Annotated in this window: 53 protein-coding genes and 1 pseudogene (2 of these 54 running past the window's edge); 15 read left to right on the forward strand and 39 right to left on the reverse strand. The window is 60.0% G+C overall.

Translation table 11 applies throughout. The annotated features are described in order from the left end of the window. From flhA to fliE, 16 genes are all read right to left on the reverse strand, one after another. On the reverse strand, positions 1–53 hold the start of the coding sequence (gene flhA / locus AB5Y76_RS20965) for a flagellar biosynthesis protein FlhA (protein ID WP_263716841.1). It extends 2,050 nt beyond the left edge of the window; only the first 53 of its 2,103 coding nucleotides appear in the window; the start codon lies at positions 51–53; the stop codon falls past the left edge of the window. A gap of 107 nt (positions 54–160) precedes the next feature. Then, positions 161–1,291, reverse strand: coding sequence for a flagellar biosynthesis protein FlhB (flhB, locus tag AB5Y76_RS20970; protein WP_181221484.1), 1,131 nt, complete (start codon positions 1,289–1,291; stop codon positions 161–163). After that, on the reverse strand, positions 1,284–2,081 hold the full coding sequence (fliR, locus tag AB5Y76_RS20975; RefSeq protein WP_263716842.1) for a flagellar biosynthetic protein FliR: 798 nt from the start codon (positions 2,079–2,081) through the stop codon (positions 1,284–1,286). Before fliR ends, flhB begins: the two co-directional genes overlap by 8 nt. Further along, positions 2,078–2,347, reverse strand: coding sequence for a flagellar biosynthesis protein FliQ (gene fliQ / locus AB5Y76_RS20980; protein ID WP_263716843.1), 270 nt, complete (start codon positions 2,345–2,347; stop codon positions 2,078–2,080). Before fliQ ends, fliR begins: the two co-directional genes overlap by 4 nt. A 25-nt stretch (positions 2,348–2,372) precedes the next feature. Continuing rightward, positions 2,373–3,146: a flagellar type III secretion system pore protein FliP gene (fliP, locus tag AB5Y76_RS20985; protein ID WP_005334729.1), complete on the reverse strand. Its 774-nt coding sequence runs from the start codon at positions 3,144–3,146 to the stop codon at positions 2,373–2,375. Further along, complete coding sequence (gene fliO, locus AB5Y76_RS20990) at positions 3,133–3,513, reverse strand: flagellar biosynthetic protein FliO (RefSeq protein WP_263716844.1); 381 nt, start codon at positions 3,511–3,513, stop codon at positions 3,133–3,135. The genes fliP and fliO overlap by 14 nt, the downstream gene beginning before the upstream one ends. After that, complete coding sequence (gene fliN / locus AB5Y76_RS20995) at positions 3,510–3,902, reverse strand: flagellar motor switch protein FliN (RefSeq protein WP_005298791.1); 393 nt, start codon at positions 3,900–3,902, stop codon at positions 3,510–3,512. Before fliN ends, fliO begins: the two co-directional genes overlap by 4 nt. Before the next feature lie 49 nt (positions 3,903–3,951). Beyond that, positions 3,952–5,022, reverse strand: coding sequence for a flagellar motor switch protein FliM (gene fliM, locus AB5Y76_RS21000; protein ID WP_005334736.1), 1,071 nt, complete (start codon positions 5,020–5,022; stop codon positions 3,952–3,954). A 7-nt stretch (positions 5,023–5,029) separates the two neighbouring features. Continuing rightward, a complete protein-coding gene (gene fliL / locus AB5Y76_RS21005; protein ID WP_263716845.1) occupies positions 5,030–5,545 on the reverse strand; it encodes a flagellar basal body-associated protein FliL in 516 nt (171 codons plus the stop codon). A 57-nt stretch (positions 5,546–5,602) separates the two neighbouring features. Next, the gene (locus AB5Y76_RS21010; RefSeq protein WP_263716846.1) at positions 5,603–7,531 is read right to left on the reverse strand and encodes a flagellar hook-length control protein FliK; all 1,929 of its coding nucleotides are present in this window, start codon (positions 7,529–7,531) and stop codon (positions 5,603–5,605) included. Between the two features lie 67 nt (positions 7,532–7,598). Then, on the reverse strand, positions 7,599–8,039 hold the full coding sequence (fliJ, locus tag AB5Y76_RS21015; protein WP_005334746.1) for a flagellar export protein FliJ: 441 nt from the start codon (positions 8,037–8,039) through the stop codon (positions 7,599–7,601). A 27-nt stretch (positions 8,040–8,066) separates the two neighbouring features. Next, positions 8,067–9,398 carry a flagellar protein export ATPase FliI gene (gene fliI / locus AB5Y76_RS21020; RefSeq protein ID WP_368177819.1) on the reverse strand — a complete coding sequence of 444 codons (1,332 nt, stop codon included), beginning with the start codon at positions 9,396–9,398 and terminating at the stop codon, positions 8,067–8,069. A 52-nt stretch (positions 9,399–9,450) separates the two neighbouring features. Further along, a complete protein-coding gene (gene fliH, locus AB5Y76_RS21025) occupies positions 9,451–10,275 on the reverse strand; it encodes a flagellar assembly protein FliH (protein ID WP_263716848.1) in 825 nt (274 codons plus the stop codon). Positions 10,276–10,343: 68 nt separating this feature from the next. Further along, complete coding sequence (gene fliG / locus AB5Y76_RS21030; RefSeq protein WP_005334749.1) at positions 10,344–11,405, reverse strand: flagellar motor switch protein FliG; 1,062 nt, start codon at positions 11,403–11,405, stop codon at positions 10,344–10,346. Continuing rightward, positions 11,398–13,107, reverse strand: coding sequence for a flagellar basal-body MS-ring/collar protein FliF (fliF, locus tag AB5Y76_RS21035; protein WP_005334750.1), 1,710 nt, complete (start codon positions 13,105–13,107; stop codon positions 11,398–11,400). The genes fliG and fliF overlap by 8 nt, the downstream gene beginning before the upstream one ends. 62 nt (positions 13,108–13,169) lie before the next feature. Further along, a complete protein-coding gene (gene fliE / locus AB5Y76_RS21040; protein ID WP_005362062.1) occupies positions 13,170–13,487 on the reverse strand; it encodes a flagellar hook-basal body complex protein FliE in 318 nt (105 codons plus the stop codon). Between the two features lie 154 nt (positions 13,488–13,641). On the opposite strand from fliE, the gene AB5Y76_RS21045 reads away from it, so the two are divergent. Continuing rightward, positions 13,642–14,553: a GyrI-like domain-containing protein gene (locus tag AB5Y76_RS21045; protein WP_193558684.1), complete on the forward strand. Its 912-nt coding sequence runs from the start codon at positions 13,642–13,644 to the stop codon at positions 14,551–14,553. 66 nt (positions 14,554–14,619) lie between these two features. Next, on the forward strand, positions 14,620–16,371 hold the full coding sequence (locus AB5Y76_RS21050) for an amidohydrolase (RefSeq protein WP_263716849.1): 1,752 nt from the start codon (positions 14,620–14,622) through the stop codon (positions 16,369–16,371). A gap of 102 nt (positions 16,372–16,473) precedes the next feature. On the opposite strand, the gene AB5Y76_RS21055 is transcribed toward AB5Y76_RS21050, so the two are convergent. The 3 genes from AB5Y76_RS21055 to AB5Y76_RS21065 all read right to left on the reverse strand — a co-directional run bounded on the left by AB5Y76_RS21055 (position 16,474) and on the right by AB5Y76_RS21065 (position 19,930). Then, entirely contained in the window at positions 16,474–17,259 is a 786-nt protein-coding gene (locus AB5Y76_RS21055; protein ID WP_236356172.1) for a hypothetical protein, read from the reverse strand. 213 nt (positions 17,260–17,472) lie between these two features. Then, the gene (gene pyk / locus AB5Y76_RS21060) at positions 17,473–18,912 is read right to left on the reverse strand and encodes a pyruvate kinase (protein ID WP_005362071.1); all 1,440 of its coding nucleotides are present in this window, start codon (positions 18,910–18,912) and stop codon (positions 17,473–17,475) included. A 163-nt stretch (positions 18,913–19,075) separates the two neighbouring features. Next, positions 19,076–19,930 (reverse strand): MurR/RpiR family transcriptional regulator, encoded by an 855-nt coding sequence (locus AB5Y76_RS21065; RefSeq protein ID WP_005334759.1) that lies wholly within the window; start codon positions 19,928–19,930, stop codon positions 19,076–19,078. A 347-nt stretch (positions 19,931–20,277) separates the two neighbouring features. Here AB5Y76_RS21065 and glk point away from each other — a divergent pair. Further along, positions 20,278–21,249 (forward strand): annotated as a pseudogene (glk, locus tag AB5Y76_RS21070) (glucokinase); the annotation flags it as partial. A gap of 205 nt (positions 21,250–21,454) precedes the next feature. On the opposite strand, the gene AB5Y76_RS21075 reads toward glk, so the two are convergent. Next, the gene (locus tag AB5Y76_RS21075; protein ID WP_005334766.1) at positions 21,455–21,955 is read right to left on the reverse strand and encodes an SRPBCC domain-containing protein; all 501 of its coding nucleotides are present in this window, start codon (positions 21,953–21,955) and stop codon (positions 21,455–21,457) included. 160 nt (positions 21,956–22,115) lie between these two features. On the opposite strand from AB5Y76_RS21075, the gene AB5Y76_RS21080 reads away from it, so the two are divergent. Then, on the forward strand, positions 22,116–22,535 hold the full coding sequence (locus tag AB5Y76_RS21080; protein ID WP_026034976.1) for a GNAT family N-acetyltransferase: 420 nt from the start codon (positions 22,116–22,118) through the stop codon (positions 22,533–22,535). On the opposite strand, the gene AB5Y76_RS21085 is transcribed toward AB5Y76_RS21080, so the two are convergent. From AB5Y76_RS21085 to AB5Y76_RS21105, 5 genes are all read right to left on the reverse strand, one after another. Then, positions 22,525–23,043, reverse strand: a complete 519-nt coding sequence (locus AB5Y76_RS21085) for a hypothetical protein (protein WP_019445799.1) — start codon at positions 23,041–23,043, stop codon at positions 22,525–22,527. The genes AB5Y76_RS21080 and AB5Y76_RS21085 overlap by 11 nt on opposite strands. Before the next feature lie 10 nt (positions 23,044–23,053). Beyond that, positions 23,054–23,767: a helix-turn-helix domain-containing protein gene (locus AB5Y76_RS21090; RefSeq protein ID WP_263716850.1), complete on the reverse strand. Its 714-nt coding sequence runs from the start codon at positions 23,765–23,767 to the stop codon at positions 23,054–23,056. A 454-nt stretch (positions 23,768–24,221) separates the two neighbouring features. Further along, complete coding sequence (locus AB5Y76_RS21095; protein ID WP_216955896.1) at positions 24,222–25,748, reverse strand: methyl-accepting chemotaxis protein; 1,527 nt, start codon at positions 25,746–25,748, stop codon at positions 24,222–24,224. A 64-nt stretch (positions 25,749–25,812) separates the two neighbouring features. Next, positions 25,813–26,544 (reverse strand): ABC transporter substrate-binding protein, encoded by a 732-nt coding sequence (locus AB5Y76_RS21100; RefSeq protein ID WP_263716851.1) that lies wholly within the window; start codon positions 26,542–26,544, stop codon positions 25,813–25,815. Positions 26,545–27,095: 551 nt separating this feature from the next. Continuing rightward, entirely contained in the window at positions 27,096–28,334 is a 1,239-nt protein-coding gene (locus AB5Y76_RS21105; RefSeq protein WP_139463436.1) for a uracil-xanthine permease family protein, read from the reverse strand. A 305-nt stretch (positions 28,335–28,639) separates the two neighbouring features. Between AB5Y76_RS21105 and AB5Y76_RS21110 the strand changes: the two genes are divergently transcribed. Beyond that, positions 28,640–29,977: a Hint domain-containing protein gene (locus AB5Y76_RS21110; RefSeq protein ID WP_263716852.1), complete on the forward strand. Its 1,338-nt coding sequence runs from the start codon at positions 28,640–28,642 to the stop codon at positions 29,975–29,977. Continuing rightward, entirely contained in the window at positions 29,974–30,315 is a 342-nt protein-coding gene (locus tag AB5Y76_RS21115) for an RT0821/Lpp0805 family surface protein (protein WP_318528141.1), read from the forward strand. Before AB5Y76_RS21110 ends, AB5Y76_RS21115 begins: the two co-directional genes overlap by 4 nt. A gap of 87 nt (positions 30,316–30,402) precedes the next feature. Here the strand turns inward: AB5Y76_RS21115 and AB5Y76_RS21120 are convergent, their stop codons facing one another. Continuing rightward, a complete protein-coding gene (locus AB5Y76_RS21120; protein WP_167572886.1) occupies positions 30,403–32,118 on the reverse strand; it encodes an NAD-dependent malic enzyme in 1,716 nt (571 codons plus the stop codon). Between the two features lie 274 nt (positions 32,119–32,392). On the opposite strand from AB5Y76_RS21120, the gene AB5Y76_RS21125 reads away from it, so the two are divergent. Then, on the forward strand, positions 32,393–33,157 hold the full coding sequence (locus AB5Y76_RS21125; RefSeq protein WP_167572885.1) for an ABC transporter substrate-binding protein: 765 nt from the start codon (positions 32,393–32,395) through the stop codon (positions 33,155–33,157). 87 nt (positions 33,158–33,244) lie between these two features. On the opposite strand, the gene AB5Y76_RS21130 is transcribed toward AB5Y76_RS21125, so the two are convergent. The 10 genes from AB5Y76_RS21130 to AB5Y76_RS21175 all read right to left on the reverse strand — a co-directional run bounded on the left by AB5Y76_RS21130 (position 33,245) and on the right by AB5Y76_RS21175 (position 43,355). Then, complete coding sequence (locus tag AB5Y76_RS21130) at positions 33,245–33,655, reverse strand: hypothetical protein (RefSeq protein WP_013723543.1); 411 nt, start codon at positions 33,653–33,655, stop codon at positions 33,245–33,247. 160 nt (positions 33,656–33,815) lie between these two features. Then, a complete protein-coding gene (locus AB5Y76_RS21135; RefSeq protein ID WP_127006726.1) occupies positions 33,816–34,787 on the reverse strand; it encodes a formate dehydrogenase subunit gamma in 972 nt (323 codons plus the stop codon). After that, positions 34,784–35,443 (reverse strand): formate dehydrogenase FDH3 subunit beta, encoded by a 660-nt coding sequence (gene fdh3B / locus AB5Y76_RS21140; RefSeq protein WP_005353752.1) that lies wholly within the window; start codon positions 35,441–35,443, stop codon positions 34,784–34,786. Before fdh3B ends, AB5Y76_RS21135 begins: the two co-directional genes overlap by 4 nt. Positions 35,444–35,447: 4 nt before the next feature. Then, positions 35,448–38,324, reverse strand: coding sequence for a formate dehydrogenase subunit alpha (locus tag AB5Y76_RS21145; RefSeq protein WP_368177820.1), 2,877 nt, complete (start codon positions 38,322–38,324; stop codon positions 35,448–35,450). Positions 38,325–38,347: 23 nt separating this feature from the next. Beyond that, positions 38,348–38,551: a transcriptional initiation protein Tat gene (locus tag AB5Y76_RS21150; protein WP_005303194.1), complete on the reverse strand. Its 204-nt coding sequence runs from the start codon at positions 38,549–38,551 to the stop codon at positions 38,348–38,350. Positions 38,552–38,652: 101 nt separating this feature from the next. Further along, positions 38,653–39,270: a molecular chaperone gene (locus AB5Y76_RS21155; protein ID WP_197931099.1), complete on the reverse strand. Its 618-nt coding sequence runs from the start codon at positions 39,268–39,270 to the stop codon at positions 38,653–38,655. Between the two features lie 10 nt (positions 39,271–39,280). Further along, positions 39,281–41,020, reverse strand: a complete 1,740-nt coding sequence (locus AB5Y76_RS21160) for a 4Fe-4S dicluster domain-containing protein (RefSeq protein WP_263716858.1) — start codon at positions 41,018–41,020, stop codon at positions 39,281–39,283. Between the two features lie 103 nt (positions 41,021–41,123). Then, complete coding sequence (locus AB5Y76_RS21165) at positions 41,124–41,717, reverse strand: DUF3306 domain-containing protein (RefSeq protein ID WP_263716859.1); 594 nt, start codon at positions 41,715–41,717, stop codon at positions 41,124–41,126. Continuing rightward, positions 41,710–42,264, reverse strand: coding sequence for a DUF3305 domain-containing protein (locus AB5Y76_RS21170; RefSeq protein WP_129503526.1), 555 nt, complete (start codon positions 42,262–42,264; stop codon positions 41,710–41,712). Before AB5Y76_RS21170 ends, AB5Y76_RS21165 begins: the two co-directional genes overlap by 8 nt. Positions 42,265–42,800: 536 nt before the next feature. Further along, entirely contained in the window at positions 42,801–43,355 is a 555-nt protein-coding gene (locus tag AB5Y76_RS21175) for a hypothetical protein (RefSeq protein ID WP_263716860.1), read from the reverse strand. A 185-nt stretch (positions 43,356–43,540) separates the two neighbouring features. On the opposite strand from AB5Y76_RS21175, the gene AB5Y76_RS21180 reads away from it, so the two are divergent. Together AB5Y76_RS21180 and AB5Y76_RS21185 are read left to right on the forward strand one after the other, a co-directional pair. Continuing rightward, a complete protein-coding gene (locus AB5Y76_RS21180) occupies positions 43,541–44,398 on the forward strand; it encodes a formate dehydrogenase accessory sulfurtransferase FdhD (RefSeq protein ID WP_263716861.1) in 858 nt (285 codons plus the stop codon). Positions 44,399–44,413: 15 nt separating this feature from the next. Continuing rightward, positions 44,414–45,280, forward strand: coding sequence for a helix-turn-helix transcriptional regulator (locus AB5Y76_RS21185; RefSeq protein WP_005312265.1), 867 nt, complete (start codon positions 44,414–44,416; stop codon positions 45,278–45,280). 80 nt (positions 45,281–45,360) lie between these two features. Here the strand turns inward: AB5Y76_RS21185 and AB5Y76_RS21190 are convergent, their stop codons facing one another. Continuing rightward, a complete protein-coding gene (locus AB5Y76_RS21190) occupies positions 45,361–47,463 on the reverse strand; it encodes a HAMP domain-containing sensor histidine kinase (protein ID WP_263716862.1) in 2,103 nt (700 codons plus the stop codon). 25 nt (positions 47,464–47,488) lie between these two features. Next, the gene (locus AB5Y76_RS21195; RefSeq protein WP_042082528.1) at positions 47,489–48,844 is read right to left on the reverse strand and encodes a sigma-54 dependent transcriptional regulator; all 1,356 of its coding nucleotides are present in this window, start codon (positions 48,842–48,844) and stop codon (positions 47,489–47,491) included. A 255-nt stretch (positions 48,845–49,099) separates the two neighbouring features. On the opposite strand from AB5Y76_RS21195, the gene AB5Y76_RS21200 reads away from it, so the two are divergent. The 6 genes from AB5Y76_RS21200 (at position 49,100) to AB5Y76_RS21225 (ending at position 55,000) form a co-directional block, all read left to right on the forward strand. After that, positions 49,100–49,942 carry a substrate-binding domain-containing protein gene (locus tag AB5Y76_RS21200; protein ID WP_206901379.1) on the forward strand — a complete coding sequence of 281 codons (843 nt, stop codon included), beginning with the start codon at positions 49,100–49,102 and terminating at the stop codon, positions 49,940–49,942. 129 nt (positions 49,943–50,071) lie between these two features. Beyond that, positions 50,072–50,773: an ABC transporter permease gene (locus AB5Y76_RS21205; RefSeq protein WP_263716864.1), complete on the forward strand. Its 702-nt coding sequence runs from the start codon at positions 50,072–50,074 to the stop codon at positions 50,771–50,773. A 34-nt stretch (positions 50,774–50,807) separates the two neighbouring features. Next, a complete protein-coding gene (locus AB5Y76_RS21210) occupies positions 50,808–51,503 on the forward strand; it encodes an energy-coupling factor ABC transporter ATP-binding protein (RefSeq protein WP_005334830.1) in 696 nt (231 codons plus the stop codon). Continuing rightward, a complete protein-coding gene (mobA, locus tag AB5Y76_RS21215; RefSeq protein WP_263716865.1) occupies positions 51,475–52,119 on the forward strand; it encodes a molybdenum cofactor guanylyltransferase MobA in 645 nt (214 codons plus the stop codon). The genes AB5Y76_RS21210 and mobA overlap by 29 nt, the downstream gene beginning before the upstream one ends. Further along, positions 52,116–53,879 carry a bifunctional molybdopterin-guanine dinucleotide biosynthesis adaptor protein MobB/molybdopterin molybdotransferase MoeA gene (locus tag AB5Y76_RS21220; protein ID WP_263716866.1) on the forward strand — a complete coding sequence of 588 codons (1,764 nt, stop codon included), beginning with the start codon at positions 52,116–52,118 and terminating at the stop codon, positions 53,877–53,879. The genes mobA and AB5Y76_RS21220 overlap by 4 nt, the downstream gene beginning before the upstream one ends. A 62-nt stretch (positions 53,880–53,941) precedes the next feature. After that, the gene (locus AB5Y76_RS21225; protein ID WP_100645361.1) at positions 53,942–55,000 is read left to right on the forward strand and encodes an FUSC family protein; all 1,059 of its coding nucleotides are present in this window, start codon (positions 53,942–53,944) and stop codon (positions 54,998–55,000) included. 77 nt (positions 55,001–55,077) lie between these two features. Here AB5Y76_RS21225 and AB5Y76_RS21230 read toward each other — a convergent pair whose 3' ends face one another. Further along, positions 55,078–56,258, reverse strand: the 3' portion of a protein-coding gene (locus AB5Y76_RS21230) for an HD-GYP domain-containing protein (RefSeq protein WP_263716867.1). Its footprint extends 193 nt past the window's final position; the window shows 1,181 of its 1,374 coding nt (coding positions 194–1,374); its start codon lies off the right edge, out of view; its stop codon occupies positions 55,078–55,080.

The raw sequence follows: 56,258 nt of genomic DNA on the forward strand, positions 1-56,258 counted from the left end.
CCCAATACTCCCCGGTACTCTTTGAACTGGCCCAATACTGCCTTGAATTCCATCGCGCTTCTCAATTTCAACCTGCTGGTGCCAGATTAAAGCAAACATCAAGCCAACAATACAAGACATTGAAATGCAATGGATTTATTTTGACTACGTCAGAACTTTGTCATTTGCGATATTCGGTCGGAATGGGGAGATCTTTAGCCAGCGGCTGGGGACGGCGCCCCTGACCACGACGGAATTTCTTGAGCTGGAAGACATAGGCGAGCACCTGGGCAACCGCCGCAAACAGCCCTTCCGGGATCTCGTGGCCCAGCTCGGTTGAGTGGTAAATGGCCCGAGTCAAGGCTGGTGACGGCATGATGGGGATCTCGTACTCTCTGGCTATCTCCCTGATCTTCATTGCAATCTCATCAGTGCCCTTGGCCACGACCTTGGGCGCGGCACCAGGTTTGCCCGCATCATACTTGAGCGCCACCGAGTAGTGGGTCGGGTTGGTGATCACCACATCGGCCTTGGGCACATCCCCCATCATCCGGCGCATCGCCATCTGCATCTGCAACTGGCGGATCTTGCCTTTTACCTCGGGCTTGCCTTCGCTATCCCTGAACTCATCCTTGACCTCCTGCTTGGTCATCTTGAGCTGACGCATGTGGTTCCACTGCTGGAACGGCACGTCGATGGCAACGATGGGAAGCAGGGCGCAGCAGAGGATGATCAACATCCAGAGAAACAACTCCAGCGCATCGATAATACCGCCGGGGAAACCCTCCATGGAGAGGTTGAGCAGGTGATTGAACTGGCTGGATAACATCCACCAGGCAAACAGGGTGATGAACACCACCTTGGCGATGGATTTGACCAGCTCAATCAGCGACTGCACCCCGAACATTCGCTTGAGGCCGCTGAGCGGGCTCAGCTTGCTCATCTTGGGCATCATGGCTTCGGTGGAGAAGTTCATCCCCCCCATCAGGGTGTTGCCGATAAAAGCGGCAATCGCCACCAGTGCAAACAAGAGTCCCAGCGGAAGAACCAGTTCCCCCAGCAGCGCCGGCACCATGGCGATCATGGCATTGGGATCGAAAGCCTGCTCCCGATCCAGAGTAAAGCCCATGGTGACAACCTTGATCATGGCAGTCGCCAGCGAGCCCTTGAGCATCAGCAGGCCAAAAACCGCCGAGAGCAGAACGCTGGCGGTCCCCAGCTCTTTTGAACGTGCAATCTGCCCTTTTTCACGGGCCTGTTGCAGTCGTTTGCCCGTGGGTTGTTCGGTACGTTCCTGGTCGGTATCAGCCATGAGCGCCCCCGAAACACTGGGTGTTGATCAGCTCGCAGCTGACCTCCTGCACCCGCTCCCACATGATGTCGAAGTGACCGAGGAACCCACCGATAGTGAGCCAGAGGATGAGCAGACCCGACATCATGCTGACCGCAAAACCGATACTGAAAATGTTGAGTTGCGGCGCCGCCCGGGTCATGACACCAAAGGCGAAGTTGATTAAGAGCAAGGCGACGATGGCTGAGAGCGACATAACCAAGGCAGACTGATACATCACCCCCAGAAACGCACTCAGGGTTTTCATGGATGAAACCGAGAGGCCGTACTCGGAGACAGGCAGTGTCTCGAAACTAAGAATGACCAGCCGCAGCATCACCAGATGACCATCCAGCGCCAGAAACACCAGGGTCGCCAGCATCAGATAAAACTGACCCACTACGGGGGCCGACTGGCCATTCATCGGGTCCACCAGGGTGGCAAAACCCAGACTGGTCTGCATGGCGATGACCTGACCGGCCATCACGAAGCTCTCCATCAGAAACTGGGTCATCAGACCAAGGGCAATACCGATCAGCAATTGCTGGCCCAATACCAGAAAGCTGCCGGCAGAGAAGAGTTCAATGGGGGGCATTTTCGGGAGCAGCGGGGCAATCAGAAAGGTGATGGCCAAAGCCAGCCCCATCCGTACCCGCGCAGGAGCGAGGCGGCTGCCGAACACCGCCATCACCATCAGCAGACTGCTCACCCGCGCCAGCGGCCAGAGGATGGAAGACAACCACTCCATGATCAGAGCGGTTGTGTAGGTCATCCCACCACCTCGGGGATTTGACTGACCATCAGTATGAAGAAGTCCATCAGACTCTGCATTCCCCAGTGAGCACCAATTCCCAGGGCTAGCAGGGTCACGATAAGACGGGGCAGAAAGCTCAGGGTCTGTTCGTTGATGGAAGTGGCCGCCTGAAAGATGGCTACCACCAGCCCGATAGCGAGGCTGGGCAGGATCACGGCGCTGACCATGATATTGACCAACCAGAGCGCCTCGCGAAAGACGTCGACAAAGGTTTCAGGACTCATGTTCGGGCTCCTTGCGCTCGACCGGCTAACCGGCACCCAGTCCGAAACTGTTGGCCAGTGACCCCAAAATGAGGTTCCAGCCATCCACCATCACAAACAGCATCAGCTTGAAGGGCAGCGAGACGATCATCGGCGAGAGCATCATCATCCCCATCGCCATCAGGATACTGGCCACCACCAGATCGATGACCAGGAACGGCAAAAACAGCATAAAACCAATCTGGAAGGCGGTTTTCAGCTCGCTGGTGACAAAGGCAGGGATCAGCACGCGTAGCGGCACATCGGCAGGTTTCTCCACCTGCACGTTGGCGATCTCCATAAAGGTGTTTAAATCTTTGATCCGGGTCTGGGCCAGCATGAACTGGTGGATGGGCAACTCGGCCCGCTCCAGCGCCTCCTTTGCCTGAATGGTCTCGGCCAGATAGGGCTGCAACGCCTCATCATTGATGCGATCCAGCACCGGTGACATGATGAAGAACGACATGAACAGGGCGATGCCGATCAACACCTGGTTGGAGGGACTCTGTTGCAGACCTATCGCCTGGCGCAAGATACCCAACACCACAATGATGCGGGTAAACGAGGTCATCATGATCACCATGGCCGGCAAGAAGGAGAGCGCGGTCATCAGCGCCAGCACTTGCAGGGTCAGACTGTACTCCTGAGAGCCATCCCCCATGGTCTTGACTGTCACCGCGGACATGGCGTCCTGTGCCAGCGCAGGCCAGGAGCAAAACAGTGGTATCAGCAGGCTGACCAACAGCCCCGTTTTCAGCCATAAGCCGTTAGCTTTTTTCATGCTTGCCCATCAATTTGCCAAGCTGCTGGGAAAACGCCTGCGGCTGGTTTTCGTCCAGCGGCTCCTCCAGCCGGTAGAGAAAGTTGACCTGCTGCGGTGTTACGCCGACCAGCAGTTGCTGTTCGCCCACCTTGACCACCAGCAGCTTCTCTTTGTAACCCACCGGCAACGAGGCGATGACCCGCATCTGGCCGCCCCCCATGGAGGTCGCCAGCTTGCTCTTCTTGAGCAGAAAGCCCAGCACCAGAATGAGACCGATCACCATCAAACTGGAGAGCAACCAGGAGCTCAGACTAGGCACGTTGGCAGATGCCGCTGTCTCGGCAAAGGCCGGAACAGGCAGCAATAACAACAGGAGGCGCATCATTTGAGCTTCTTGATCCGTTCAATCTGGCTTATGACGTCGGTCAGGCGAATACCGAACTTGTCGTTTACCACCACCACCTCGCCGTGAGCGATCAGGGTGCCGTTGACCAATACGTCCAGCGGCTCGCCAGCAACCCGATCCAGCTCCACCACCGAGCCCTGGTTAAGCTGCAACAGGTTGCGGATGCTGATCTGGCTGCGGCCCACCTCCATGGCGATAGTGACCGGAATATCGAGAATGGTGTCGAGCTTGCGACGCTCCTCGGCACTGATGGGGGCATCATCTTTCAACTCTTCCAGCGGGGCTGGCTTGGCTTCCGCCGTCACCTGCTCCTCCAGAGCCGCAGCCCAGGCATCAGCCATCAGATCCTCTTCCTCAGTTCCGCTCATCTTGTTTCCTTATGCTACTTCGTGACCGTTTACCGTAATAAACCGTCAATTATCGCTGTTGATCTTCGATACTGCGCTCGAGCTCTTCCAGCTCGGCCTCGCCATCAATTCGTACCCCGCCCCGGGTCACCAGATGCATCTCCGTCTTGACCCCTTCCGGACGTTTGAGCTTGTCGGTGATCTTGAGCGCCACATTATCCTTGGTGCGGCCCATCTTGGCGTGGAAAGTGGGCAAGTCCTCGACAAAAACCAGCAGATTTTCCGGCATATCGACCGGAATGATATCGCCAGGTCGCAGCTCCATCAGTTCACGCAGGGTGAGTTCTGTCTCCAGCAGCTTGGCCCGCAGCTCCACCTTGACGTCCATGATCTCGTCACGCAGCGCCTTGCTCCAGCGTACGTCGGTATCCCCCTTGTCACTCTGCACACCGGCGTCCAGCAGCTCGCGGATCGGCTCCAGCATGGAGTAGGGCATCGCCACGTGGAAGTCGCCGCCGCCACCATCGAGCTCGATGTGGAACGAGCTGACCACGATTACCTCGGTCGGGCTGACGATGTTGGCCATCGCAGGGTTCACTTCGGAGTCGAGATACTCGAACCCTACGTCCATCACCGGCGCCCAAGCATCCTTGTAATCCTCAAACACCAGTTTGAGCAGCATCTGGATAATGCGCCGCTCGGTCGGCGTGAACTCGCGCCCTTCAATCTTGGCGTGATAACGACCATCGCCACCGAAGAAGTTCTCCACCAGGATGAAGACCAGTCGGGCCTCCATGGTGATGAGCGCCGTCCCCTTGAGCGGGCGGAAGCGCACCATGTTGAGACTGGTCGGCACAAACAGGGTATGGACATACTCGCCAAACTTGAGCATCTGCACACCGTTGATCGAGACCTCGGCGGTACGACGCATCATGTTGAACAGGCTGATCCGCATATGGCGGGCGAAACGTTCATTCACCAGCTCCAGCGTCGGCATGCGACCACGGACGATGCGGTCCTGGGAGGAGAAGTCAAACTGGGCTACGCCGGGGTCTCCAGCGCCGCCTATCTCTTCCTCTTCGACATCATCGACACCGTGCAAGAGGGCATCAATTTCGTCCTGACTTAACAGATCGCTCACGCTTCACCTACTGCATTACAAAGCCGGTAAACAGCACTTGTTCGATAACGGGGGAAGAGACCAGGTCCTTGAGCACCCGACGGCACTCTTCCAGTGAATCCTTGCGCAGCTTCTCCTTGCCTTCAAAGGTCATCAGCTGTTCGGCACTGGCTGCGCTGAATACACGCAGCAAGGTGCCTTCAATCAGGGGGATATTCTGTTTGGCCAGCGTCTCGTCGGCGGTACCGCGCACCATCAGCTGGATCTTGATCTGCACCAGTCGATCTCGCTGGGCACCTGCAACGTTGAAGACAAAGGGGCGCGGCATACCGACATAGAGGGAAGGTTTAGGCGCTTCCTCCTTGGGTGCGGCCTCGGCACCTTCCGCCGCTTCAGCGGGCGGTTTATCGGAGCCGGAGAACATCAGGAAGGCGCCAACACCACCACCGCCCAGCAAAATAACCGCCAAGGCAATGATAATGATCAGCTTCTTTTTCTTGCCCGCAGCCGGGTCTTTTAGCGTCAACTCGTTATCGTCAGCCATCCCTTGTCCACCCTAGTCTCAAACTTGTTCGATATCATAAACTTACTCGGGATTGCATCAAGCATAGAAATCAATTCCGGAACCGTTTGTCGATTCCACCAGCAAACTGGGGTTGGAAGTGGTGAGTTCCCCTTCAACCAGCCCGTTACCGGACCGCGGCTGACCACTACTCTGACCTTGCTGCCCCTGCCCGTTAAAGGTGGGCTGGCCCTGTTGCTGCTGTTGTTGCGACTGCTGCTGCACCTGCGTCTGACCAAGCTGGATCCCCTGCCCTGCCAGCATGTCACGCAGCCGGGGCATCGCCTGCTCCAGCATCTCGCGGGTCTGTCCATGTTGTACCACAAAATGGACGTTGGCCTGGCTGTCGGCCCCCATCTGAATCTGGATCTTCATCTTGCCAAGGCCGAGGGGGTCGAGCTGAATTTCCGCCTGTTGCAGTTTTTCGGCCAGCATCACATTGACCTTCTGGTGCAATTCGGCAGGCGCTTCCTGACTGGCCAGTTTCAAATGGAGTAAATTCTGCGGCTCACGGCGCAGCGTCGTCTCAGCGGCGGGCGCCCGGCTATCGGCTACCTGTGGCTGAGTCTGGCTGTTCTGGCCATGCTGAACGGTCTGGCTCGGGCTGCTCTCACTGCTAGATGTCGTCGCAACCAGGCTCTTCTCCGCCTCACCGGCCTTCGGTTTTACCTCAAGCGAAACCGCTTTGCGCACCTCGTCGGTGCCGGTCACTTCCATCTGCTTGATGCCGGCTGAAATAGTCGACAGCGGTGCTTGCGGCCCCTGAGATTCAGCCTGTGCCAACACCTGCTGCGGCGCCACCATCACGGGGGCGGCAGCACTATCGGTCTGAGCCGTCGCAGTTGCCGTTACGCTGCTCTGGGCTGCGGCACTTTCTGCGGCACTCTGCGCCGTCGTCACGGGCGCCGATCCTTGATTGGCGGCGGTGGCTGGCTGCTGGCTACCCTCGGCGGCACTCTTTTCTGCCCCCTTGCCAGCTACCCCACTTCCATCCGCAGTTGCTGAAGTAGTTGCAGAGCCCGCCTCAGGCTGCTTGAGCCCCTCATTGAAGGCCTTGAGGGCGGCCCCCTGAGTCGCGGCTTGCGTTGCCTGCCCCTTGTTAGTCAAAGCATTGCTGGCGGAGAGATCGGATTTGCTGTCGCCAGCCTCTTTTGCAGCGAGTGACTCAGCGGATTTGGCGGTGCTTGCCGACTCATCGACCGGCAGCACCTTGGCCAGCTGGGCCATTCGCTCTGCCCCTGTGAGGGGCTTGGTGTGCTTGCCATCAGCCCCGATGGTTTCGCCCTTGGCAGAGGCTTTCTCCCCGGCCTGCCCATCCCCAGTAGTGGCGGCATCTTCACCTTCAGAGGAGAGAACGGCAGCAGAGGCATCGCCCTGCGCCACCACTCGCGCCGCTGAGGACGATACGGTGGTATCAAGAGTCGAGTTGGCTGTCGTCGCCAGCGGCGACTGCGCCCCGGTCTGACCAGCAAGCTGGCTGGCAATTCTGGCAGCGGCAGGGGTCTGCTCGCCGTCATCAAGCGCAATCCCCTCCAGCTCACCCTCTTGCGGCAACGGATTGCCGTCTACCGCAGTGGCGCTCTGTTGGGCCGCCACCGCCAGCTGGGGTGTCACTAGCGAGGTATCGAGCTTGAGGGAGTCTTGCAGACGGAGCAGAAAGTCGGTGGCAGGGACCTCACCCACCTTGTTGTCGGCGTCAGGATCCTGCTCCTTGCCGGTCTCCTCTTTGGGAGAGGCGCTCTCGGTCGCCAAAGATTTGGCTGATCGGACATGGTTACCGCCCTGAGTGGCTTCGGGGGGGCCCTGCTCGCTGTTCCGGGCCTTGGCAATCAGGGTGGCGAAATCCCCCTTGCCGTCGCTGCCGGTTCCCCCATCGATACTTTTGCTCTCGACGGAACCGCTCAGAGGCGCTTTGTCCAACCCGTTGGCCGGAGCCGAAGGCGTTTGTGTCAACAGTGTCTGCATCATGATGGGATCCCTGAATTCTGGTGGCCCCCAAAGAGATGGCCGCCGACAATGTCCATATCAAAGCAAGTTACAGGCCAGATTGATGAAAGCGTCGCAACATGGCGTACTCATCCAGCATCTTCTGCTCCTGACGCTGGGCTTTCTGCTGCTCGCGGCTCGCTTGCTTCTCCAGCAACAGCTCTACCGCCTTGCGCCGCTGCTGGGCCGCCAGCCACTCTTCACGGCGCTGTTCCAGCGCCTGACGCACCTGCAACACCCCTTCGTACTGCTGGGTCGCGGCCTGTTCGAGCTTGTTGATAAAGGCGTGATACTGGGTGTTTTGCTGAGGTGAAATCCCCTGCAGGCCGCGATCGGTCCACTGCTGGTGATAGATCTGGCGGTACTGGTTGAGGGCATTTTGCTGATCCATGAACAGCTTGAGATCCTGCTGCGCCTTCACCAGCGCCAGCGCACACTGCTGCTCCGCCTCCACCAGCCGATCGGCCAACAATACCAACCCTTTACTCATCGTCGACCTCTCTGTTACCGACCATCATCAGCGCATCAATGGCATCGCCACCATCTGCAAGGCTTGCAGGCCATCATCGTAGTGAATGACCTCGCGCATCCCCTGCTGCAAGAACTGATCCAGATAGGGTTTTTGAATGATGGCACGGTCGATGCGCGGATCGGAACCCTGACTGTAGGCGCCGATGGTGATGAGATCCCGGTTCTGCTGATAGAGGGAGTAGAACTGCTTGAGGGTGCGCGCCAGATCCATATGTTCCGGCGAGGTCACCATGGGCATAACCCGGCTGATGGACTTTTCGACGTCGATAGCCGGATAGTGGCCCGCATCGGCCAGCTCGCGCGACAACACTATGTGGCCATCGAGGATTGCCCGCGCCGCATCGGCAATGGGATCTTGCAGGTCATCCCCCTCGGTCAAGACGGTGAAGAAGGCGGTGATGGAGCCCTGGCCGTCACTGCCGTTACCCGCCCGCTCCACCAGCGCCGGTAATTTGGCAAATACCGACGGTGGATAGCCCTTGGTTGCAGGCGGCTCGCCCACCGCCAGCGCGATTTCACGCTGGGCTTGGGCATAACGGGTCAGTGAATCCATCAAGAGCAGCACATTAAGCCCCTGATCGCGGAAATATTCGGCAATGGCCAGCGCCGTTTCACACCCCTTGAGCCGCATCAGCGGCGAGGCGTCGGCGGGAGCCGCCACCACCACGGAGCGGGCTCTCCCCTCCTCTCCCAGAATGTCTTCGATAAACTCTTTCACTTCCCGGCCCCGTTCACCGATGAGGCCGACCACCACCACATCTGCCACCGAGCCGCGAGTCATCATGCCAAGCAGCACCGATTTACCGACACCGGAACCGGCAAACAGCCCCATCCGCTGGCCCTGCCCCACCGTCAGCACGGCGTTGATGGCGCGTACCCCCACGTCCATCGGCTGATGGATCGGGCGGCGAGAGAGCGGGTTGATGCGATGCTGGGCAAACTGCACGGTCTGGGAGGAGAGAATGGGGCCGAGCCCATCGAGTGGCTGACCAATGCCGTCGATGACCCGACCAAGCAGGTTCATCCCAACCGGAATGCCGTGCTCTTCGGTGATGGGCACCACCCGGGCACCGGGGATCACCCCCTTGAGCTGCTCGCTCGGCATCAGATAGAGGCGATCGCCAGAAAAACCGACCACTTCAGCCTCCAGCGTCCCATCAAGGGTATCGATGCGGCAGAGGGCACCGATGGCGGCGCGGCAGCCAATGGCTTCGAGGGTCAGCCCCACCACCCGGGTCAATTTGCCGGCGACCGGCGGTTTGGGGGCGCTGTCGCGTACCTTGTACCCTTGCAACCGGTTCAGTAGCGAGCCGCTCATCTGGCCTCCTGAGAGCTAAAAAGTGCAGCCGGACGGCAACGTCCGGCATCGGTTATGGGCGTGAGTCCTGCGAAGCCGGTTTCTGCGACGCATTGTCCCGCAAGAAGTTGCGCAGCAACTGATCGATGCGCGCGGAGAGGGTCAAATCGATGCTGGAGAGCTCGGTCGCCAGTTGCAGATCGCCGGGGGAGAGGGTGGGATCGCTCTGCAATCGCCAGTGGCGCTTGGCGCACTCGTCGGCGCCAAATGCCTGCTCGATTCGCGCTATATCGTCGGGATGCAACATCAGAGTCACCCCCTGTTCGGCGGCAGGCAGCAAGGCCAGCCCCTCTTTAAGCGCCTCCAGCAGAATGCGGGGGGAGGTCTCCGCTTCGTGACGAATGAGCGCGCGGGCCAGTTGCATCACCAGCGAGACCAACTGCTGCTCCACCGCCAGATCCAGCTCGTTAAGCGGATTGGCTAGGCGGGCGGCGAGCCCCTGCCAGTGGGCGATCTCCTGCTCCACCAGCTCGCGGCCCATGGCCAGCCCCTCCTCGCGCCCCTGTTCGAGACCGGCAGAATGACCCTGTTGCAATCCTTCCAGCTTGCCCTCTTCCATCCCCTTGGCATAACCGGACTCGCGTCCCTCGGCCATCCCCTCTTCCCAGGCGGCCTGACGGATCGCTTCAAGCTCTTCGGCGGTGATGCTGGGGGTCGGCTCCTGTTCGGGCTCCGGTTCCACCACCTCCTCTTCCTGCTGATACCAGTCAGGGGCCAGGCCAAGAGCATTGGTAGGCGCCCCCGCCTCTACCTCGACCTCCATCTCGGGCCAGCCCCAGGTCTCAACCCGGGCATCATCGCCCTCGGGGCGCACATACCCACGCAGTTTGTTGTTCATGCTTTGCGCGGCTCCTCACCACTGCCTGATGCGGGTTTGGCATCGCAATTCGGTTTATGGGCCATGGCTTAGAGGAACTCCTCGCCGCCACCGGCACCCAGCATGATTTCGCCAGCATCCGCCAGACGACGGGCGATGGAGAGGATCTCTTTCTGGGCCGCTTCCACTTCGGAGACCCGGATCGGCCCCATGGCCTCCAGATCGTCTGCCAGCATTTCGGCCGCCCGTTTGGACATGTTCTTGAAGATCTTCTCGCGCATCTGATCGTCGGAGCCCTTGAGGGCGCGTTGCAGCAGATCCCCAGGCACTTCCCGCAGCATGGTCTGGATGCCGCGATCGTCCACATCGATGAGGTTTTCGAACACGAACATCAAATCCTGGATCTGCTGGCTCATCTCTTCGTCCGACTCGCGGATGGAGTCCATCAACTGGCCTTCGATATTGGTATCCAGATAGTTCATGATGTTGGCGGCAGCCTTCAGGCCGCCCATCTTGGCTGCCTGGGCACCGGCCGCACCGGCGAACTGTTTCTCCATGATGTCGTTCAGCTCTTGCAGTGCCGCCGGTTGTACCTCTTCGAGGTTGGCGATACGCATCACCAGATCGAGGCGCACCTGCTCCGGGAACTGGCTCAGGATCTCGGCGGATTGCTCCGGCTCCAGATAGGAGAGCACGATAGTCTGGATCTGCGGGTGTTCATTCTGGATGATGCTGGCTACCTGACGGGCATCCATCCACTTGAGCGAATCGAGGCCGCGGGCGCCGGAACCGAGAATGATCTGGTCCACCAGGTTGCTCGCCTTGTCCTCGCCAAGGGCCGCCACCAACGCCTTGCGCACGAAGTCTTCGCTGCCGATACCGATGTTGGTGTACTTCTGGATATCGTCGATGAATTGACGGTGCACCGCCGCCACCCGATCGTGACTGAAGTCAGACATGGAGGCCATCGACATACCGAGCCGCTGCACCTGCTTGGGCTCGAGATGACGGAAGATCTGGGCGGCATCCTCTTCATTGAGGCTCAGCATCAGCACCGCAGCCATCTCCATCCCCGACATCTGGTCGAGGATCTGGCGCTGACTGTCGGTGATGTCATTGCCGGTGACTTGACTCTTCTTTTCTTCAGGCATCTTTGTTCGTTACCCATTCTTTAATGACCTGAGCGGCCAGATCCGGCTCGTTCGCCACCAGCGCACGTACCGCCTTGAGCAAGTCTTCGTCACGGTGCAGATCCGGCAGTTTCAGCTGGCCATCGCGTACACCAAATACCTGATCGTTCTCGACTTGTGCTGACAGCAGGCTCAACTCGTCGTCGCCACCCAGTACGGTGTGGTTGTCGAAATCCACTTCCCCTTCCGGTTTGGCATCCGGATAGAGCAGTCGCTTGAGCATGGGGCGAACCACGGTGACGATCAAGACGATGATCACCAGTACCGAGGCGGCAATCCGCACCGCACGCCAGAACCAGGGCTGATCGTAGAGCGGCACCTCGGCCACGGTATCAAGCTCTGGGCGATTGAACGGAATCGCGACCACCTCAAGGGTATCACCACGGGTCACATCAAAGCCAAGGCCACCGCTCAGCAAACGGCGCAATGTATCGAGTTCTGCCTGGGTGCGCGCCTCACGGGTCACGGCCCCATCGGCACCAGGTACCGCTTTGTAATCCACGGCAACCGAAACAGTCATGCGGCGAATGCCTCCCATCTGGCGACGGGTATGGCTGACGGTGGTATCCAGCTCGAAGTTGCGAGTCGCCTCTTTGCGGGAGCGGCCCGAAGCAGCAGCGCTGGCACCATCACCACCGGTCGCCTCCTCGGGAATATTGGAGGCGGCAGGGGGCTGGTTGGAGAGGGCGCCAGGCACACCACCGTTGCTGCCGCTGGCGCTGTTCTCTTCCATGGTCATCTCGGATCGCACAGCAGGCAGGTCCGGGTTGTAAGTCTTGCGGGTCTGCTCCTGCTGGGAGAAGTCGAGGGAGAGATCCACTTCCGCCGTATAGTTGTCAGCCCCCAGCACCGGGATCAGAATGGCGTCAATTTTTTGTTTGTACTCCAGCTCCTGCTTCTGCTGCATGGCAAACTCTTTGCGAGTCTGGGCCGAGATCGGGTCTTGCGAGCCGGAGTTGAGCAGGCGGCCATTCTGGTCGGTGACGGTGACGCGGGTCGGCTCAAGGCCATGCACGGCGGAAGCGACCATATCAACGATGGAGTCCACCTCCCCCTGCCCCAGCGCCGCCCCTTTCAGGTTGAGTACCACGGTGGCACTGGGTTTACGTTCGTTGCGCGCAAACACGTTGTCTTTCGGAATGGCCAGCAGCACCTGGGCCTTGGCCACATTCTGGAACTGCTCGATGGCGCTCGCCAGCTGACGCTCGCGGCTCAGTTTCAGACGTTCGCTCTCCATCCGCTGGCTGACGCCGAAACTGGAATCTTTGAGCAGGATATCTTCACCACCGATGTTGCTATCGGTGGCATTGGCAAGACCGGCACGGGTCAGGGCCAGCTGGATAGTGGGGTAACTTTCGGCGTTGACCAGCACGCTCTTGCCATCCACCTCGTAGGGGATCTTCTGCTGATCGAGGAAGTCGAGAGTCTTCACCAGCTCCTGGGTGGTGTAGGTGCCGAGGGGACGCATATCCGGCTCCTTGCCCCACAGCAGGATAAACACCGCGATGGCCAGACAGATGGCAAGCCCCAGGATCAGGGTGATTTGCCGCAGCACATCGGTGTTGGACAGGAAGCCCAGCGCCGAACTCTTCTGCTCATTTTCATCGAGGGCGGCGGTGCCCTCATCGTTTATCAGCAGATCGCCGTTTTGGTCAGTAGCCACGATTTATGTCCTTATTGCTGACATGTTCATGATGTTCAGTCGTCATGGTTTATTGGCGTCGCTTATACCGGCATGTTCATGATGGTCTTGTAGGCATCGACCATCTTGTTGCGCACCTGTACCGTGGCTTCAAAGGCGATGGAGGATTTTTGGCCCGCGATCATCACCTCGGCCAGATCCACCGACTTGTCGCCCATGTCGAAACGGGTACGCAGATCATTGGCGGCCCCTTGCAGCTCGTTGACGTTGCCAAGCGCCTGTTGCAGCAGCTGACCAAAGTCGGAGGTTACCTGACGACCGGGTTGTGCCAGCGGCGTTGCGCCTGCTTCGATCTTGAGCGCCTGCATCTCTTGCATCAGGCTGCTTGCACTAATTTCCATTTTCCATCCCCAGACAAATCATTGACGCTGGCATGCAACAAGCAATTTGAGTGCCAATGCGTTAAAAACGCGACGAGGATGAGTGGCCAGACCAGGCCGGACGGGTTCGACAACGGCAGGTGGCTCTGATTAAATCCGACTCTGACGCCCACTTTTGCTGGCTGGCAAGGAGTCCGCTCTGGATTATCGCAAACCCGTGTTCAAGGCGATGGACTACATCAGCCACCATCTGGATGACAATCCGGGCCTGGATGAGGTCGCAGCAGCGGCAGCCATCTCCACCTTCCACTTCCACCGTATTTTCAAGACGATGGTCGGCGAGACCATTGCCGGATTTACCCGGCGCCTGCGTATGGAACGCGCTGCCCGTCGCTTGCTCGCCTCCCCCCAGAGCGATATCACCACCCTCGCACTGGCCGCCGGGTTCTCCAGCTCGCAGAATTTCGCCAAGGCCTTTCGCCTGCACTTCGCCATGAGCCCTTCGGAATACCGCCAGCAGCAGGGGGGAAACTGGAAAAGCAAGATTGGAAACGATCCCCTTCCCTTTGACACCTATGATGGCCTGGTCATGCACCCGGTCACCGAACACCCGGGTCTGTTGCAGGGGGCAAGCGTCAGGCAGATGCCCGCTAGGCGCGTGGCGTACATGCGCCGCCTGGGCCCCTATGGCAAGGAGACCTGCGAGCAAGCTCATCGGGATTTGCTCGCGCTGTTCGCCTCAGACGAAGCGATGACACCAGCAGGAACCCTGAGTCTCTATTGGGATATCCCCGATATCACCGATGAGACCCATTGTCGTACTGACGTCTGCATCGAGCTGGGGCCAGAGATCCACGCTGGGCGCCAGTTAACCACCCAGACCATCGCAGCGGGCCCCTATGCGGTTTGTCAGTTTATCGCTCGCGGCGATCAACTGGTCGCTTGCTGGGAAACGGCGTTTCGCTGGGTAGTGGGCCAAGGGCTGAACTGCGACGATCGCCCGTGTTACGAGCAATACCACGCAGACACGGACCCCGACCGGGAGCATTACGTGTTTGATATCTGTATCCCGCTGATCAACCGATAAGCCGATACCTCATTTCCATTTACCCACTTCGGTGCCTTCGGGCACCGAAGCGACGGAGTCATGCCCATGAATATCAAAACGCTGTTTCTCGCCAGCCTGCTGGTAACGCTTCCCGCTGCCGCCAATGCCCACTCACAGAGCCAGACACTGATCTTTGACGGCACCATCTACAGTGGTGATCCGGCGAACCCTCACCCGGAAGCGGTCGGCATTGAAGGTAAAAAGATAGTGGCAGTCGGCAGCTATCAGGAGGTCAGCGCCCGCCTAGGCAACCATGCCAAGCGTCTTGATCTGAAAGGAAAGTACCTGATGCCGGGGCTCATCGACAGCCATGTTCATGCGGCATTTGCCGGTTTTCAGGGGATGACAGTTAACTTTCCTGATGCCATGAGTGAGGTTGAGCAGGTGCAGCAATTTCTGACCCGCAGCAAGGATGATCCCCGCCTGACACTGGGCGATGTAGAGCTATACAGCAATGTCTCCCTCGACTACTGGCATCAGCTTCCCCTGCTTGATGAGGTGTTCAATGGCCCGCAATACCGGCAGATCCCGGTAGTGCTGGCCGGTTCGGATGCCCACACCGGTTGGGCCAATCAGGCCATGCTGCGCAAGGCTGGCATTGATGCCGACACCCTTGACGGTCGTTATGCTCCGCTGAAAGGCAATTTTGGCCTCACCCCATCCGGCAAGCTCAATGGCTTTGCCTCGGAAGGCGGCTGGGATGCCATCCTCAAGGCGCTGCCCCCCGTCAGCGACGAGACGATTGCCAGTGCCATCATGACTGCCGCCAAACAACTCAATCAGGTGGGCATTACCGCCTGGATGGACCCTATCAGCAACATTCGCCCCCTTGCGCCCATCTTCAACGCCGAGCCGGATCGCCGCGATACCGGCCTGCTGCCGGCGTACAGCATGCTCTCCCGGGAAGGCAAGCTGACTGGACATGTGTCCGCACTGGCACTGGTGGGGATCCACGCATCACCCGCCATCATTGATGACGTATTGGCGCTGCAACAGCAGTTTCAAGACGCCCCGGACGTTAAACTGGTGGGGATCAAGATCCTGCAAGATGGTGTCATCGAGTATCCATCCCAGACCGCCAAGTTGAGCGAGCCCTACCTCAACCGTCCCGGTTACAGCGGCAAGGACGATTTGGACAAGCAGCGTTTCAACGAGCTGATCCGCACCGCGGATGCCCATCAACTTATCGCTCACTTTCATGCCATCGGCGATCGGGCCGTCCGTGAATCCCTCGATGCCATCGCCTATGCCCGGGCCCACAATCAGGATCACCGCTTGCTGCACAGCATCACCCATCTGGAGGTGGTGAGCCCGGCCAGCATTGCCCGTTTCAAACCGCTCAATGTGGCCGCATCGATGCAACTGTTATGGGCCGGTAAAAACGTGGCGACCACCCTGCTGCTTGAAGGAAAAGTGCCCCCGGCACTGCTAGCCCGCCTCTATCCGGCAGGCAGCTTGCTGCAAAGCGGCGCCATTATCGCCGGTGCCAGTGACTGGCCGGTCTCCAGCCCCAACCCTTTCCTCGCCATGTATACCGCGATCACTCGTCAAGGGGAGCTTGGCTTGCTGCCCCCCGCCAGCGAGCAGATCAGCCGTCAGGCCATCTTGCAGGCCTATACCCTCAACGCCGCCAAGGTAATTGGACGGGAGAAAGAGATTGGCTCCATCAGCGCGGGCAAGAGTGCTGACCTGATCTTGCTGGATCGCAATCTGGAACAGGTAGCAAGCGAAGAGCTCAAGGAGACCAAGGTGCTCTGGACCATGTTCAAGGGCAAGCAGGTCTATTCAGCCCACTGACACCGAGAGAACAAACAGGCCCGCACTGCGGGCCTGTTGGCAAGATCACGACAAGCTTATGGCGAAGCCATGGTGTGCTGTGACAGGTTGATAACAACGCAATTATTGGCTCGTTTCAGTCAAGTCCTTGTCAATCCAGTACTTGGAGCCGGAGATATTGGCATCGAGCAGCAAACCCTTCTCGCCAATCTGGTAGATGGCCATGCCGCCATTATATTTGGCGGTCAACTCGGCGCTCTCCTTGCCAGCCACCACGCCCACTTCGGAGGTGGCCTCCCACCCCTTGGTCACGAAGGCATCGAATCTGGCCTTGTCTTCAAACAGGATCACCTGCTGATAGAACTTGCCGCCAATCCCGGCCGCCAGACCTGCGCCAAACATCTTCATATAGGTGTGCTTGCCGGTTTTGCGATTGACTGCCACCCCGGCCCCCTGATTGGTATGCAGCATCAGGGAGAACTTGCGCGAATCGAACACTGCATAGCCATAAGCCTTGTCAAACAACAACTTGGCTAATGGCTGCTCATTGAACAACCGGATCAGCGCAGTGTCGGCCATGGTATTGAGCGCGATCCTCGCCTCTTTCGCCGTCTTGGGGTTGAGCATCTCGTTGAGCTCCTTGTCGGCCGCCTTCAGCCACTCCTTGCCGGTCGCGATGCTCTTGTCGGTCCAGACCCCAGCGGTATTGAAGGCATCCTCTCCCCAGGCCGAGATGGAAGCCCAGCTCTTCTTGGAGAAATCGCTGACATCCTGCCACACCTCCTTGCTGGTCTCGCTCACTGCCGCTCCCAGATCAGACGCTGCGGCCTTGAGCTTGGCCCAGTCGGCATAACAGGGTGAGAAGGCCAGACTCAGTGACAAGGCCAGCAACCAGTTACGCTTGTTCATTTTTTCACTCCCGTATTATCGAGTGTCTGGGTTACCTGGGGCGATCACCAACAACAGGCTACCCGCTGAAAATCACCCCCGCATTATCGGAAGGGGAATCCGGTTAAGCAATCATTGAGTCCTGTTTATCCCGCCACAGCCCGACAGCGGTTAATAAAAAGGCTGCTCATCAAAGAGGAGCAGCCTTTTTAAGCACAGTAAAACCGGACGGGCTTATTCGACCATCATCACCTTGCAGGTGTTGGTACTGCCCACGGTTTCCATCTTGTCACCGTGAGTCAGCAGCACCATGTCGCCGCTTTGCAGCAGCCCCTTCTCCTTGAGCACGGCCAGCGCGTCGCGACACACTTCGTAGACCGGTTTGGTCTCGTCACCGTCAAACATCACCGGAGTGACGCCACGGTAGAGATTGGTCCAGGCCAGGGTCTTGTTGTGGGGAGACATAGCAAAGATCGGCAGACCGGAGCTGATACGGGACATCAGCAGCGGCGTAGTACCGGATTCGGTCAGTGCCACGATCGCCTTGACCCCTTCCAGGTGGTTGGCCGCATACATGGTGGACATGGCTACAGCTTCTTCAACGGAAGTGAAGGTGTAGCTCATGCGGTGGTTGGAGACGTTCAGGCTCGGATGCTTCTCGGCACCGACACAGACGCTCGCCATGGAGGTCACTGTCTCGATGGGGAACTGACCGGCGGCAGTCTCGGCGGAGAGCATCACCGCATCGGTACCATCCAGCACGGCGTTGGCCACGTCCATGACCTCTGCACGAGTCGGCAGCGGCGCATTGATCATCGATTCCATCATCTGGGTAGCGGTGATCACCACACGGTTCAGACGACGGGAGTGGCGGATCAGCTTCTTCTGTACGCCAACCAGCTCGGGGTCACCGATCTCAACACCCAGATCGCCACGGGCGACCATCACAGCATCGGAACCGAGGATAATGTCTTCCATCGCCTCATCGGTAGCGACGGTTTCGGCACGCTCAACTTTAGCCACGATCTTGGCATTGGAACCGGCTTCGCGGGCCAGCTCACGGGCGTAGCGCAGATCATCGCCACAGCGAGGGAAAGAGACCGCCAGATAGTCCACATTCATGCGGGCAGCGGTCTTGATGTCTTCCTTGTCTTTCTCGGTCAGGGCCGGAGCGGAGAGCCCCCCCCCTTTCTTGTTGATGCCCTTGTTATTGGAGAGCGGCCCGGCCACGGTCACCGTGGTGTGAATGCGGGTGCCTTCAACCTGCTCGACCTTCAGCTGCACACGGCCATCGTCCAGCAGCAGGATGTCGCCCTGCACCACATCGTCTGGCAGGCTCTTGTAGTCGATACCGACCTGCTCCTGACAACCTTCACCCTTGCCGAGTGCCGCGTCGAGAATGAACTTGTCACCGATGGCCAGATAGATTTTGCCATCCTTGAAAGTGGAAACACGGATTTTCGGGCCTTGCAGATCACCCATGATGGCGACGTGACGACCGAGCTTGGCAGCAATGTCACGCACCTGATTGGCGCGCAGGATATGGTCTTCAGCAGTGCCGTGAGAGAAGTTCATCCGCACCATGTCGGCCCCGGCGCGGATGATCCCTTCGAGGATCCCTTCGCGGTCGGTAGCCGGACCGAGTGTGGTTACAATCTTTGTACGTCTAGGCATGAAAGACTCCAATATGAAGTTGATATGACTTGAGATTCTGCCCCATCAAGCCCATGGCTCGATGCACCCGTTTGCAAACCATCTGGGTGGTTTTTGTTATTAAATTACAATACTACACCAAGGCGGGTGGCATAGACAGTCGGGGGCCTGAGCCCCCGACGGTTCAGGAAGAGTGCGGGGTTTCGAAGCGGGATTCGCGCAATCCCTCTTTTACTTTCTTCAGATTTTCGCGAAATTTCATCCCCCGGCGCAGGGTAAAACCGGTCGCCAGCACATCCACCAGCGCCAGCTGGGCGATGCGGGATGCCATCGGCATATAGACATCGGTATCTTCCGGCACATCCATGGAGAGCACCAGATTGCACTCGCGGGCCAGCGGGGAGTCCTTGGCGGTCATGCCGATCACGGTAGCGTCGTTCTCGCGAGCCAGCGCGGCGATTTCGACCAGCGCCTTGGTGCGGCCGGTGTGGGAAATAAGTACCACCACATCCCCTTCGCTGCTGTTGATGCAGCTCATGCGCATCATGACGATATCGTCAAAACTCACTACCGGAATGTTGAAGCGAAAGAATTTGTTCTGGGCATCGCGGGCAACGGCGGAGGAGGCACCAAGGCCGAAGAAGCTGATCTTCTTGGACTGGGTCAGGATATCGACGCAGCGGTTGATGGCAGAGATGTCCAGGCTGTTTTTGGCGGCATCCAGACAAGCCATGGTGGATTCGAAGATCTTGGCGGTGTAGGTATCAGGCCCATCTTCCGCTTCCACATGACGATTAACGTAAGGAGTGCCATTGGCCAGGCTCTGGGCCAGATGGAGTTTGAAATCAGGAAAGCCCTTGGTATCGAGACGGCGGCAAAAGCGGTTGACGGTCGGTTCACTGACGTCGGCCATCTTGGCCAGAGCAGCGATGCTGGAGTGGATGGCGGTCTGGGGAGACGCCAGGATCACCTCGGCAACCTTGCGTTCTGATTTACTGAAACTTTCCAAGTTGTTCGTAATTTTATCAAGGGTATTCATCATCACCACCAGGCGTTTTTGTAATTTAGCTTCAGTGTCTTTGCACTCAATCTACGGCTAAGCAAGTTTCCATTCAAGCTAAGGACTATACAAGACAAGCGGTTATCGCAACTAACGCCTGCCATACAAAGTATGACTCATCTCTAATTATTTCGTACTTTTCGTTACAAAACGTCACCTAGCCATGAAAGCGCTTACAAATGTTGCAAAGCAACAACACTGTGAGCAGGCGCACGTTTGTATCGATCCGGCGGGTGAGCAAGCCTGAGCTCGGATAGAATGGGCCGTCATAATCCAACAATAATCTCGGGACACCAGAGTCGTCCCCATCCTGTAACGAAGGAGTTGTTATGCAGCATACCCATGCGCTGGTCGGCGATGTCGGCGGCACCAATGCGCGTCTGGCCCTGTGTGAGCTGGCCACCGGTACTATCTCTCAGGCAAAGACCTACTCAGGTCTGGCCCATCCCAGCCTTGAAGCCGTGGTACGCCTCTATCTGGAGGAACACAAGGTACAGGTGGCTGAAGCCTGCATCGCCATCGCCTGCCCCATCAACGGTGACTGGGTTGCCATGACCAACCACAGCTGGGAGTTTTCCATCAGCGAGATGCAGAGCAATCTCGGGCTGGTACGCCTGCAAGTGATCAACGACTTTACTGCGGTCTCGATGGCGGTGCCGGTCTTGGCTGAATCGGATCGCATCCAGCTGGGCGGCGCGGCGCCAGTGGCTGGTAAGCCCATCGCCATCTATGGTGCGGGTACCGGCCTTGGGGTCGCTCATCTGGTCAAGGCGGGTGAGCAGTGGCTGAGCCTGCCGGGTGAAGGTGGTCATGTGGATTTTGCTGCCAACACCGAAGAGGAAGATGCGGTGCTGCAAGTAATGCGAGGCGAATTGGGCCATGTCTCGGCAGAGCGTTTCCTCTCCGGCCCGGGCCTGGTCAATCTCTATCGCGGGCTGGTGAAATCCGATGGCCGTGAGCCAGAGCCGTTTGCCCCCAAAGACATTACCGAACGTGCGCTGGCGGGTGAGTGCCTCGATTGCCGTCGCACCTTGAGCCTGTTCTGCGTGCTGATGGGCCGCTTTGCCGGCAATCTGGCCCTCAATATGGGTACCTTTGGCGGCGTCTATATCGCAGGTGGCATAGTGCCGCGCTTCCAGGAGTTCTTTACCGGTTCCGGTTTCCGGGTCGCCTTTGAAGACAAGGGGCGCTTCAAGTCCTACCTCAAGGAGATCCCGGTGTTTCTGATCACCCATGAAGGGCCGGGGCTACTCGGTGCGGGCGCTTACTTGCGCCAGTCGATGGGGATCACTATCTGATTGAAGGGGGGAACGAGGCGGGATCATCCATGGTTCAGCCTCGATTCAGTGTGAATGGCATAAAGTAGCCGCACGTAACCAAGAGTGTTGTGCTTCACAAGGAGTGGAAAGCGACTCTCATCCGCTGGATACGTTTGTCACCTGACAAGCCTGAACTGTTTCAACCGGCCTTTTGGCCGGTTTTTTTTATGTCTGATATCCGGAATTACTGGGCCAGAGCCTTCAGCTGTGCCTTGTCGGGGGGATTGTTCCAGTCGATGGGACCGTGGGTAAAACGGTACTGCAACCGTGGCAGGCTGGTCTCCAGCCACTCTTCCCGAAAATAGGCATAACCCTGATCCCAATCCGGATCATTGGCCCAACCGCTCTGCAGGAAGTAGAGGCGAGTGCCCTGCCCTTCTGGCACAAAGCGCAGGCAAACCTGGGTTTTTTGCTGGCGGATATGGGGCAGGCTGGGCGGGAAATTCCAGCTGAAACTGAGCAGGTCATAGGGCATGACGGCCATGACCCGACACCCTTCGCTGCCACGTTCACCCAGCGGGGCATCAGGCCTGAAGTAGATCTCGAAAGGACCATTCGGTTCGGCCACCATCAAACATTCGGGAGCCAGAAAACTGCGCAGACCGCTTTCGGTAGTCCAGGCGTGCCAGACATCGTCTATGTGCGCCGGAACAAAAATGTTGCCTTCAATCAGTTTATTGTCCATAAATCAGCGATCCTCAAGCCATCCATACAAGGGACTCCGGCAGTATAGCCCCATGGCAAATACAATGGACAGTGCTTAATCACACCCTTGTCATTTGCATCGATTAACCTGCCGCTATGCAGCTGCCTCAATGAACATTGGCTTGATCCGGGAGGGCATCATGATCCGGCTCATGGAAGAACACGACATTCCACAACTGGCTCGGCTGTTTTTGAAAAGCCGCCGCCACACCTTTCACTGGGTCGATCCCGCCCGTTTCCAACTCGAGGATTTCGAGGAACAGACCAAAGGTGAACAGGTGTGGGTAGCCGAGCAGGGGGGCAATATCTGCGGCTTTATCGCCATCTGGCAGCCCGATCACTTCGTCCATCACCTCTATGTGTCAAGCGACTGGCACGGCCAGGGGATCGGGCGCGCCCTGCTGGAGCGGGGCCTTGCTGATTCGCCGCACGGCTCGCTCAAGGTTGCGACCCGCAACACGGCGGCAGTAGCCTTCTACCATAGGCTGGGCTGGCAAAACAGTGATGAGACAGGCCACTGCGATATCACCGGCCCCTGGTGCAAGTTGCTTAGAAGCTAGCGGGACGCCCGGCACCTGCGCTTTGCGGCTGAACAGGCACCAGCGGTGCCGGGGGGAAGAACCAGCGGTAGAGATCAAACCAGCCATCTCGCTGGGCAATCACGACCTCGTGCACCGGATCGCGCTGGAAAATTGCCACTTTGTTTTCGGTCAGCGGCACCCAGGCATAGTTGACCAGCGCATATTGCGACTGGATCAGGTTGTACTCATTGAGATAGGAGTCATCGTTACCCGATTCGTGCAGTTGGGTACGACTGTCGATGAGGTAAACAAGCTGGTTGAAGAAGGTAAGTTGAAAACCGGTCACTCGCCACTTCTCCCTGGTCGCCTCCTCCTCTTCGATCACGGTGATTTTGCCCCAGCGGCACACCCCGTGATAGTTGACTCCATTGGCCGACATTTTCAGGTCGTAATGGCAGCCCAGACTGTTGATCAACATCCCGACCACAAACAGCAGCACGACAAGCAGTGGCAACAGCAGCAAGGTATTTTTCAGCGTTCGTTTCATCAGAGATCCCTTACAGCGTTTTTTCGAGTTCTTTATAGGAGAGCACGCGAACCTGGTGGCCGGAGACCAGCACTAGCGATGCCGGTTTGACTGGTGGCACATCACTCCGTGCCTCCATCTGGCAAACAACGCCGGTCGGCGAATCGGTGCAGTGCACATGGAGCCACTCGAAATGGAGATAGCTGGCGACAAACGCCACCAGCATAACCAGTAGCAGATTGACGTATATCAGGACCCTTGCCAGCATTGGCCGCCCGATACCGCTGAGAAAGGCAAGTTTGGCGCGCTCACCAAAAGAACGGGGAGCAGCAGGCTCTTTGATGACCTCGTGGTCGGAGCTTGGTGATGTCGACGGTGGCTGCGCAGCCGCTGCAGGCGTGGGTTCGCTCATCGGCTCGGGCAAGGGCTCACTCTCTGTTGGCAGTGCCTTGCCGTAATAGCTCTTCATCTTGCAGTTCAGATGCAGGGAGTACCCTTTTTTCGGGGTACTTCTGATATCCAGCGTCTGGGGGGATGAGGCGAAGTGGCGACGAATATTGGCGATGGCCACGTTCAGTGAGTTGGGGCTGATGGGGCGACCCAACCAGCCGATTTCGAGCAACAGATCCTTGTCGCACACCTCGTCATGGTGATCGAGCAGATAGCTGAAAATGAGGCTCTCTGCCGATGACAAGCGCACCACCCGGGCGCTTTGCAAGTTGTCCTTGTCGGCACAGAAGATCAACTCTCGCCTTTTGACATCAAAGACATAATCACCGAAGTGATAGGCTGATATGTTATTGCCTGGCGCAACCCCCGTCATACCAACCACCTGTTATTTGCATTCATCATGAAGAAGATGGGATTCCACACCTGATAAAGCCAGATGGCGGCTCAGGACTCGCTGTAATTAAACGAAATTCTAAAGGGTCGGGATCAGCGGCACAATAGATGCAGGCAGGCATGAGCGGGGAAAATGAAAATATGCGTCCAGCGCTGTCGGACAGCATATCGGGCAGAGCATGATGCTGCGAGTTTCGCGTATCGCGGTCACGCCAATCTCAGCTGAACAGTGACATGGGCATGACGAAAAGCTCTGCTGGACAAGGCCCCTTGCCCCTCACGACATCTCGCCACGCCTCAAATTAATGGGAACCGGCCTGCCCCGCAGGATGATCCAACGGGGCGAAGTTAAGTGACTAGACCCGAAACTGCTTGAGCAGGGTGTCGAGCTGGGCCGACAACTGCCGCAGATCGCTGCTGGCCTCGGCAACCTTTGCCACTCTGGCTGCACTCTCGCTGTTGAGCGTCGCAATCCGGTTGACGCTGTGGCTGACCGCTTCCGCCACCGAGTGTTGTTCTTCCGATGCCTGGGCGATATACATGTTCATCTCGCGGATCAGGCTGACCTGATTTTTAATTTTCTCTACCGATATCTGCACATCTGCCGCCTCGATGCCGGCGCGGGATGCCTTCTCCTGACTCTGTTGCATGCCGGCCCCGACATTCTGGGTCGCTTGCTGCAACCGCTTGATACTGGCGCTGATCTCCTCCGTCGACTGGCGAGTACGGCCCGACAAGGTGCGCACCTCATCCGCCACCACCGCAAAACCGCGCCCCTGATCACCCGCCCGCGCCGCCTCGATGGCCGCGTTGAGGGCAAGCAAATTGGTCTGCTCGGCAATGCCGTTGATCACCTCGATGATGGTGCCAATGCTGCTGCTCTCGGTCGAAAGGGTGCGCATCAGGGTGGCGACCCGCTCCACCTCCCCCACCAGTTGATGGATGGCCTCATTGGCATGGCCCGCCAGATTGTAACCCTGCTCCACATAGAGGTTGGCCTCATCGGTAGCGCCAGAGGTTTTCACCGCATTGCCAGCCACTTCCTGCACAGCCTGACTCATCTCGGTGATGGCGGTAGCGACCTGATCCAGCTCGGATTGCTGGGCGTCACTGCCTACCCGGGTATCTGCCGAGAGGGAGTCACAGAGTTCAGCGGTTTGCAACACACCGGCAGAGAGCTCGTTGATCTCCGCCACCATCTCCTGCAACTTGGCAATAAAGTGATTGATGTTGGTGGCCAGCGCGCCCATCTCATCCTGGCGGCTGATCTTCAGACGCCGGGTCAGATCCCCCTCTCCTTTGGCCAGATCAAACACCGCCTGATTCATCTGATGGAGCGGCCTGAGCACATTGCGATGAATCAGCACCATCAGCAACGCGATGATGCAGAGATCGAGCACCAGGATCTGCCAGACGGTGGTGATCAACTGCTGGCGCAGTTGGGCCTGAATGGCAGCATCACTGGTTTGCACCAGCAATCGGGCCACTGTGTTTTTCTGGCCGCTGTCGTCATAGACCAGATCATACCCTCCGTAGGCAGACACATCGGCAGGCATGGCTGTCACGGGGGCAATGCTCCCCGCCGTGTCACGGGCAAACCCGGCCACCAGCTTGTCCTTGTTGACCACCAGCAAAGCACTCAGGATATCGGCCGCCAGCTCGGACTTGAGTGATGCCTCGATGAAGGCAGATTCATAATTCCACAGCGGGCCGGGCAGGGAGAGCTGCAGCCGGCCGATGGCCTGTTCGACCAGCGCACTCTGTTTGCTGTAGCTCTCCGCCCTGACCGCGTTGTAGTTGTAAGCGCCAAACAACACCAGTAGCAGACTCACCGACAGGGAGGTCAACACGGCAATCCTGAACGTCAGACTTTTCCAATCCATGGTTTCCTCCCGGTTTTACGGCAGCCGGCGCAGTGCCATTGAGCGGCACTTGCTATTGGTACTGTTACTGGTACTTGGCATTGATCTTGTCGATGGTGCCATCCGCCTTCATGGCAGCGAGGATCTCGTTGAGCTTGGTGATGAGCTCATCGGGCGTATCCTTGTTAAACGCCAAGCTCATCTGGGTTTCCTTGAACACGAAGACCGGCTTGGGTGAGGCCACCTTCTCCTTGCTGGCCAGATAGGGCGCCAGATACTGGCCGGTTGCCCAAAGATCGATGCGGCCCGCCTCCAGTTTCTTCACGTTGGCGGTATCGTTGGCCGCCAGCTGCAACTTGGCAAATCCCTGGGCCTTGAGATATTCGGCGGCCGCATCACCGTTATAGCCACCCACCGAATACTGCTTGGCATCTTCCAGCGACTTGACCGTGATATTGGCGGTCGAACTGGAGAAAAACACCCAGTTGTTATTGACCAGCGGCCCTACCCACTTGAACAGTGCTTCCCGCTCCGGAGTGCGGGTCGTGGAGTAGAGGGCGGTATTAGGAGTACCGAGGGTATCTTCGTACGCCCGCTTCCAGGGCATCAGGGTCAGCTTGTATTCGACCCCGGCACGCTTGAACAGCTCTTCGACCACCTCGGTCGACAGCCCGACAATCTTGCCCCCCTCTCCTTGCATGTTGAATGGCGGGTAATCCTCGGTCATCACGTTCAGTGGCGCAGCCTGAACAGTGTTTATCGCCATCATGGAAGAGACTGAAAAAATTGCACTTTTCCACAGCAGTTGATAGTTCATTGCAACCTCGCTTTGCTTGCCATTCATCCCTGAACATCCGCCGTTACCGATGGCGGTGCACGTCTGACCCGCTGGGGTCATGCCGGCTTTCACGGCTCGCCGCCCACCCATGTGCAGCAGCAAACAGATCCGGATTTTGCCTGTGCGCAACGAAACGCAACCGGCGAGGCAGGCTCACAACAAATCGAGGTGGAAAAATGCCAGGGCAGCATAAGGGGAGTGCGGAGTGGGGCGGATAAGCCTCTGCCATACAACAGCGCCGTGGCAAAGAAAAAGCGCATCGTTTTATGACAGGGGTCTGGGAGAGAAATGATAGAAAACGCCAACATCCATTTTCCCATACTGCTCGAGGAGACCTCAGAGCCAAACCTGTCCTTTAGCTAAGGTCACGAAAAGAGATACGTCAAATGAGAATGCTAACCCCCTCATCTGCTTCCAAATTAGATTCCAGATGAGCTCCGCCGAGCCGAAAAGTGGCGCTAGATACCCGAAAAACAGAAGGCCACCGCGAGGTGGCCTTCTCCAAATCAACGATGAACGTCTGGTGGAACTCAATCCTTGGCCGCGTCCATCACACCCTCTTCGGAGTGCGTAGGCAGGATCAGGTTGAGCAGGATGGCGGCAACAGAGGCCAGGCCAACACCGGCCAGCGCGAAGTCGCCAATCTTCATCTCCAGCGCACCGACACCGACGGTCAGAGTCACGGCAACGATGGCGATATTGCGTGACAGCCCCAGATCCACCTTGGATTCCACCAGCGTCTTGAGACCGATGGCAGCGATGGATCCGAACAGCAGCAGCATAATACCACCCATCACCGGCATGGGGATGGAGGTGAGCAGCGCATTAAACTTGCCGAAGAAGGCCAGAATGATGGCAAACACCGCAGCCCAGGTCATGGTGACCGGATTGAAGTTGCGAGTGATCATCACGGCACCGGTCACTTCGGCGTAGGTGGTCACGGGTGGACCACCGATGAAACCGGCAAAGCAGACGCCAATGCCGTCACCGGCCAGCGTACGGTGCAAACCCGGATCCTTGGTATAATCCTTGCCAGTCACGCCACCAATCGCCAACACGCCACCGATATGCTCGATACAGGGGGCGATGGCTACCGGCAACATGAACAACGCAGCAGCCCAGTTGATCTCCGGGGTTTCGAAGTGGGGTAGCGCCAACCAGGGGGCGTTCACCATGCCATCGAAACTCACCTGGCCCATGAACACAGCCGAGACATAACCGGCAATCACGCCGCACAGGATGGGGATCAGCTTGATCCACCCCTTGCAGAACACAGCTGCAATCAGGGTGACCGCCAGCGAGATACCGGCCAGCGTCAGCGCAGTCCCCGCAGGAACCACCTGCTCACTACCGGCGCGGCCCATCGCCATGTTGCAGGCAACCTGCGCCACAGAAAGACCGATCACCATGATCACCGGGCCAATCACCACGGGCGGCAGCAATTTGTGCACAAAGCCCATCCCTTTTGCCCGGATCAGCGCAGCCAGAATGAAATACATGAAACCGGCGGCAAACAGGCCAAACATGGTGGATGGCAATCCCCAGGTCTGGGTGGCGTAGATGATGGGAGCGATGAAGGCAAAGCTGGAACCGAGGAAAATCGGGACCTGGCGGCGGGTGCAGAGCTGGAACAACAGGGTGCCCACACCGGCGCCAAGCAGGGCCATGGAGGGGTTCAATCCGGTGAGCAGGGGCACCAGAACCATGGCACCGAAGGCGACAAACAGGATTTGCAGCCCGGCGACACTTTGCTTGACTAAGGAAAACATGGATGTCCTTAATTTTTTGATAACTGATGGGGATATTTATCACTTTTCAGTCATCACAAGACTTTTCCAAGGCACAAAATGAACACAAATACGTCACTTGTTACCTTTTACTGCTTGGGAAGGGCATGAAACTGGCTTTTTAGGCGGGATTCGTTGCTACAAGCATCGAGTATGCGATTTTACGCATTATTGTGACGAACGCCAATCGTTTTTCCATCATGTTTATTGTGTTCATGGTCAAAAATGCCGCCGCCAGGGGGCGCTCTATACTGGATCCTGTGAATCAAGATGGACAAGGAGTCCCCATGTCACAGCCCCCATTCAAGGCCAGCCAGCGCAGATTGCTGATCGGCTCGGCCATCGCACTCGCCCTGTTTGCGAACCCGTTCAGTTATGATTTCGCCCAAAATGAGTGGCAAATGAATCAGGCCTATGCCAAGTCCTGCTTTATCGCCGGCACTCGCATCACGATGGCCGATGGCTCCACCCGCCCCATAGAGACGCTCCGGGTCGGTGAACGAGTGCTGGATCAACACGGCGGCAGTAACCGGATCCTGGCGATCGAACGGGTCATACTGGGCAAGCGCAGACTCTACGGGATCAATGATCTGCCCCCGTTCTTTACCGCAGAGCACCCTCTGCTGACCACTCGGGGCTGGGCAGCCATCTCACCGGCCATGACCCGAACCGAAAACCCGCAACTGGCGGTGCTGCCGCTATTTACCGGCATGCAGATAATGTGTCGCCCGGCACCTGTCATGGTGACGGGCAATCTGGCCCTGCAACCCCAGCTGGAATTACTGCTGGTTGAGTCACTCTGCTGGATCGAGGCATCTCCCACTACCGCACTTTTCAATCTGCTGCTCGATGGCAGCCACAGCTACATCGCCAATGAGCTGATCGTTCACAACAAAGATGGCGATGGTGGCAGTGGGGGCAGCAGTGGTGGAGGCAGCAACAGCGGCGGAGGCAGCAACAGCGGCGGAGGCAGCAACAGCGGCGGTGGCAGCAACAGCAGCGGTGGCAACAGCGGCGGTGGAGGCAGCGACAGCAGCGGTGGCAGCAACAACGGCGGAGGCAATGATAGCGACGGCGGCAGTGATAACGAGAGCAGCAGCCACGATAATCAGGGTCAGGGAGAGCATGCTGGCGTAGAGCAGCATGGTGGAGGTGAACGGCATGCTGGTGGAGAAAAACATGCAGGGGGAGAACGCCATGGTGGTGGCCGCGGGTTTGGCAATGGCGTTGATGACAACGGCGTGGATGCGGTCGATGCCAATGGCAACAAGCTCAGAGGTGATGGCACCATCGATGACAACGGCGTAGATGCCGTCGATGCCAACGGCAACAAGCTCAGAGGTGACGGCACAGTCGATGACAACGGCGTGGATGCCGTCGATGCCAACGGCAACAAGCTCAGGGGTGATGGAACCATCGATGACAACGGCGTAGATGCCGTCGATGCCAATGGCAACAAGCTCAGGGGCGATGGCACGGTCGATGACAACGGTGTGGATGCTGTCGATGCCAATGGCAACAAACTAAGAGGTGACGGCACGGTCGATGATCGCCAGCAAGTGCTTACCGATGAGCAGGAGCGGGCGCTGCTTAACAACGGTTTTCGCCAACAGGGGCAACCATAATGCGTTATCTGTTACCACTCCTCCTGCTCGGCCTCTCTGGCTGCGCCACGGTCGACACTCCGCCGCTTTACCATCAAATGGATAAGGCAGATGTTCAACTGGCCAATCAGGCCCTTGCCAAGGCACTGGAAACCCGCACCAAAGGGCAGAGCCTCACCTGGTTCAATCCGGCTAATCGTCACTCGGGTAGCGTCACCCCGCTACGCACCTTCCGCCATACTAGCGGGGAGTGGTGTCGCGACTATCGCGAGCAACTCTATATCGGCAAGGCGAGCCAGCAGTGGCAGGATACCGCCTGTCGCAATCAGCAAGGGCGCTGGCGGCCATTGCGAACTTAGTGAATGCCACGGGGTAAACGAAAGGGGGTAGCAGCGCTACCCCCTTGTCATCTTTACCGATCCGTTATCCGAGCGGTGAATATGCGGTTATACCCGACGATAGGGCAGGTAAACCGGCTCCCACATGTGGTTGAGGATATGCTGCTGTAGATCCTGACCGATCAGCGGGTGGGAGGGATCCCGACGCACGATATCCTTGAGCACGGCGGTCGCCACATGCACCGAGATGCTGCGCAGCTCGCGAATGCGGGGATAGACGGCCCCTTTAGCCAGGTCCACCTCACTCACGCACTCGGCCAGCGCAAAGGCGGCAGTAGTGAAGACATCGGGTGTGATCTCGCGGAGCTGGCTGACGATGGCCGCCAGACCTACACCGGGGAAGATAAAGACGTTGTTGCCCTGCCCGACCCGGAACTCCTGCCCCTCGTAGCTCACATCCTTGAACGGGCTGCCAGTCGCGACAATGGCTTTGCCCTTGCTCCAGCGGTAGATATCATCCGGCAGCGCTTCACAGTTGGCGGTCGGGTTGGAGAGCGGGAACACCATGGGGCGCTCGCAATGCTGCAGCATCAGCTGGATGTGCTCTTCCTGGAAGGCCCCGCCCGAGCCACTGGTACCCAACAACACGCTAATGGGCACATGACGCAGCACATCGGCCAGATTGGCCTTGCCGGGCACCTCGGTATCCCAGCCCGCCAGCAGCAGTCCCGGTTTGGCGTAGCGGCGCTTGTACTCGTCGAGCCCGTCCCGGTTGTCGCACACCAGCCCCTGGGTATCCAGAATGTAGATGCGATCGCGGGCCGCCTGCGGATCCATCCCCTCGCGGATCATCCCCGCGCAGATCTGATCCGCGACGCCAACCCCACCGGCGCCAGCGCCATAGACCAGATAGTTCTGCTGACCCAGGGTCTCCCCCTTGACCTTGACCGCGCCGATAATACCGGCCAGCACCACGGCACCGGTGCCCTGAATATCATCGTTGAATGACGGCAGTGACTGCTGGTAGCGGGCCAGATTGTTGAAGGCATTGGATTTGCTGAAGTCTTCCCACTGCAGTACGGCATTGGGGAAGTGACGCTTGACCCCCTGCACAAACTTGTCGATGAACTCTTCGTACTCCTTGCCGCGAATACGCTTGTGGGGGCGGCCCAGATACATGGGATCATCAAGCAGTTTCTGGTTGTCGGTGCCCACATCCAGCGCGATAGGCATGCAGCAGGCGGGGTGAATACCGGCACCCAGGGTATAGAGCGCCAGCTTGCCGATGGGGATCCCCATACCACCTACACCCTGGTCGCCGATCCCCAGAATGCCCTGGCTGTCGGTGACGACTATGATGCGGATCGATTTGGCATCGAAGTGACGGGCCTGACTGCCCATGTCATCCACGTTATCCGGGGTGATGTAGAGGCCGCGGGGCTTCTGGAAGCGGTGGCTGAACTCCTGGCACGCCTTGCCCACGGTCGGGGTATAGATGTAGGGAGTCATCTCCTCCACATGGCGTGACAACAGGGCATAGAAGAGAGTCTCATTGCGATCCTGCAGGGCACGCAGGTTCTGGTACTTCTCGATATCGCTGCAAGCGCTCTTGAACCCCTCATACACTCGCTCGAGCTGGGCTTCAAAAGTTTGCACCTGAGGCGGCAGCAAACCATCGAGATCAAAATCGGCCCGCTCCTGTTCGGTGAAGGCCGTGCCCTTGTTGAGGTATCGATTGTTAAGCAGATCAGTGCCGGTCAGTGCAACGGGGCGAAAATCCTGTCCCTGTGCATCTTTCCACAGCAGATATTGTCCGGTAGCCATAGTCATTCTCTTTGATTTACGTGAAATTGCCGTTCGGCAGGAGAGCAAGACTCATAATGAAATCAATCATATGACGTTTACTCGATCGGTTTTGTGAGCTTGGGCATACCCTGCGGCCAAAATAGGCACCCGGCGACCCCGGCGAGACAAATATCCACGGCAAGGAATGAGACTCATGTTAGCATTGCGGGCAACCCAGCCCCTTTCACCGCATCACAGCCGGGAGTGACCTGATGCCCTCGCCTCTGCCAGCCTGCGTCCCCTTCTTCCTGCCATGCGCCTGATCCCGCTGCTTGCTCTGTGGCTGTTTCTGACCTGCCAGTCGGCTCTCGCCGCACCGGGCCGGGTACTCAACATCATCGTGGGTGAATGGCCACCTTTCGTCTCCGAGCAGTCAAAACAGCACGGGCCAGTGGCCCACCTCATCAGCGATCTGTTCAAGGAGGCGGGCTATGAGGTGAAGTTCCACTTCGCCCCCTGGGGTCGGGTCTATTCGCTGGCGGCCAACAGCCAGCTCTACGACGCCACCGCCGTCTGGATGCACAAACCGGAGCGGGAGCAGGATTTTCTGTTCAGCGAAGCGGTGCTGCAGGAGCAGTTTGTCTTCTTCTCCCTCAAATCACGGCAGCTGCAGGCCGAGCGCCTTGAGCAGATCATCGGCATGCGGTTGGGGGGCGATATCGCCTATAGCTACGGGCCCGAGCTGGACAAGATGGTGGCCGATGGCAAGGTAACCCAACAGAAAGTCACCGATGTGAAGCAGAATTTCGGCAAGCTGCTGCGCGGGCGGATCGACCTCTATCCACAAGAGCTGCGAGTCGGTCTGGCCGAGTTGCAGAGCCAGCTCGACCCCGCCAGCGCGGCACTCATCACCCACAGTCAGACCCCTTTTCTGCGCAACGACAGCTTCGTGATGTTCCCGCGCAAGATGCCGGATTCAGCCAAACTGCGGGATCAGTTCAATCAGCAGTTGCAGCAGGCCATCGCCAGCGGACGTTATCAGCGCTACTTCGAACGGCTTTCCCGGGGGGACTATTAACCTTGGCGAGGCAAAAACAGAGGGGATAAAACAACGGTGGCGGCCCTTTGTGGCCGCCACCTCTGTGATGCTTGTCAGCTGCTCGCATTAGCCGCTGATGCCCACCTCCAGCTTGAACGGCGTCTTGGCCTTGCTGCTCTCGGCCGCCCCCATCTGGTAGACCCGAATGGTATAAGTGCCCTTGGCGGGCAGGGTCGCCTCAAAGTTGTTCCCTTCGGTAGAACCGATAAACATCGCCTCCCCCTTGCTGCCCGGCGGCAGAATATTGAAGTAGGGCTTGCCGGTCAGGATCACCACCATGCTCTGGCCCTTGTTGGCCGTCAGCTTGTAATCGAGGGTCTGGCTACCCTGAATGGTGCCGTTGATAGTCGCCCCTGACTCCCCCTTCTTGAACTGCACCTGCTGGGTCTTGATCCCGTCAGCCGCCTGCGCCACGCCCGCAATACCACCGAAGAGCGCAGATGCACATACCGCTGCCAGCCATGCTTTTCTCATCATTTGTCATCCCTTGTGTGAATGGAACCCCTGTTACTGTTGCTCAAGGTGGCCCAAAAAACCATCGCCGTTTGCGGCATCGCTCAATCAATTTGCCATCACCATCGACCCGCCATCAAAAGGGGCGCCGCTGCGCCCCTTCTCTTTACTCTTTAGTCGACCATCAGCTTGATTTGCCCGACTTGGGCTCATCAAGGGTGTGCTTCACCTCTTCATACCAGAGGTCGTGGTGCTCCTTGGCCCAGGTCTCGTCCACCTCGCCGGTCACCATCCCCTCCAGTGCCCCTTCCAGCTGGAACAGACCCATGTAGATATGGAAGATAAAGCCGCAGATAAGGATCAAGGCGCCTACGATATGGATGAAGCTGGCCCACTCCATCTGGCGGCGCAGCTGGCCGAAGATGGGGAAGTCGAGGAACAGCCCGGTCGCCACGACGATGCCGCCAAACCAGATCAGCAGCCAGAAGATCGCCTTCTCGCCGCCGTTGGAGAAGCCCGCCGAAGGGTGACTTCCCTTGTGCTTGCCGAGCATGCCGCCAAACTTCATGAACCACTGCACATCCACCATGTTGACGATGTTGTGGCGGAACCACTTGATGAGCACCCCCATCAGGCAGAGGAAGAAGAGCGGCCCCACGTAGTTGTGGAACACCTTGGCAAACCAGATCCAGTTCTCCCACACCCCGAGGCTCACCACCGGCTTGATGAAGTACTTGCCGTAGATGATGGCCAGCCCCGACCCGGAGAGGGTCAGGAACATGGCTGCCGTGGTCCAGTGCAGCGCCCGATCCAGCCGGCTCCAGCGCTTGAGCTTGCGCCCGGTGCGCGGTTTGGAGAGCTTGGTCTGCCCCACCACCAGATACATCAGGCCACACATGGCGAGCGACCCGAAAATAGCGATGGCGCCGAGCGGCGACACCCACTTGGTCTTCACCTCGAACCAGAGCTGGCCCGGCACCGAGATCAGCACTCCGTGCTCCGGCGAGCGGGAGGTGGTCACCCCCTCCTGCCCATCCTTCACCGCCCGCCAATAATCGGCGCCGGCAAAGCCGACCGCCTCTTTCTGCGCATCAGCGAAGCCGGGCGCGCTGAACAGCAGCAAGGCCGTCAGTAGCGCTGTCAGCCAGTGTCTCATTGGCCATCCTCCTGCTTGCCAAGCTTGAGCCCCTTGCCTCTGCCATCGTGAGGTTTGCTGGCGTCGCGATAAAGCGCCTGTTCATCAGCCCCCCAAGCTGCGTGAGGGGCACCGCGATAGGCAACCCGCTCGCGGAAGATATCGGAGATAACCTGCGCATCCCCGGCCAGCAGTGCCTTGGTGGAGCAGAGCTCGGCACACATGGGCAGCTTGCCCTCGGCGATGCGGTTGGCACCGTACTTCTGGCGCTCCGCCTCGCTGTGATCCTCTTCCGGGCCACCGGCGCAGAAGGTGCACTTGTCCATCTTGCCCCGATCGCCAAAGGCGGCGGTTTTCGGGAACTGGGGCGCCCCGAACGGGCAGGCAAACAGGCAGTAGCCGCAACCGATGCAGAGATCCTTGTTGTGCAGCACTATGCCGTCGTCGGTGTGATAGAAGCAGTCGGCCGGGCAGACCGCCATGCAGGGGGCATCTGTGCAGTGCATGCAGGCGACCGAGATGGAGGTCTCCCCCGGCAGGCCGTCGTTGAGGGTCACCACCCGGCGGCGCTGGATGCCCCACTCGAGGGCATCGTCGTTCTCGTTCTTGCACGCCGTCACACAGCCGTTGCACTCGATGCAGCGCTTGGTGTCACACATGAATTTCATTCTGGCCATGGGATCAGGCTCCTACTTTGCGAAAACGGCACAGGGTGACCTTGGTCTCCTGCATCTGGGTGACCGGGTCATAACCATAGGTGGTGACTATGTTGACCGACTCCCCCAGCACATAGGGGTCAGACCCTTCCGGATATTTGGATCGCAGATCCTTGCCCTCGAAGTGGCCGCCGAAGTGGAACGGCATAAAGGCGAGCCCCGGTTTGACCCGCGGGGTCACCAGTGCCTTCACCTTGACCCGGCCCCCTTCCGGCCCCTCGACCCACACATCCTGACCGTCGCGCACGCCGACGTCGTTGGCATCCGCCGGGTTCATCTCGACGAACATCTCCTGCTGCAATTCAGCCAGCCAGGGGTTGGAACGGGTCTCGTCGCCGCCCCCCTCATACTCCACCAGACGGCCCGAGGTGAGGATGATGGGGAACTCCTTGCTGACATCCTTCTCCTGCACCGAGGCGTACTGGGTCGGCAGGCGCCACAGGCTCTTCGAATCAGGCCAGGTGGCGTAGTCGGCCAGCAAGTCGCGGCGCGGGGTGTAGAGCGGCTCGCGGTGCTTGGGCACCTGATCCGGGAAGGTCCACACCACGCAGCGCGCCTTGGCGTTGCCATACGGCACAAAGCCGTGCTTGATGGCGACGCGCTGAATGCCGCCAGAGAGATCGGTCTTCCAGTTCTTGCCCTCGGCCTCTTTCTTCTCGGCCTCGGTCAGCTCATCCCACCAGCCGAGCTGTTTCATCAGGTCGGCAGTGATCTCGGGATAACCGTCTTCCACCTCGCTCCCTTTCGGCCAGGAGTCTTCGGCGAGCAGCGAGACTCCCTGATACTCGATGCCGAAGCGGGCGCGGAAACCACCGCCCCCTTCCGACACCGGAATGCTGGTGTCGTAGAGGATGTGGCTGCCGGGATGTTTCATCTCAGGGGTACCCCAGCAGGGCCACGGCAGACCGTACACTTCGCCACTGACCGGGCCGCCCTCGGCCTTGAGGTTGGTCTTGTGGAAGGTGTGCCAGTTCTGCTGGTGCGCCTTGAGCCGCTCCGGGCTCTGGCCGGTGTAGCCCACACTCCACATGCCGCGGTTATATTCGCGGGTGATGTCTTCCAACAGTGGCTGGTTGTTCTCTACCTTGATGTGCTTGAACAGCTGGTCGGCAAAGCCGAGCTTCTTGCTCAAGAGATACATGATCTCGTGGTCGACCTTGGATTCGAACAGGGGTTCTATCACCTTGTCGCGCCACTGCATGGAGCGGTTGGTGGCGGTGACGGAACCATAGGTCTCGAACTGGGTGGTGGCCGGCAGCAGGTAGACGCCGTCGGTACGATCGTTCATGACGGCAGCGACTGTGGGATACGGGTCGACAATCACCATCATGTCGAGCTTTTGCATCGCCTTCTTCATTTCCGGGCCGCGGGTCTGGGAGTTGACCGCATGACCCCAGTAGAACATGGCGCGGATGTTGGAGCCCTGCTCGATGAGATCGGCGTTCTCCAGTACCCCGTCCACCCAACGGGAGACCGGGATGCCGTTGTTGTTCATCGGCAGCTTGCCGTTGTAAGGCTTGTTGTCGAAACGGGCCTTGATCCACTCGTAATCCACATCCCACACCCGGGCCCAGTGCTTCCAGGAGCCCTCTTCCAGCCCGTAGTAACCGGGCAGGGAATCGGAGGTGACGCCAAAGTCAGTGGCGCCCTGCACGTTGTCGTGACCGCGGAAGATGTTGGTGCCCGCCCCGCTCTTGCCCACGTTGCCGAGGGCCAGTTCGAGGATGCAGTAGGCACGGGTATTGTTGTTGCCGGTGGTGTGCTGGGTACCGCCCATGCACCAGACCACGCAGCCGGGGCGGTTGTCGGCCAGCAGTTTGGCGGCGCCATAGACCTGCTGTTCATTGAGGCCGGTCACCCGCTCAACTTCGGCCGGGGTCCAGCGCGCCACCTCTTTTTGCACCTCGTCCATGCCATAGACGCGGGTGCGGATGAACTCCTTGTCTTCCCAGCCGTTCTTGAAGATGTGCCAAAGCATGCCCCAGATAAAGGCGACGTCGGTGCCCGGACGCAGGGAGAGGTACATGTCCGCCTTGGCGGCGGTGCGGGTGCGGCGCGGGTCGACCACCAGGATCTTGCAGCCGTTGCGCTCTTTGGCCAGCAGGATGTGCTGCATGGCGACCGGGTGGGCCTCCGCCGGGTTGGAGCCGATGAACATGATCGACTTGCTGTTGTGCATGTCGTTCAGGCTGTTGGTCATGGCGCCGTAGCCCCAGGTGTTGGCTACGCCAGCGACCGTGGTGGAGTGGCAGATCCGCGCCTGGTGATCAACGTTGTTGGTGCCCCAAAGCGACGCCATCTTGCGAAATAGGTAGGCCTGCTCGTTGGAGTGCTTGGCGGAGCCGAGCCAGTAGACGCTGTCGGGGCCGGACTCCTTGCGCAGGCGTAGCACCTCGTTGCCCACCTCTTCGATGGCCTGATCCCAGCTGATGCGCTGCCACTTGCCGCCCACCAGCTTCATCGGGTACTTGAGGCGACGCTCACCGTGGCCGTGCTCGCGCAGGGCCGCCCCTTTGGCGCAGTGACCGCCAAGGTTGAAGGGGTGATCAAAGGCCGGCTCCTGACCGGTCCAGACACCGTTTTGCACCTCGGCATAGACGCCGCAGCCCACCGAGCAGTGGGAACAGATGGTGCGCTTCACCTCGACCGGCCCCCCGGCCGCCACGGTTTTGGCCTCGGCCCGCTGCATCATGGCAGGGGCCAGCCAACCGGCGGCCACGGCGCCACCGGCTACCAGACCCGAGTTGACCATAAAGGCGCGGCGGGTCAGCCCCTGACCGCGAATGGCCTCATTGCCCTGCTCGCCCACTTGGGGCAGCTCGGCACGTTTTGTCAGTTTCATGAGTTCTCCTTCACTGATCCGGCTCAGTCGGTGCCGCGCAGGGTGCGATAAAAGTCGTGAACATGGGGGGTCTCCCGATAGCCCTTGTCAGGCTCGGTGTCGTGGGTCAGCACCTCTTTGCCCACCACCCGACCGGTGGCACCGGCCAATACGCCTATGGTGGCGACCACGCCAACTCCCTTGATCAGATTGCGGCGGGACGGGTCTTTCAGCTGTTCATCGCTCATTCTTGTGACCTCTGTTGTTGTTCTTGCTGGCGCCTGTGCGCCAGCTTCGCGTCCAATGGGATATCTCGTCTGTTCGTTTTGTTGTGGGTGGATAAGGGTGATCAACCCTTCACCACGCAGGCGCCAAACGGCAGGCGCAATTCGTTTTCCAGCTTGAAGAAATCTTCGGCAAGGGCCCCGACCGCCCGGTAGAAGCTGCCCCCCTTCGCCTGCTGCTGATCGCGGCAACAGGCGAGTACCCAGGGGGCAAGGTGGCGCTCATAGAAGCGGTTGCGCTCCGGGTGCTGCTCGGCAATCAACACCGCCATCACCTCACAGAGGGCGGCCAAGTGATCTTCCGGCTCGCACACTCCGCTCTGGCGCTCGAAACCGAGGGACTGCAGATCTGCACGCAGCACTGCCAGCGGCAGCTCCATCAAAGAGCCGGTGAGATACCAGGAGGCAAACGGCACTATCTCCCCGCGCCCCAGCCCGATAAAGAGATCCTGATACTCCTCGGCAAGCTCGTTTTCGTGGTGGCTACTCGCCGCCAGCTGCACCAGTCCCAGCCCTCTGGCAAAGGGGCCCGGCATAGCCTGCAACCCTTGCAGCCAGGCGAGCTGTTCACCACGGGGGGCGGCTCGCCAGAGGCTTGCCAGCAGGGCGTAGAGATCGGCGCTGCTCTGTTCCAGTTCGGTCATGGTCAGTTCGCCAGCCTTTTCGTTATGTTGTTCACTCATCACTGGCCCCTCATACCTTGAGCTGGGAGACGGGATCCGCCGCCAGCGCCGCAAACACATCCTTGACCCGACAGTCCTCGCACATCAGCAACCGCTGGGCGGCCTCGTTCTGGAAGTGGGAGTGACCGGCCAGTTTTTGCTGGATGCGGCGGATCATCGAGGCGGGCGCGAACGGCTTGCCGCAGCGAATGCAGCAGGCGGCCTCTTCGGCTTTGAGGCTCTGCACGGCGCGGCGCGCTTCGGGCACCGGCTGTAGGCGGGGCGTGAGCACGATGGCCTGCTCGGGGCACGCCTTTTCGCACATGCCGCACTGGATGCAATCCTGTTCGATAAAGTTGAGGCCGGGGGCATGACCCACCGCATGCAGGGCGCGACTCGGGCAGACCGCCACGCAGCCCATGCAGAGGGTGCAGTCAGCTTCTTTCAATTCCACACTGCCGTAAGGGGCGCCGCGGGGCACCGCCAGCGGCTCGCGGCTCCCTTCGTTGGCCTGCCAGAGCGCATCGAAGGCGGCAAACAGGTTCTCCCGTTTGTCTCCTTTGAGCGGCTTCTCCAGCAGGGCAAGGGCTGGCTGGCCGGAAACAGGCTCACCAGCATCTGCGTCAAACAGAGCGATGCGATCGGCAGCGAGACCGGCACCCGCCAAGAGCACGGCGGCGCTCGCCAGCTCCCGCTCAACCAGCGCATGGACGCTTGCAGGGGCATCGTCACCCAGCGCAATGCGCACCGCGCTGGCGCCATAGGCAAGGGCGGCGAACCAGCTATCGATGCCTAAACTCGCACTCTCCTCCACCCAGACAGGCAGCCAGTTGGCGGGCAGGTGGGTGAGTTCGGCTTCCACCCACTCGCGCTCGTTTTCACCGGCGATCAGCAACTGGGGCGCTTCACCACCCGCCTCCCGGTAGTGCTTGAGCAATCGGAACAGATAGTCGCCGCTGGTGTTGGCATCAGGCTGGTGATAGGCAATCGCCCCGGTCGGACAGGCAGAGGCACAGCTACCAAAGCCCTGACAGAGATGGGGATCTATCTGGATGCGACCATTGATGGGCTTGAGGGCATCGGTCGGACAGACATCGAGGCAGCGGCTGCAACCGGGCACGCCGCGGGCGGTAAAGGCGCAGGCCTCGGGGTCGAGGCGAAAATAGCGCGGCTTGTCGAAAATACCGGTCAGCGCGCAGAGTTCGGCAAGCCGTTCGGCCAGCCCTTGATCATCGGAGAGATGCAGATAACCGACCGGCGGGCGCTCCAGCGCAAAGAGCGGGACGCGGCCCAGATCGGCCACCAGATCGAAGCGTGGTTCGCCATTTTCCGCAGCCTGCTGAGTAAAACAGAGCGCCGCCAGATTAACCCGCTCCCCCTGCCCGTTAAGGCCGGTGAGCTGAAACTGCCCGAGATACCCTGTCAGGCCCAGTCCGCGCAGGGTCAGGGCCGCGAGGGATGCGGTGGCATCAAAGATGGCTTCGAGATCGGCCGCCTCGGCATCGTGGACCGCTTCGCTCACCAGCAGGGTGGGCTTCACCCCGGCGGGCAGCAGGCTGGCGGCGCGGCGAATGCGATCTTCCGGGCCGACCAGCAGCAGGCGCCCCTGACTCTGGTAAGAGACAGTGGCCGGGATCAGGTTGTCGGTCTTGACCGTATGCTGCAGGGCATAGGCGCGAGCGCGCGCGTTATGCTCGGCAGCCCCCGCCCCATGGGCAAGATTGGAGGCTAGATTTGGGCTCAGATTTGGCAATGTTTGTTCAGTGCTCACATACGCTCCTGTGCGCGCCACCTCATGGGATGGGCGCTTGTTGGTAAGCCGAGAGAGCAAGAGGCGAGCCAACTCCCCCGGAAAAAAAGTGACTGACAGGGAGTCAGGATCCTGAGGGTTCCATTCCCCCACCTTTGGTTGGGACATTTTGTCCACCACAGGAAACCAAAATGTCCCGATCGTCGGTGTGGGTTTGAGAATGGTTATCAGCCAGCTCGTCGGCGGCAGGTTCGCTGGCAACCGCCACCGGTTCAGCGGATCCGTTGGCCGGGTTGGCCGATTCGCTCTCCGGGGCGATCACCTGATCCACCAGCCAGTTGCGCAGCCCGGCGGTCAGGGCTGCGGGCAGCAATTCGGGCTGGCTGAAATCCTGGGTGTAGTCGTCGAGCCCATCCGGCTTGTGGCTGCGAAACATGGCCCGCAGCGCCTCCCTGTCGGGGAGTTTGGCCTTGCCCGGCTGGGCTGTTGTTAGCGGCGGTTCGCCACTCTCTGCCCCCTCAACGGCAAGGGATTCACAGCTCCCCTTGTCAGTGCTGACTACGGGGCTATCCAGCGCAGTATCTGGAGTTTCACCTTCGCCACTGCTTTCGGTTGACACGGTAACAGCCTCAGGAATGGCCTCTTCCCGTGGCTGCAATGCCTGATGCTTGCGCGCCTCACTCTTGCGAGACGACCAGCGTTTGAGGAACTCACTCATGGGCGCGATTTCCGCTGTCACTGCCACGCTCGCGGCCATCGGGGCCGGTGGCTTTAACGGCACCGCAGCTGGCTTGATCCTGGCTATCGACACCCAACTGATCCTGCGCCCGCCCCTTGCCCTTCTTGCCCTTGCGACGGGCCTCCAGCAGCTCGCCGTGGCGGCCGATAAAGGCCTCCACCCAGGCTTGCAGCGCCTCGGGCAGCGGGCAGGAGAGCACCTGCCGCTCGCCATCCATATAGGCAGCGGCCACGGTCTGGCTCAGGGTCAGGCCGTCGGCCACAAAGCCATTGTCCACGCGGCTTCCGGTGACAAAGAGGCGGGGCGAACCGGAGCTCAAATTGAAGCGATAATCCCCCCGCTCATCACGAAACAGGGTAAGGGGCAAGGCACCGGCAGCCTCCGGTTCGGCGGGGTGGAGCGCCGCAATCTCGAAACGGCGGCTCTGCCAGCGGCCAACCTGGCTGTCGATGGCCTTTAACTCCAGTTGCAGCCAGCGCTGCGGGGGCAAGGTATTGGTTGTCTCTTGCACTGTCACGGCTCCCATCAGAAGGTCTCTGCCGGGCCGCCCTCCCCCTTTAACCACCCCGTTCGGGGCGGATCACGGCAGGATCTTCAGGGCAGCCACGGCCATCAATGGGATAAGACATAGCAAGAGTGGGGCCAAGGCAGGCTTGGTAGCCGATGGGGGCTTTGCTGCGGGTTAGGCATCATGCGGGAGGTAGGTTGGCGTTAGCGTAGGTTGGTGCAGAGCGCAGCGAAGCCCAACATGTAAATAAAAAATAATTTTCCACATCCCAATCCAGTTTGATGTTGGCAATAACCGAGTAACCAGATAATTGCCTACATCAACAAGATCACGCGGTAAACCTTGGGCTTCAATTCGTGTAGGTTGGCGCAGAGCGCAGCGAAGCCCAACATGTAGAGAAAAACCAATTTTCCCACATCCTAATTCAGCTTGATGTTAGCAATAACCGAGTGACCAGATGATTGCCTACATCAACAAGATCACGCGGTAAACGTTGGGCTTCACTTCGTTCAGCACCAACCTACGATTTAGCCCAAAATACGAGATCTAAGCCCCTACCCAATAACGGGGACACCGACAATGAAAGGGCTCAAACCGCCGTCATGCCGCTTAACAAAATTTTCGTAATTTCGTTTGTATTTATCAGTATTCTTGACCTCAGCCAACCACATTTTTGCCCCAGCAATAATTTCACGACAAAAACTTACTAAATCGATATTTAAAGCATCATTCATTGTGTTGTAATGAAAGGTACTCGTTGTTGCCCCTGGTTCGACGAAAAAAATTCTAGAGTATTTATTTTTTGGATGAACAGTCCGACCTTGATGAAGAAGGGAACAACGAAATAAATAGCAAGCGTCTCCATCAAAAGGATTTTCAATTTCAGACATATACTCTCTTGCTTCTACAGGCAATGATTCTATCAGCATTTCGTAAAAACGAGGTCTAACCCATTTTTCGTACCATGATTTATATTTTGCGCCAGATGCAAGACCATCATCCGAATCCATCGCTCCAGCAATATCTGGCAATGTGAGCGCAGTGAAAAGTGAAAGATAGTAATTCCTAGACTCTAATGAATTTTCCAACTGTTTAATTAATAGTTCCATTGAGTATCCTTAGGCCTAAAATTTAATTTTTAGACATGTGAATATGAACAGTTTTTCCAAATTTCAGTTCTCAGCCGTTACGTTTTTTACATTACAACACCGAGATTCAGTTTAGCCACATTAATCTGGAACAAATCTTGCTGTATCCCTCCCCTTAGATCCCGGCAACCGGTCGCGAGGGGCCCATGACACCGACCTTTATCAAAAGCAATGCCGCAGCCCAGCTCACCATGGCCGTCGAGGTGATGGATGAACAGGGCACAATGAACACCCGCCAAATCGCCTGTGAGCGGCCACTGACGGTCTACCTCAACTGGAAGGAGATCGTAACCCTGATGACGCTGGGGGCCCGCCCCGAGGCGCTGGTGCTGGGTTATCTGAAAAATCAGGGCTTTATCGAGGATATTTCGGCCATCGAGTCGGTGATCGTCGACTGGGAGAGCGAGGCCGCCGCCGTGGTGAGCAGCCAGCAGGCCGAAGATCTCGACAAATCGCTGGAGAAGAAGACGGTCACCTCCGGCTGCGGTCAGGGCACCATGTATGGCAGCGTGATGAAGAAGCTCGAAGGGGTGGTCTTGGCGGCGCCTGAACTTAAACAGAGCACCCTCTACGCCCTGCTGAAAGCCCTGTCGGCCCATAACGAAACCTACAAGATGGCCGGTGCCGTCCATGGCTGCGCCATCTGTCGCGGCAGCGAAATCCTCTCCTTTGTCGAGGATGTGGGACGCCACAATGCGGTGGATACCCTGGCGGGCGAGCTATGGATGCGCGGCGAGAGTGGCCACGACAAGATCTTCTACACCACCGGGCGGCTCACCTCGGAGATGGTGATCAAGGTGGCGCAGATGGGCATTCCGGTGCTGCTGTCGCGCTCCGGCGTCACACAGATGGGACTGGATCTGGCCCGCCAGCTCGGTATCACCATGATTGCCCGCGCCAAGGGGCGCCATTTCGAGGTATTCAGCGGTCACGACCATATGGTGCTGGACGAGAAGCCGCCGGTGCTGGCGCCCAGTCCGGCCGGTCGCGGGATGCGGGACTAAGCCATGAATGAGTTTATGAACGTCAAGCAGGTGGCGGAATACCTCGATCTCAACGAGAAGAAGGTCTACCAGCTCGCCAACGAGGCGCGCATCCCCGCCACCAAGGCGACCGGCAAGTGGCTGTTTCCCCGCTCCCTGCTCGACCGCTGGCTGCTCGGCAGCTGCCACGAGGGGGTGATGAACGACCGGCTGCTGCTGGCGGGCTCGGACGATGTGCTGCTGCACTACGCCAGCAGCCGCTTGGCCCAGCAGCTCGGCACCCAGGCACTGGTGGGCTACACCCCGTGCGGCACCCGTCAGGGGCTGGCGATGCTGGCGCGCGGCCATGTGGATCTCTGCGCCATCCACTGGGGGCAGGCCGAGGAGGCGCACCTGCGCCACCCGGCGCTGGTGCAGCAGTATCAGGGCCACCGGCAATGGGTGATCGTTCATGGATTCAGGCGGGTGCAGGGGCTGGTGCTGCGGCAAGGGCTGCAACCCAAGGAGGCGAAAGAGGCGCTCGACTGGCGCTGGGCCATGCGTCAGGAGGGGGCTGGCAGCCAGCGCGCCCTGCAGGAGTGGCTGCAAACGCAAGGGGAGTCGCTGACCCGGCTGGAACGCACCATTGAGGTCAACAGCGAGCGGGAGCTGGCCGCCGCCATCAGCCGTGGAGATGCGGATGTCGGGCCCGGCGCCCAGAGCACAGCCACCGAGTTTGGCCTCGGCTTCATGCCGCTGTCGCAGGAGTGCTTCGATCTGGTGATGCCGCAGGGGGTCTTCTTTCGCACCCTGCTGCAACAGCTGATCGGCTGGCTGCAATCCCCCGAGGGGCGCGAGCTGGCGGCCCGCCTCGGCGGCTATGACCTGACCCAGAGCGGCAAGCTGGTGTGGAGTCCGCAATAAAGAACCACTCACCCACCGACAAAACAGCCCGCCAACCATGTTGACGGGCTGTTTTTATCACGGGCCTTTTTATAACAGCATCAATCGCTTGTCTCACGACCCTCGGCATTGAGGGCGATGCGCCACCCTTCCAGTTTCGCGGGCTCGCTGCCGCTGGGCAGCAGGGCGTGGCTGCGCAGCCGCACGGTAAAGCAGCTCCCCTGCCCCGGGGTGGAGTCCACCAAGAGCTCCCCACCCCAGCGGCTGATGATGCGGTGGCTCAGGGCCAGCCCCAGACCGGTGCCGGTGGCGCGAGTGGTGAAGAAGGGGTCGAAGATCTTGTCGATAATGGCCGCCTCGATGCCGCTGCCGTTGTCGATCACCCGCACTTCAGCCCCGCGCAACTGACCCAGTTCATCGACCCAGTCGCGGCTCTCGACCCGGATCTCCCCCTGCTCTCCCAGCGCGTGGCTGGCGTTGACCAAGAGGTTTATCAGCACCTGCAGCAGCTGCTGGCGATCCGCCTCGATGGGCTGCTGGGCCCTGAGATCGGCCACCAGCTCCACCTGCTGCTGGCGTAGGGCGGAGCGCACCAGCGTCAGGCTCTCCTCGATGATGGGGTTGAGGTGCTGCCACACAGGCGCCGTCTCATAGTCGCCGGGGCGAGAGTATTGCAGCAGGCTGCGGGTGATGGCACGAATGCGCTCGATCTGGGCCAGCACCAGCGCCAGCTCCTCGCTGACCGGCTCGGCCGCCTCCCCCAGCTCCAGCTTCATCAGCTCCACATTGCCGAGGATCACCGCTAGCGGGTTATTGATCTCGTGGGCCACCCCGGCGGAGAGCTCGCCAAGGGCTGCCAGCTTCTCGCTGATAAGCAGCTGCTGGCGCGCCTCGGTCAGCATATGGATATGATCTTTCAGCTCCGCAGTCTTGAGCTCGAGGCTTTGGGTACGCTCGGCCACCTTCTGCTCCAGCTCGTCGGCGCTGCGAGCCATCTGCTGCTGATGCGCTTCTTGCCTGTCCAGCATGGCGTCAAACTGGCGACCGAGTTGGGCCAGCTCGTGGTCAGGATCGAGCGCCAGCGGGCCGATTCGAGCGGACTCCCCGGCCTGCACCTGCCGCACCACCTTGTGCATCCGCTCGATGGGGGAGAAGAGATCCCGCGCACCGCGATAGACCAGCAGGCCGGAGAGCAGCAACAGCAGCACCACGCCGGAGCCCAGCTCCACCAGATTGGTGAGGTAGGTGCGGATGATGGGCCACTCGAGAAAGCCCACATAGAGCATGCCGAGCCGCTCGCCCCTGGCTCCCAGCAGCGGCTCGTAGCCCGAGACATACCAGGCGTCGTGGACGAAGGCGCGGTCAACCCACATCTCCCCCCGCCCCAGTACCTGATCGCGCACTGGCGGCGAGACCCGGGTACCCACCGCCCGGCCCACCTGACGGCTGCTGCTGACCGGTACGTTGGTGCTCACCCGCAGATCGTCGAGAAACAGGGTGACGGTGCCGACGCTGCCATCCGGCAGGGTATTTTTGGCAAACACCTGACCCTTGAGCTCATCCACCAGCCGGGTGCTGCCGTTGACAAGCTCGCCCCCCTCCAGCACGGCCCAAAGGGAGCCGTCGCGGCCCATCACCGGCGTCAGCGACAGGCTGATCAGCCCCCGGTCCTCCACCACCCTGGTGCCATCCCGTTGCCACAACACAGCCCGCTTGGCCAGTTGCGGGGAGAGGGCGAGCATCTCCTGCTGCGACCAGACCACAAAGTGACTGACGCTGCGCCCGGCCGTGAGGGCGGCGCGCTCCTGCGCCGTCAGCTGATCCAGCTCGGGGCCGCGGCGCAAGCGCAGAAAATCGAGGCCATAGTTGGCCGCCAGCGGCATCACCCAGTCATGCAGCTGATCCGGCGATTCCCGCAGTCGCAGCTGAAAGGCCCAGGCATCGCGCAGATGCTCGAGATGCTCGGTCTGGCGCTGCTGCTGCACCGTGATGGCGTGGTGGGCCACCCCGAGATCACTGCGCACCGTGGTGAGCAGGTTCTGCCAGCTGTAGGTGAGGGTCCAGTAGAGGGTGAGCGCGATCATGCCCACCAGGGTGAGCATGATGGGCACCGAAGTAAGCAGCAGCAGGCGCCAGCGCACTTTGGTGCGAACGCAACGGGGCAACAGGGCGCGCATGCAGCGGGAGAGCAGGGTCAGTTTCATCGCCACCCCATCCAGTCAGCCTTCCTCATTCGATGGCCCACTCCTTGAATTTGCGATCCAGCGTCTTGCGCGCCACCCCGAGCACCCGGGAGGCGGCCGACTTGTTGCCATCATGGCTCGCCACCACCTGCAGGATGTGAGCCTTCTCCACCTCCGCCAGCGGCCACGCCAGCGGATAACCCTCCTCGCTCGTGCCCGGTTCGGCGGGCTTGCTGCTCTGCCAGTAATCCGCCGGGGGCTTGCCCAGCAGCAGGCAGCGCTCGATAAGATTGCGCAGCTCCCGCACGTTGCCGGGCCAGGGATAGGCCTGCATCGCTACCACATCCTCGTGGGTCCAGCTCAAGGAACCCATCCCCATCTCGGCGGTGAGCTGGCGGGTGAAGTGGTGTACCAGCGCGGGGATATCGTCGATCCGCTCCCGCAGCGGGGCGACCGGCAGCGCCACCACGTTGAGGCGATAGAAGAGATCTTCGCGAAAGCGGCCCGCCTCCACCTCGACCTTGAGGTTGCGGTTGGTGGCGGCGACGATGCGCACATCCACCGCCAATTCGCGCTCGGCCCCCACCGGGCGGATGGCCTTCTGCTCCAGTGCTCGCAGCAACGAGGCCTGCATGGCAAGCGGCATCTCGCCGATCTCGTCGAGAAACAGGGTGCCCTGATGGGCGACCCGAAACAGGCCGTCGCGCCCCTTGCGGGCGCCGGTAAAGGCCCCCTGTACATGGCCGAACAGCTCGCTTTCCAGCAGCTCCGGCGCGATGGAGGCGCAGTTGAGGGGCACAAAGGCCCCCATCCGGCCGGAAAGTTGATGCAGGGCGCGGGCCACCAGCTCCTTGCCGGTGCCGGACTCCCCCTCCACCAGTACGGCGGCGTTGGAGGGGGCCACTCTGGCGATGAGCGTCTTGAGTTCGCGGGTCTTGGCACTGTCGCCAATCAGGGTGGGCGGGAACAGCTTGCTCACCTCCCGGCGCAGCAGCAGGTTCTCCCGCTCCATCTGGCGGCGCTCGATGACTCTATCCACCGCCTGCACCATCTGATCGAGGTTGAAGGGCTTGAGGATAAAGTCGCTGGCGCCGAGGCGCAGCGCCTTGAGGGCGGTCTCCATATCGCCAAAACCGGTCATGAAGATGATGTCGCTGCGGCGAGTGGCCGGGTCTATGGCCTCGTGCCACTCGATGCCGGAGCGCCCCGGCAGCCGGATGTCGGCGATGATAAGGTCAAAGTGAAGGCGGCAGCGCAGGGCTTCCGCCTCCTCCACGCTGGCGGCAGTCTCAATCTGGGCAAAACGCTTGGCCAGCGCCTTGGCCAGAAAGCTGCGCATGCCGGGCTCATCGTCAACGATAAGCAGGGAGAGGGCAGACCAGCGGCTGGGAGGGAGTGTCATGGAAAAAAGTACCTCGGATGCACGTACGGTCGGTGAATGTCCCGATAACCGGAACCTTAGTGGGACATTTTGTCCTTACCGTATCAAAAGCACCAACACCAATTATTAAAAGCGATAACAAGCTCACCTAATTGATTCTAATAAGCTTCTGTTTTTAAACGGCAAACCGTGAATGCAGCGGCAAAGGAACAGTTTGGCACCCTGCTTGCTTACTCTTGCCCTCTCCTCATCCACCCTGAAAAAAGTTGCATCACGATGACGATAAAAACCAACCTCAAACGTTTTGCCCTCTCCCTCGCCGCCAGCCTGCTGATCGCCGGTGCGGCCCACGCCGAAGCGGATACTAATGCCACAAAAGCGCCGATCCGCCTCGCCACCACCACCAGCACCGAGCAGTCCGGTCTGCTGGGCTGGTTGCTGCCCCAGTTCACCAAGGAGACCGGTTATCCGGTGCAGGTGATGGCGGCCGGTACAGGCCAGAGCCTGAAGATGGGCGAAAACGGCGACGCGGATCTGGTGATGACCCACGCCCCCTCTGCCGAGAAGAAGTTCGTCGACGCGGGCTTTGGCATCGAGCCGGTGCACCTGATGTATAACGACTTCGTCATCGTCGGCCCGGCGAAAGATCCGGCGGGTCTGGCCAAGCTGCACGACGCCGCCAAGGGGCTGCAGGCCATCAAGGATAAGGGCCAGACCTTTATCTCTCGCGGTGACGAGTCCGGCACCCACATCAAGGAGAAGACCCTGTGGCAAGCCGCTGACGTCAAACCCGAGTTTGCCGGTTACAAATCCATCGGCCAGGGGATGGGCCCGACCCTGACCATGGCCTCGGAGCTCGGTGCTTACACCCTGACCGACCGCGGCACCTGGCTCGCCTACCAGAGCAAGCTGGATCTCGCCGTGCTGCTGGAGGGTGACAAGCGCCTGTTCAACCCCTATCAGGTGATCCTGGTCAACCCCAAGCGCTACCCGGATCTCAACACCGAAGGGGCCCGCACCCTGAAAAACTGGCTGGTCTCCGAGCATGGCCAGAAGCTGATCGGCGACTTCAAGGTGGCGGGTCAGGCGTTGTTTGTGGCGGATGCCAACGGGAAATAATGGCAACCCTAACTCCTGCGATGACCTTGATGGCCCTCCCCCGGTTCGCTGAGGGAGGCGCCTGATGCCTACCCTGCTCGACACGACCTTATTGACGGCCCTCGCCCTGCACTATGAGAGAGAGGCGTCATGCCGACCTTGATCGATACCACGCTGGCTGCCCTCGCCCTGCTGTTCAGTGGTGACACTGAACTGTGGCAGGTGGTAGGGGTCTCCTTCTCCGTCTCCGGCATAGCCCTGCTGCTGGTGCTGCTGCCGGCACTGCTGCTGGGCTTTGCGCTGGCCTACCTGCCGCTGCCCGGCCGCTGGCTCTGGCTCTCCTGCATTAACACCCTGCAGTCGGTGCCGACCGTGGTGATCGGTCTCTTGCTCTATATGCTGCTGTCGCGGGCCGGCCCCTTTGGCGACTGGAAGCTGCTCTTTACCCAGCAGGCGATGGTGGTGGGGCAGATGCTGATCGCCTTCCCGGTGATCGCCACCATGGCCCACGCGGCGTTTGTCCAGAGCGATCGGCGTGCCTGGGAGACCGCCCTGACCCTGGGGGTCTCCTGGCCCAAGGCGCTGCTCGGCCTGATGCACGAGTGCCGCTTTGGCCTGCTGGCCGCCATCATCGGCGCCTTTAGCCGCATCGTCACCGAGGTGGGCTGTTCCATGATGGTAGGGGGCAATATCCTGCACTTTACCCGCAATATCCCCACCGCCATCGCGCTGGAGACCCAGAAAGGGGCCTTCACCCAGGGGGTGGCGCTCGGCATAGTGCTGCTCACCCTCGCCCTCTTGCTCAACCTGCTGCTGACGGCCTGTCGCGGCCACAGCTATCTGAAGAACTGACCATGCCCCCACTGCGTATCAACAGGAGTACCCCATGGCCCTGACCGCCCACCAGCTGACGATGCGCTTTGGCGAGCGCCAGCTGTTCGAGATTGACCGGCTCGCCATCGCACCGGGGGATGCCATCTGGCTGCACGGAGCCAACGGGGTGGGCAAGACCACCTTGCTCAAGATCCTGGCGGGGCTGCTCACCCCCACCCGCGGCCACACCAATCTGCCGGGGCGCTGGCAACAGCGGCTCAACCGGTTGCTCAAGCGGGATCTGGGGCCGGGCCGGGTCACCTATCTGCACCAGACCCCCTATCTGTTCGATCGCACGGTGCACGACAACGTGGCCTGGGCGCTCGATAAACAGCTCGGCAGCGAGATCCGGGTGTTCGAGGCGCTGCGCCGGGTCGAGCTGGAAGGGCTGGCGCGGGAGCACATCAGCATTCTCTCGGGTGGCGAACGGCAACGGCTGGCGATGGCACGCGCCTGGGCGCTGCAACCTGCCTTTCTGCTGATGGATGAGCCCACCGCCAATCTCGACACACATTCGGTTGCCCTGATGGCCGCATTGGCGCAAGATCTGCGGGAACATGGCAGCGGCCTGGTCGTCATCAGCCACCAGAGCAACGCCCTGACCGACCTGTGCGAGCGGCAATGGACCCTCGCCCGTGGCCAGCTGCAAGAGACGACCCCTTTAAAAATCATCGAGCGACATGACTTCAAAAAGCGACAGCCACTCTGATCCCGTTGCCGTATCAGCAGTGATCCTGGCAGGAGGCCGCGCCACCCGGATGGGGGGCGAAGACAAGGGATGGGTAACACTGGCGGGACGCCCTCTGATCGACCATGTTTTGGCGCGCCTGCGCCCCCAAGTGGATGAGGTGCTGATCAACGCCAACCGCAGTCAGCCCCGCTATCAGGCGCTGGCCCCGGTCATCAGCGATGACAACAACGACTATCTCGGCCCGCTGGCGGGCATGCAGGCAGGTCTTGCTGCCGCCCGTCATGACTGGGTGCTGTTTGTCCCCTGCGACGGCCCCGCCCTGCCGCTGGATCTGATGAGCCGCTTTCGCGCCGCCCTGACCCCGGATACCGAGCTGGTAGTGGCCCACGACGGCGACTGGCTGCAACCCGTGGTCGCCCTGCTGCACAAATCCCTGCTCCCCTCCCTCACCGCTGCGCTGGCAGAGGGAGAGCGCAAAATCGATATCTGGTTTGCCCGCCACCATATGGCGGTGGTGAGCTTTGCCGATCAGCCGGATGCCTTTATCAATCTCAACAGCCCTGCCGAGCTGGCCGCCTACGAGGCCCGTCTGCTCGCCACGGCTATCGACCCCCAACAAGGAGTCACCTCATGACCCCGGCCCCCACTCTTCCCCTGCTCGGCTTCGCCGCCTGGAGCGGCACCGGCAAGACCACCTTGCTGGAGCAGTTGATCCCCCTGCTGGTCGATCGCGGCCTGCGCATCGGGGTGCTCAAGCACGCCCACCACGACTTTGATATCGACCAGCCGGGCAAAGACAGCTATCGCCTGCGCAAGGCGGGTGCCCAGCAGATGATGGTCGCCTCCCGTCGTCGTCATGCTCGTATCATTGAAACCGAGCTGGCCGAAGCCGATTTTCGCCAGCTGCTGGCCAGCTTCGATCAGACAGAGCTCGATCTGCTGTTGGTCGAGGGGTTCAAGCACGAACACTTCCCGAAAATCGAGCTGCACCGCGCCGAGATTGGCAAGCCGCTGCTCTTCCCCGAAGACGGCGACATCATCGCGCTGGCCAGCGATCAGCCCCAACAGAGTGGCGAACAACAGCAGACAAGCCTGCCCCGACTCGATATCAACGATCTGGCGGCTATCGCCGACTTCGTCTGCCGCTGGCTTGACGGCTGCCAGAGCAAGGAGCCGGAGGCGGGCAAGGGCTTTCTCTCGGTCGAGGCGGCCCGCAACGCCATTCTGGCGGCCCTCACCCCGAGCACGGCTTGCAGCGACAAACCGCTGGCCCAGTGCCACGGCGCCGTGCTGGCCGCCGATCTGATAAGCCCCATCAATGTGCCGCCCCACGCCAACTCGGCGATGGACGGCATTGGCCTTCGTAGCGACGATCTCGCCGCCGGTCGCTGGCAACTGGTGGGGGAAGTGCTGGCGGGCCAGCAGCGCCATGAACCGGTGCTGGCCGGTCAGGCGGTGCAGATCATGACCGGCGCTCCGCTGCCCCCCGGAGTCGATACCGTGGTGATGCGGGAAGAGACGCAGATTGAAGGTGAGTGGGTTACGGTCACCGCACCGATCCAGGCGGGACAGAATGTGCGCCTCGCCGGGGAAGATCTCGCCAAAGGTGCGGTCGCCATCCCGGCCGGTACCTGGCTTGGTGCCCCCCAGCTGGGGCTGGCGGCATCACTCGGTCAAGCCAGTCTCACGGTGCGCACCCCGCTGAAAGTGGCGCTGTTCAGTACCGGCGACGAGGTGCAGGCGCCGGGCGAGCAACTCGCCCCCGGCCATATCTTCGACAGCAACCGCTTCACCCTGATGGCCCTTATCCGCGCCGCTGGTTGCGAGGTGATGGACCTTGGCATCATTCCCGATGACAAGACCATTCTGCGCCAGCAGCTGGAGCAGGCCGCCGCCAGCGCCGATCTGGTGTTGAGCTCGGGCGGAGTCTCGGTGGGCAACGCCGACTTTATCAAGCTGGTGCTGGCGGAGCTCGGCCAGATCGATTTCTGGCGCATCCAGATGCGCCCGGGCCGCCCGCTCGCCTTTGGCAAGCTGGGGCAGACCCCCTTCTTCGGCCTGCCGGGCAATCCGGTGGCGGCGATGATCTGCGTGCTGCAATTTGTCGAGCCCGCCATCGCCCGCTTGCAAAGCAAGCGGTGGCAGCCGCTGCGCCTCTCGGCACTGGCAGACGAGAAGATGAAGAGCCGCCCGGGGCGCACCGAGTTTCTGCGCGGCATCTTCCATCAGGACCGTAACGGCCAGCTGAGGGTGCGCACCACAGGGCCACAGGGCTCGGGTATTCTGAGCTCCATGGCCGATGCCAACTGCCTGATCGAAATCGTACCGGAACAACCCGGGATCGCCGTTGGCGAGCGGGTCTGGATCCACCCCCTGCAGGGACGACTGGCCTAAATCCCGACGGGGCGTCGGCCGGATGCACGGCGCCCCGTCACCCACCTGACAGGAGGCAGACCGTGCGTCTTGATGCCCCCCTCTCCCGACTCGATCTGCTGGTCTATGGCCGCTACCGGATCGTCCATGGCCTGCGTATTGCGCTCGCCTTTATGCTCACCTTTCTGCTGACCCGCGAGCTGAAACTGCCGGAGAGCACCTGGCCGCTGATAACCTTGGTGGTGGTGATGGGCCCCATCTCGTTTTGGGGCAATGTGCTCTCCCGCGCCCTGCAGCGGGTGGTGGGCACCATCTTCGGCGCCAGTTGCGGGGTGGTGGCGCTCTATCTCGAGATCTACTCGCTACCGCTTACCCTGATCTGGTGCGGGTGCATCATGTTTCTCTGCGGCTATCTGGCCCTCGGCAAGCGCCCCTATGTGGGGCTGCTGATCGGTATCACCCTAGGGGTTACCATGGGGGCCATGCCGGGGGATATAGAGACGGCGCTGTGGCGCAGTGCCGACGTGATCCTGGGCTCCCTGCTGGCGCTGCTCTTTTGCAGCATCTATCCCCAGCGGGCCTACAGCCACTGGCGGCTGCAACTGCACCAGATCCTGCAGCAGTCGGGGCGGCTCTATCACACCCACCTCTCCCCCAATGTGCTGGAGCGCCCGCGCCTCAAGCACAATCTCTCCCAGCTGTTGGCACAGACCGGCAAACTGCGGGCCCTGCTGGCCCCTGCGGCCAAGGAGACGCGCCACAGCGTCGCCCTGTTTGATGCGGTGCAGGTCACCATGCGCAACACCCTCTGCACTCTTGAGATGCTGGCCAACACCTACTGGAACGATCGGGAGAGCCACTTCCTGATGCAGAGCACGGCTGCGCTGCAAGCCTGCCATCTGGCCACCGAGGAGGCGATCAACCAGCTTGCCCTGATGATGCAAACCGGTGACGGTCGCGGGGCCGATGCCGCCATCACCCGCCTGCACGAGGTGGCGACCCAGGTATCGCTCCCGCCCAACGCAGAGGCCGCCATCAATGGCTACCTCTGGCTCAACGTCCAGCTGACCGAGCAGCTCACCCACCTGCGCCGCCTGCTGGGGCTGATCCTCACCCCGCCCCATCGCAAGCAGCCGGACTAGACCCAATGCAAAACGCCCCGCAGTGGCGGGGCGTTTTGCTGTCTGACTGGCCACTTGGGCCATGAAGGTTGCAAATCTTAACTGGCATTGGCCAACGGCTGCTCGGTGGTAAGGTAGAGGGAGAAATCCTGAATACCCGCCTGCAGGGCGGCAAAACAGTCGGGGTCGATGGCAGTCCCCAGATTCTCCGCCATCATATCCAGCGCCTGCGGCACAGGGATGGCGCCGCGATAGGGGCGCTTGGCGGTGATGGCATCGAAAATATCGGCTGTGGTGATGATGCGCGTCTCAAGGGTAATCTCGTTCCCTTTCAGCCCCTTGGGGTAGCCCTTGCCATCGAGTCGCTCATGGTGGGCGCCCGCCACTTGTGCCAGCTCCTCGAAGGCGCCGATACGGCTCAGGATCTCCTCGGTATAGGCGGCATGCATCTGCACCGCCGCCCACTCCTGCGCATCGAGTTTGCCCGGCTTGTCGAGAATGGCGTTGCTCACCCCGAGCTTGCCTACATCATGGAGCAGGGCGCCCCGCTTGAGCCAGCGTCGACGCGGCTCGGACAACCCCATCTGGGTGGCAAGAATGTCGGTATAGAGCGCTACCCTGCCGCTGTGACCCGCGGTGTAGGGACTTTTGGAGTCCACCACCTGCCCGAAGGCCGCCGCGATTTCATCCAGATAATCCTCATCCAGTGCCACCTCCCCCTGTCCGGCCGGGTGGACCAGCACCCACTCGGTCAGTCGGGGATCGGCCAGCCCTTGCCAGAACGCCTCGTCGGCCAGCGTTTCAAATTCCCGAACCAGCGCCGGATCAAACCAACTGCCGCTGCGCTCGCGCAGCTCCTTGAGCGCAGCATCCGGACCTGCAGCCGCGTGAAACACATCCACCACCTGACAGAGCAGGGCAATGCGCGAGAAGAGCGGGATCGCCTCGCCAGCCAGTTGCAGGGGCCGACCTTTGCCATTCCAGTGTTCATCAAGGGAGAGAATGCCATCAGCCACCTCGTCACTGAAACGCAGCTGGCGAGCGATATCCGCCCCCCGATGACAACGAGTCTGGATCAGTTCGTTGGCAATCTGGTCACCGTTGCGAAAGATATGAAACAGGCTGCGAAAACGTCCCAGCAGATCCGCCTGCAGGCCGGTATGGCCCAGCACGAAGTTGACTACCTCGGAGAGGGAGCCATCCACCAGTTTGAAATCGCGTTTGAAGTGAAGATCGTCGGTGAGATAGAGCTCGCAGATGCGGGCAGCATTGCTGCTGC

The sequence above is a fragment of the Aeromonas sp. R1-2 genome (assembly GCF_040908505.1).
GTDB lineage: Bacteria > Pseudomonadota > Gammaproteobacteria > Enterobacterales > Aeromonadaceae > Aeromonas > Aeromonas veronii.

What these genes read in the sequence shown, in the direction of transcription:
- AB5Y76_RS21200 (WP_206901379.1), top strand. Translation starts at nt 49,100, where the DNA reads ATGACGATAAAAACCAACCTCAAACGTTTTGCCCTCTCCCTCGCCGCC.
- AB5Y76_RS21075 (WP_005334766.1), bottom strand. Translation starts at nt 21,955, where the DNA reads ATGGACAATAAACTGATTGAAGGCAACATTTTTGTTCCGGCGCACATA.
- AB5Y76_RS21065 (WP_005334759.1), bottom strand. Translation starts at nt 19,930, where the DNA reads ATGAATACCCTTGATAAAATTACGAACAACTTGGAAAGTTTCAGTAAA.
- AB5Y76_RS21055 (WP_236356172.1), bottom strand. Translation starts at nt 17,259, where the DNA reads ATGAACAAGCGTAACTGGTTGCTGGCCTTGTCACTGAGTCTGGCCTTC.
- AB5Y76_RS21125 (WP_167572885.1), top strand. Translation starts at nt 32,393, where the DNA reads ATGCGCCTGATCCCGCTGCTTGCTCTGTGGCTGTTTCTGACCTGCCAG.
- AB5Y76_RS21135 (WP_127006726.1), bottom strand. Translation starts at nt 34,787, where the DNA reads ATGAGACACTGGCTGACAGCGCTACTGACGGCCTTGCTGCTGTTCAGC.
- AB5Y76_RS21205 (WP_263716864.1), top strand. Translation starts at nt 50,072, where the DNA reads ATGCCGACCTTGATCGATACCACGCTGGCTGCCCTCGCCCTGCTGTTC.
- AB5Y76_RS21120 (WP_167572886.1), bottom strand. Translation starts at nt 32,118, where the DNA reads ATGGCTACCGGACAATATCTGCTGTGGAAAGATGCACAGGGACAGGAT.
- AB5Y76_RS21165 (WP_263716859.1), bottom strand. Translation starts at nt 41,717, where the DNA reads ATGAGTGAGTTCCTCAAACGCTGGTCGTCTCGCAAGAGTGAGGCGCGC.
- AB5Y76_RS21175 (WP_263716860.1), bottom strand. Translation starts at nt 43,355, where the DNA reads ATGGAACTATTAATTAAACAGTTGGAAAATTCATTAGAGTCTAGGAAT.
- fliJ (WP_005334746.1), bottom strand. Translation starts at nt 8,039, where the DNA reads ATGAGTAAAGGGTTGGTATTGTTGGCCGATCGGCTGGTGGAGGCGGAG.
- AB5Y76_RS21170 (WP_129503526.1), bottom strand. Translation starts at nt 42,264, where the DNA reads ATGGGAGCCGTGACAGTGCAAGAGACAACCAATACCTTGCCCCCGCAG.
- AB5Y76_RS21110 (WP_263716852.1), top strand. Translation starts at nt 28,640, where the DNA reads ATGTCACAGCCCCCATTCAAGGCCAGCCAGCGCAGATTGCTGATCGGC.
- fliG (WP_005334749.1), bottom strand. Translation starts at nt 11,405, where the DNA reads ATGCCTGAAGAAAAGAAGAGTCAAGTCACCGGCAATGACATCACCGAC.
- AB5Y76_RS21185 (WP_005312265.1), top strand. Translation starts at nt 44,414, where the DNA reads ATGAACGTCAAGCAGGTGGCGGAATACCTCGATCTCAACGAGAAGAAG.
- AB5Y76_RS21105 (WP_139463436.1), bottom strand. Translation starts at nt 28,334, where the DNA reads ATGTTTTCCTTAGTCAAGCAAAGTGTCGCCGGGCTGCAAATCCTGTTT.
- AB5Y76_RS21210 (WP_005334830.1), top strand. Translation starts at nt 50,808, where the DNA reads ATGGCCCTGACCGCCCACCAGCTGACGATGCGCTTTGGCGAGCGCCAG.
- fliP (WP_005334729.1), bottom strand. Translation starts at nt 3,146, where the DNA reads ATGAAAAAAGCTAACGGCTTATGGCTGAAAACGGGGCTGTTGGTCAGC.
- AB5Y76_RS21085 (WP_019445799.1), bottom strand. Translation starts at nt 23,043, where the DNA reads ATGAAACGAACGCTGAAAAATACCTTGCTGCTGTTGCCACTGCTTGTC.
- AB5Y76_RS21095 (WP_216955896.1), bottom strand. Translation starts at nt 25,748, where the DNA reads ATGGATTGGAAAAGTCTGACGTTCAGGATTGCCGTGTTGACCTCCCTG.
- AB5Y76_RS21155 (WP_197931099.1), bottom strand. Translation starts at nt 39,270, where the DNA reads ATGAGTGAACAACATAACGAAAAGGCTGGCGAACTGACCATGACCGAA.
- fdh3B (WP_005353752.1), bottom strand. Translation starts at nt 35,443, where the DNA reads ATGGCCAGAATGAAATTCATGTGTGACACCAAGCGCTGCATCGAGTGC.
- AB5Y76_RS21010 (WP_263716846.1), bottom strand. Translation starts at nt 7,531, where the DNA reads ATGATGCAGACACTGTTGACACAAACGCCTTCGGCTCCGGCCAACGGG.
- fliH (WP_263716848.1), bottom strand. Translation starts at nt 10,275, where the DNA reads ATGAACAACAAACTGCGTGGGTATGTGCGCCCCGAGGGCGATGATGCC.
- fliI (WP_368177819.1), bottom strand. Translation starts at nt 9,398, where the DNA reads ATGAGCGGCTCGCTACTGAACCGGTTGCAAGGGTACAAGGTACGCGAC.
- mobA (WP_263716865.1), top strand. Translation starts at nt 51,475, where the DNA reads ATGACTTCAAAAAGCGACAGCCACTCTGATCCCGTTGCCGTATCAGCA.
- AB5Y76_RS21145 (WP_368177820.1), bottom strand. Translation starts at nt 38,324, where the DNA reads ATGAAACTGACAAAACGTGCCGAGCTGCCCCAAGTGGGCGAGCAGGGC.
- fliE (WP_005362062.1), bottom strand. Translation starts at nt 13,487, where the DNA reads ATGGAAATTAGTGCAAGCAGCCTGATGCAAGAGATGCAGGCGCTCAAG.
- flhB (WP_181221484.1), bottom strand. Translation starts at nt 1,291, where the DNA reads ATGGCTGATACCGACCAGGAACGTACCGAACAACCCACGGGCAAACGA.
- fliL (WP_263716845.1), bottom strand. Translation starts at nt 5,545, where the DNA reads ATGGCTGACGATAACGAGTTGACGCTAAAAGACCCGGCTGCGGGCAAG.
- pyk (WP_005362071.1), bottom strand. Translation starts at nt 18,912, where the DNA reads ATGCCTAGACGTACAAAGATTGTAACCACACTCGGTCCGGCTACCGAC.
- AB5Y76_RS21220 (WP_263716866.1), top strand. Translation starts at nt 52,116, where the DNA reads ATGACCCCGGCCCCCACTCTTCCCCTGCTCGGCTTCGCCGCCTGGAGC.
- AB5Y76_RS21180 (WP_263716861.1), top strand. Translation starts at nt 43,541, where the DNA reads ATGACACCGACCTTTATCAAAAGCAATGCCGCAGCCCAGCTCACCATG.
- AB5Y76_RS21130 (WP_013723543.1), bottom strand. Translation starts at nt 33,655, where the DNA reads ATGATGAGAAAAGCATGGCTGGCAGCGGTATGTGCATCTGCGCTCTTC.
- AB5Y76_RS21100 (WP_263716851.1), bottom strand. Translation starts at nt 26,544, where the DNA reads ATGAACTATCAACTGCTGTGGAAAAGTGCAATTTTTTCAGTCTCTTCC.
- AB5Y76_RS21195 (WP_042082528.1), bottom strand. Translation starts at nt 48,844, where the DNA reads ATGACACTCCCTCCCAGCCGCTGGTCTGCCCTCTCCCTGCTTATCGTT.
- fliQ (WP_263716843.1), bottom strand. Translation starts at nt 2,347, where the DNA reads ATGAGTCCTGAAACCTTTGTCGACGTCTTTCGCGAGGCGCTCTGGTTG.
- AB5Y76_RS21190 (WP_263716862.1), bottom strand. Translation starts at nt 47,463, where the DNA reads ATGAAACTGACCCTGCTCTCCCGCTGCATGCGCGCCCTGTTGCCCCGT.
- fliN (WP_005298791.1), bottom strand. Translation starts at nt 3,902, where the DNA reads ATGAGCGGAACTGAGGAAGAGGATCTGATGGCTGATGCCTGGGCTGCG.
- AB5Y76_RS21050 (WP_263716849.1), top strand. Translation starts at nt 14,620, where the DNA reads ATGAATATCAAAACGCTGTTTCTCGCCAGCCTGCTGGTAACGCTTCCC.
- fliO (WP_263716844.1), bottom strand. Translation starts at nt 3,513, where the DNA reads ATGATGCGCCTCCTGTTGTTATTGCTGCCTGTTCCGGCCTTTGCCGAG.
- AB5Y76_RS21080 (WP_026034976.1), top strand. Translation starts at nt 22,116, where the DNA reads ATGATCCGGCTCATGGAAGAACACGACATTCCACAACTGGCTCGGCTG.
- AB5Y76_RS21150 (WP_005303194.1), bottom strand. Translation starts at nt 38,551, where the DNA reads ATGAGCGATGAACAGCTGAAAGACCCGTCCCGCCGCAATCTGATCAAG.
- fliR (WP_263716842.1), bottom strand. Translation starts at nt 2,081, where the DNA reads ATGACCTACACAACCGCTCTGATCATGGAGTGGTTGTCTTCCATCCTC.